The sequence below is a fragment of the Microbacterium sp. MYb54 genome (assembly GCF_002979515.1).
Taxonomy (GTDB): domain Bacteria; phylum Actinomycetota; class Actinomycetes; order Actinomycetales; family Microbacteriaceae; genus Microbacterium.
In genome coordinates this window covers 228,426-284,139 of the sequence record NZ_PCPA01000001.1, presented here as the reverse complement: position 1 = coordinate 284,139, position 55,714 = coordinate 228,426, and the positions used below count along the sequence as shown (strand labels likewise).

The following is a 55,714-nucleotide window of genomic DNA, read 5'->3' as shown; positions in this document are numbered from 1 at the left end:
TGCTCGGGGCTCGCATAGCCCTTGTTCCGGTTCCATTGATAGGACGGATGGCTCTCGTGAAGCTCCGCCATGTGGGTGTCGCGCGCGACCTTGGCGATCACCGAAGCCGCAGACACCGACGCGCAGTCACGGTCCGCCTTGATCACCGGTCGAACTCGCAACGGCACGGGGTGCACCTTCGACACGTAGTCGTGGTTGCCGTCGAGCAGGATGAGCGCTCCCTCCAACGTGGCGCCCTGGTCGGCGATGGCCTGAACCGCGCGCGACGCGGCAAGCCCGAGTGCCCGCATGATGCCGTGCTCGTCGACCTCTGCAGCGCTCGCCCAGCCGACCGCAGAGGCCTGCACCCAGGCAGCCGCGCGGGCTGCGACGTCGGGGCGGCGCTTCTCGGTGACGAGCTTTGAGTCGCGGAGGCCCTCGGGCACCCGACGACGAGCGCCCGCAGCATCCATAGCCGCAGCCCCGACGGCGACCGGCCCGGCAAGAGCGCCCCGACCGACCTCATCAAGCGAGACGATCAAGTCGCACTCGCCGAGGAGCTGGCGCTCCAGGGTGAGACGCGGTGCGACGACGGTCATTCCGGCGCCGGTACGCCGTTGAAGATCTCGTGGTGACCGTCGATCGGCCCCATCCGATTCAGCGGCCATGTCGTGAGGAATGCCTTGCCCACGATGTTCTCCATCGGGACGAAGCCTCCGCTGGGAAGATCCTGGTGCGCACGCGCGTCGCGCGAACGGTCGCGATTGTCACCGAGCAACCAAACGGAGTCCTCGGGGACGACGACGTCGAACGGCTCGTTCGATGCGGCGGTGTCTCCCGGAGGGAGGTTGAGGTAGCTGAGCTCGTCGATGGGTGCCCCGTTGATGGTGATCTGACCCAGGGCGTTGCAGCACACCACATGGTCACCGGGAAGACCGATGACACGCTTGACGAGGTGGTCCTGCGAATCGGTCGCAGAGATGCCGACGAAGTTCAGGACCCAGTCGACTGCTTCGACCAGCGGCGGTTGGGCCGACGTCTGCGGCTGACCATCGAGCCAGCCACCCGGGTCCTTGAAGACGACGACATCTCCCCGTTCGTAGTCGGTCCACCGCGGTGTGAGCTCGTCGACGAGGATGCGGTCGTTGATCAGCAGCGTGCGTTCCATCGAGGCTGACGGGATGTAGAAAGAGCGCACGACGAAGCTCTTCACCACGAACGAGACCAGGGCGGCGATCACGACGATCACCAGCACGTCGCGGAGGAAGACCAGGAACCCGCGGCGACGTCTGGACGTGGGCGCGGACGAGGATTCAGTCATCAGGTTCCTTCACGATCATGCACCGGCTTGCGGCGACGGTATCTAGGTTCGCACACCGTGGGGAGAACAAAGCACCCCGGGACATCGTGTCCCGGGGTGCTGTGGAGATGCTGCGACTCAGCGGTCGCGCTTCTCCTTGATCTTCGCCTTCTTGCCACGGAGCTGGCGGAGGTAGTAGAGCTTCGCACGACGCACGTCACCGCGCGTGACGACCTCGATGTGGTCGATCACCGGGGAGTGCACCGGGAAGGTACGCTCGACGCCCACCTGGAAGCTGATCTTGCGGACGCAGAACGTCTCGCGCACACCATCGCCCTGGCGGCCGATGACGACGCCCTGGAAGACCTGGATACGAGAGCGGCTGCCCTCGGTGATGTTGACGTGCACCTTGACGGTGTCACCGGGGAAGAAGTCCGGGATGTCCGAACGAAGGGAAGCCGCGTCGACGGCGTCGAGGATCTGCATGATCGTCTCTCTCTGCACCCGCCACAGGTCGCATGCATGTTTTCAAAGGAATAAGAAAAGGATTGAACTGTACGGAGCTGACGCGTCCGCGGGCTCCCCTGTGGCAGAGCCGGTCACAGCACAAACACTCATTCTGCCATGGATGCCGCGCCCGTCCAAAACGCCGACGTCAGTCGCGGGTGTCAGTCTCCCGCACCACGATGACCTCGTGCGCCCGCGTCGGAGGCGCCGGTTCATCGACGGTCGGGATCGTGGACCACGTGATGGTCTCGCGCAGTCGGGACCCGCTGCCCTTCGCCTCGTTCCACAATTGCCACAGCTGCAGCCAGATGAGACCGATACCCGCGATGATCGCCCCGGTGAGCAGCCACGGGAACGCACCGTCGATGAAGAATCCGACAGCGATCGTGAGCCCGTGCCAGAGCGTGAACCCGGCGACGTCCCACCACGAGACGGCCCTTTCGATGCGGACGGATGGACGGGATCGAGTCAGCAGGGTGAGCAGAAGCTGGCCGACGAAGACCGACGGCATCGCGATGAGGAGCACCCAGAAGATCGACCAGCCGCCCTGGAAGATGCCCCACCCGATCAGCAGCCAGAGTGGCAGCAGGAAAGCCGCCGGAAGGAGCCACCGGAAGAAGGCCTGTCGCAACCACATGCTCAGATCGTACGACGCCGCTCACCCGCGCGCCCCGGTGTTCGCTGAGAGCGGTCGGGGATCCTGCCGCGCCGGATCAGGGAGAATGGACATGACGAGAGGACACCCGATGATCGAACTGCGCACCCCTGCCGAGATCGATGAGATGCGCACGGCAGGACGATTCGTCGCCGAGACGCTGGCGACGCTGCGCGATGAGACGAAGGTCGGGACGAATCTCCTCTCGATCGATCGCCGCGCGCACGACATGATCCGCAAAGCCGGAGCCGAATCCTGCTACATCGACTACCACCCTTCCTTCGGCGCGAGCCCCTTCGGCAAGGTCATCTGCACCTCGGTCAACGACGCGGTGCTGCATGGTCTCCCCCACGACTACACGCTGCGCGACGGCGACCTCGTGACCCTCGACTTCGCCGTCTCGGTGGATGGATGGGTCGCTGACTCCGCAGTCTCGTTCGTCGTCGGAACGGCGCGTGAAGAAGATCTCCGACTCATCGACACCACCGAGCGCGCCCTGACCGCCGCTATCGACACCGCCACGGTCGGGAACCGCATCGGAGACATCTCCGCCGCTGTCGCGGCAGTCGCGCACCGCGACGGCTACTCGATCAACACCGACTTCGGCGGACACGGTGTCGGGCGCACGATGCACGGAGACCCCCATGTCCCGAACGACGGCCGCGCCGGTCGGGGATTCCCCCTGCGCGCCGGGCTGGTCCTCGCACTGGAGCCGTGGTTCCTGGCGACGACAGACGAGCTGGTCACAGACCCGGACGGGTGGACTCTACGCAGCGCTGACGGCTCCCGCGGCGCGCACTCGGAGCACACCATCGCGATCACAGAAGACGGCCCGATCATCCTCACGGACCGGTCCTTCCTCGGCGTCGACTGAGGGTGTTCCGCGCCCCGACGGCGCGAGGCCGACTCGACGTCAGTGACGGGCGCCGAGCCTTTTGAAGACTCCACCTGCGGCGTATGCCATCCTGAGTCCATGATTCCGCAGGACCGTCACGTGCCGGAGCGTCTGCTCCTCGCTCGGCACGGGCAGACGACCTGGAACGTGCAGCATCGCCTGCAGGGCCAGCTCGACTCCCCTCTCACCGACGAAGGCATCCAGCAAGCTCAAGCGATCGCGGCGAGGGTCGTGGATGCCGGCGTGCACACCGTGTGCTCCAGCCCACTCGGCCGAGCGATGCAGACCTCGACCATCATCGCCGACAGGATCGGTGCCGACCTCGTCGAGGTTCCGGAACTCGCTGAGCTCGATCACGGAGAGCTGGCAGGCATGACCTGGGATGAGATCGATGATGCCTATCCGGCTGCGAGAGAAGAGCGCGCAGCGAACCGCTACGGCTGGGCCTTCCCCGGCGGCGAGAGCTATGCGCAGGCCAGGGCGCGGGCGCGAAAGGCTCTCAGCAGCTGCGGATGGGCGTCAGAAGGCACACCACTGCTCGTGAGCCACGAGATGATCGGACGCATGCTTCGCGCCGAGCTGCGAGGGCTCGACGCCTCGAGCGCCCTCGCACTGAGGCATCCGCACGGAGTCGTCTTCGAGATCGATGGGCGGTCGGAGCGCATGCTCTGACGAATACCCGGACCGGATTCGGCTCTCAGCCCCGATCAGGACTGAGAGGAGTCGTCGTCCGCGAGAAGATCGGGACGACGATTCTTCGTGCGTTCGAGCTGCTGTTCACGACGCCAGGCGGCGATCGCGGCGTGGTTGCCGCTCAGCAGCACCTCCGGCACGGAACGCTCGCGCCATGATGCGGGTTTCGTGTAGGAGGGGTACTCCAGCAGCCCGTCTTCGTGGGACTCCTCGACGAGGCTCTCAGGGTTGCCGACGACGCCGGGGATGAGTCGACCGATGGCTTCGATCATCGCCATCGTGGCGACCTCTCCCCCGTTGAGCACGTAGTCGCCGAGGCTGACCAGACGCACTTCTCCGAGGGAGGCGGCGTACTCGAACACGCGCTCGTCGATACCTTCGTAACGACCGCAGCCGAACACGAGATGCTCGCGCGTGGCCAACTGACGCGCCGTCTTCTGCGTGAAGACCTCGCCGGCAGGCGACGGGAAGATGATCGTCGGACGCTCGGAACCCGGGGCCTCGGAAGCACCGGCGACCTCATCGAGCGCGAGCCCCCAGGGCTCCGGCTTCATGACCATCCCGGCACCGCCGCCGTAGGGAGTGTCGTCCACCGTACGGTGACGATCGGAAGTCCAGTCCCTGAGGTCTCGTACCCGAAGGTCGATGATGCCCGCTTCCTGGGCCTTCCCGAGCAGGGAGAGCGTCAGAGCGTCGAAGTAGGACGGGAAGATGGAGACGACGTCGATACGCACGGGGGAACCGTATCAGCGCTCACTCGGCCGCTTCGGCGTCCGAGCCCGACTGCGGCTCGGCATCCGCGGCATCCGGCAGCTCCTCGAACAGACCTGCCGGCGGCGTCACGATCACTCGGCCGGCGGCGACATCGACGGTCGGGACGATTGCCGAGACGAACGGCACCATGACCTCGTTCTCGCCCGCCTTGACGATCAGGAGATCCTGTGCCGGGAAGTGCTCGACACGAACGACGCGGCCGACGATCGTGTCGTCGCGGACGACGTCGAGCCCGACGAGCTGGTGGTCGAACCAGGCGTCATTCTCGACCTCGTCGACATCGTGGTCGATCCAGAGGATCGCCTTGACGAGACTCTCTGCCGCCTCGCGGTCTTCGACGTCGTCGAAGAAGACGACGGGGTTGCCGTTCATCACCCGGTACTCGCGGACGGTGATGTCCTTGCCGTGCCACGGAGATGCCTCTGGCACCTGTACCGTGAACCCGGCACCCGGAGTGAAGCGGCCCTCGGGATTGTCGGTGTACAGCTCGAGCTTGAGCCCGCCCTTGAGGCCGTGAGCCTTGACGAGGCGTCCGACACGCAGCTGATTCTTGCCCTGGTTGCGGTCCTTCGGCACCACGTCAGTCGTCCGCGACATCGACGCGGACCCGACGCCCGTCAGCGAGTGCGCTGACGAGAGTGCGAAGGGCCTTCGCAGTGCGGCCGCCGCGCCCGATTACGCGTCCACGGTCATCGGGGTGCACACGCACCTCGAGGAGGTCGCCTCGCGGCGAAGTGGATTCGTTGATACGGACATCTTCCGGGTGATCGACGATCCCCTTGACGATGTGTTCGAGCGCGGCGGCGAGCACGACGGATTACTCTGCGTCTGCTGCGGGAGCCTCAGCGGCCTCCGCGTCGGCCGCGGCGGGAGCCTCCTCAGCGGGGGCCTCCACCTTCTTCTCGACCTTGGGCTTGACGACAGACTTCTTGGAGCCGTCGATCTCGAACGGAACCTTGGGCTCCTTGACCTTGAGCGTGGACTTCGCGTCAGCGTCGCCCTTGAACTTGCCCCAGTCGCCCGTGATCTTGAGGATGGCGGCGACCTGCTCGGTCGGCTGTGCGCCGACGGAGAGCCAGTACTGCGCACGCTCGGAGTTGACCTCGATGAAGGAGGGCTCCTCGGTGGGGTGGTACTTGCCGATCTCCTCGATCACGCGACCGTCGCGCTTGGTCTTCGAGTCGGCGACGACGATGCGGTAGTACGGCGCACGGATCTTGCCCAGGCGCTTGAGACGAATCTTGACAGCCACGATTCTCCTGAATTGTGTGGAAGGAAACGAACTGATCGCCTGGAGAGTGGGGTGCACACCCGGCGGAAGCTCAAATGAGTGTGGACACCTGCCGGATAGAGGGTCGAGCAGGTGGTCCGACCCTCTATTCTGCCAGATGCACGTCCCAGGCGCGAAACGTGGCGAAACCGGCGTTGCCGTGTCGCGCCGCACGCGTGCCAGACTGTGCGGGTGAAGCTCGAGTTCGCCTCATCTCCCCGATCCACCGTCGGCCTCGAATGGGAGATCATGCTCGCCGATCCCGCGAGCGGTGACCTCGTCGGACGCGCCCCCGAACTGCTCGCTGCACTCGAGGCCGAGAGCGCCGATGAGCGCCATACCGTCACAGGTGAACTACTCACGAACACGATAGAGGTCACGAGCGGCATCGGAGATTCGGTGGCACACGCCGTCGACGACATCGCCAACGCGATCACAGCCGTCCGCTCAGCTACCGACCCTGCGGGAATCGAGCTTCTGTCGGCGGGAAGTCATCCGTTCGCACAGTGGTTCGACCAGCAGGTGACCGACAAGTCGCGTTACCACACCCTGATCGAGCGCACTCAGTGGTGGGGGCGCAACATGATGATCTGGGGCATCCACGTGCACATCGGCGTGGAGGACCACCGCAAGGTGTTCCCCATCATCAACGCCCTCGCCGGATTCCTCCCTCATCTGCAGTCGCTGGCTGCGTCGAGCCCCTACTGGGCGGGCGAACGCACCGGTTACGCGTCGAACCGAGCTCTTGTATTCCAGCAGCTCCCCACCGCCGGACTCCCCTGGCCTCTGCATGACTGGTCGCAGTACGAGTCCTACCTCGACGACATGGTGCGCACGGGCGTGATGGCCGACGCGACGGAAGTGCGCTGGGACATTCGCCCGGCTCCACGCTGGGGAACCATCGAGGTGCGGGCGTGCGACGGCCTGTCGACCCTTCCCGAGCTGGCATCGGTCGCCTCCCTCGTCCAGGTGCTCGTGGAGCATTTCTCCCGCCAGCTCGACGAAGGGAAGACACTCCCGGAGCTTCCCGCCTGGTTCCACCGCGAGAACAAATGGCGTGCGGCACGATATGGCCTCGAGGCGCGGATCATCGTCGACGCCGAAGGCACCCAGCGCCCGGTGCGAGAGCATCTCGCCGAGACGCTCGACGAGCTGGCTCCGGTGGCCGTGGAGCTCGGTTGCATTCGAGAGTTCGGAGGTGTCGCGACGATCTTGGAGGGTGGCGCGAGCTACGCGCGTCAGCTCGCCGTGGCGGATGCCGCAGGAGGCGACCTCACAGCGGTGGTCAGGCATCTGATCCGCGAGTTCCGCTCCGGGCCGGAGGCTTCGACCGAGGAACCGTAGCCGTCGGTGAGGGCGATGCGTTCAATCCTCGACGAGTCGCCGAGCGAGCCCCTCATCGAGGACGACGTCAGTGATGAGCCCGGCAGCCAATGCGGCGCGAAGGCTCACCAGCTTGGGGATCCCCGAGACGACGCAGACCCGACGCGGAACGCGTCGGAGGCGATCCAGGCCAGGTCCGGTCGCCCTGGCATTGACCCTGATGTCACGCCACGAGCCGTCTGAGCGGAAGAAGACCGTCGCGACGTCGCCGATCGCGTGATCCTCCCGGAGACTGCGGTAGTCGTCGCGTCCGAGATAGCCGCCGACGTAGACGCGACTGGGCACTTCAGCTGCGGGAGAACCGAGGCTGAAGACGGCGACGTCCATCTTCGCCTGAAGATCGAGCACACGACGCGTACTCCGCTCGCGCCACATCGCCTCCCGTGTCGCCGGGTCATCGAAGAATGCGGGAACGGGGAACTGCTGCACCTGCGCGCCGAAGGCGCTGCCGAAGCGTTGCAGGATGTCGCTGGAGTACTCCACTCCCGTCGTCTGCGTGTTGCCGGCGCCGTTGAGTTGTACGAAGGTCGTGTTGTGGGTCTCCTTCTGTGTGAGACCACGACTCACAGCGCTGATGGTCGATCCCCACGCGACGCCGATCACCATGTTCGAATCGACGAACTGCGACAGCAGACGACCGGCGGTGAGCGCCACGCGCTCGAGACGCTCCACCTCGCTGAGGATCTCCGGCATCGGCACGACGTGCGCCGCCACACGATGCCGATCGCGGATCCGATGTTCGAGCATGCCGAGGCGCTCGAGGGGCGAGTTGATCCGGATGTCCACCAGACCGCTCTCCCGCGCGAAGCTCAGCAGACGCGAGACGGATGACCGGGAGGTGCCGAGCTCCTTCGCGATGACCTCCATGGTCTTGTCCTGCATGTAGTAGAGCTGCGCGGCGGTGAGCGCCGCGATCAGCTTGCTGTCGCGTGATTCCGGGCTTACACCGACCATGACATCCTCCTCATCCTCGATCCTTGCACATATGTGCAGTGGGCTTGCGCGGGATGCCACACAGGTCGATGCTGGTTGGCAAGTAAGGAAGAGAGGGTCGACGATGATCGATTCGACACACTCGTCAGCGGAGCGCGAAGAAGTTCGCGGCGTCCGTGAATCCGGACGCACGAGCGTCCTCGTCATCGGCGGCGGGATCAACGGCATCTCGACGTTCCGCGACCTGGCACTCCAAGGAGTCGACGTCGTGCTCGTCGAGCGCGGGGACTTCGCCTCGGGCGCGTCGTCAGCGTCCAGCCACATGATCCACGGTGGCATCCGCTATCTCGAGAACGGCGAGTTCCGACTCGTGCGCGAGTCCGTGGAAGAGCGCAACGGCCTTCTCAAGATCGCCCCGCACTATGTCAAGCCGCTGCAGACGACGATCCCGATCTATTCGACCTTCTCGGGCATCCTGTCCGCTCCCCTGCGCTTCCTGACGCACAAGAGCGGCAAGCCCCAGGAGCGCGGCGCCTTCCTGATCAAGGTCGGCCTGACGATCTACGACACGTTCTCCCGCGACGGCGGAATGGTTCCTCGGCACCGCTTCCTCGGACGTAAGAAGTCCCTCGCCGAGCTGCCTTCGCTCGACCCGAAGATCAAGTACACCGCGACGTACTACGACGCCTCGATGCACGACCCCGAGCGGCTCGCCCTCGACGTGCTGCAGGACGGCCTCACGGCGCACCCCGGCGCGCACGCCCTCAACTACGTCGAGGCGATCGCGCGCGACGGCGACAAGGTCGTGCTCCGCGACCGCGAGAGCGGCACCGAGTTCACGGTGCAGGCAGATGTGGTCGTGAACGCCTCCGGACCGTGGACCGATCTGACGAACGACGCGCTCGGCACCGACACTCGCTTCATGGGCGGCACCAAGGGGTCGCACATCGTGCTCGATCACCCCGAGCTCCTCGAGGCGACCCAGGGGCGCGAGATCTTCTTCGAGCACTCCGACGGCCGCATCGTGCTCATCTACCCGCTCAAGGGACGCGTCCTTGTCGGCACGACCGACATCGACGCCGACCCTCGTGAGATCCCGGTGTGCACGGAGGAGGAGGTCGACTACTTCTTCGACCTGATCCACCACGTGTTCCCGACCATCCCGGTCAAGCGCAACCAGATCGTGTACAAGTTCTCGGGCATCCGCCCGCTCCCGCGCCACGAGGACACCGCTCCCGGCTTCGTGTCCCGCGATTACCGCATCGAGGTCGACGAGAAGGGCGCTGTCCCGCTCGTCAGCCTCGTCGGCGGCAAGTGGACGACGTTCCGCGCGCTCGGCGAGTCCCTCTCCGACATCGTGCTCGGCCTCATCAACCGCACCAGGACGGTCTCGACGGCCGGACGCGCCATCGGCGGAGGGCGCGCGTTCCCACGCACGGAGAAGGCGAAGCGCATCTGGTTCGAAGAGAACCTTCCCGGTGCCGGCGCTCGGGCAGACCGTCTGCTCGCCCGCTACGGGACACGGGCCGCTCAGGTCTGGGAGTACGTCGAGCAGGGAGCGGACGCACCGCTCGCCGGCGGCGACCTTTCCACACGCGAGCTCGAATGGATGGTGCAGAACGAGATGGTGGCCCGGCTCGAGGACGTCGTCCTCCGCCGCACCAGCATCGCATTCACCGGTGGCGCGAATGCCGAGGTGCTCGATGAGATCGCTGATGCCCTGGCGCCGATGCTCGGCTGGGACCGCTCGCGCCACGACGCCGAGCTCGAACAGACCCGCGAACTGCTGAACGAACGACACGGACTCGACATCCCGTCCCGCACCCGCGGCTGACAGGATCTCGCACTGCCGCCCTCCTCGCGGTGCAACTCCCATAAAGTGTCGGGGCAGAGGGGCCTCGACACACAAGAAAGGTCAAAGAAGACATGGCTGATGTGAATCTCGGTCTCTACTTCCTCTCCGAACTGGTCGGCACGGCGATGCTGGTGCTGCTCGGATGCGGTGTCGTAGCGAACGTCGCTCTCGCGAAGAACAAGGGCTTCGGCGGCGGCTTCCTGATGGTCAACTGGGGATGGGGCCTCGCGGTCTTCGCCGGTGTGCTCGTCTCGGCGTACTCCGGTGCGATCCTCAACCCGGCCGTCGGAATCGGCCTGCTGATCTCGGGCACGATCGACTTCCCGATGTTCCTGGTCGCCACCGCGGCTGAGCTCGTCGGCGCGATCATCGGTGCGATCGTCGTGTGGCTCGCCTACAAGCAGCACTTCGACGAGGAGCCGGAGGCCGCCAACAAGCTCGGCGTCTTCTCGACCGGTCCCGCGATCCGCTCGTACGGCTGGAACCTCGTCACGGAGATCATCGGCACCTTCGTGCTGGTCTTCGTGATCCTCGCCTTCGCCGACTACGGCGACATCGAGGTCGGCACGCCCGGAGGCCTCGGACCGCTCACGGCCCTCCCCGTGGCACTGCTCGTGGTCGCCATCGGCGCCTCGCTCGGTGGACCGACCGGTTACGCGATCAACCCTGCCCGTGACCTCGGTCCGCGCATCGCTCACGCGATCCTGCCGATCAAGGGCAAGGGCTCCAGCGACTGGTCCTACTCGTGGGTCCCGGTGGTCGGTCCGCTCATCGGTGGTGCGATCGCCGCTGCTGCAGCTCCCGTCCTGCTGCACCTCGCCTGAACGACCTGAATTCAAAGGAGAACACAATGGCTGACTACATTCTCGCCATCGACCAGGGAACGACTTCGAGCCGCGCGATCATCTTCGACAAGAAGGGCAGCATCATCGCGACGGGCCAGAAGGAGCACGAGCAGATCCTGCCGAAGGCCGGCTGGGTCGAGCACGATGCCGCCGAGATCTGGCGCAACGTCCAGGAGGTCATCGGTCTGGCACTGAGCCGCGCCGACCTCACCCGCCACGACATCGCCGCAGTGGGCATCACCAACCAGCGCGAAACCGCGGTCGTCTGGGACAAGAAGACCGGCAAGCCCGCCTACAACGCCATCGTCTGGCAGGACACCCGCACCCAGGACATCGTCGATCGCCTCGCTGCTGATGGTGGCGTCGAGAGGTTCAAGCCGGTCGTCGGGCTCCCGCTCGCGACCTACTTCTCGGGCACCAAGATCGCCTGGATCCTGGAGAACGTCGACGGCGCCCGCGAGAAGGCGGAGGCCGGAGACCTCATCTTCGGCACCACCGACAGCTGGGTGCTCTGGAACCTGACGGGCGGCGCCGACGGCGGTGTACACGTGACCGACGTCACCAACGCCTCGCGCACGATGTTCATGGACCTCGAGACGCTCGAATGGCGCGACGACATTCTCGAGGCGTTCGGTGTGCCGCGCTCGATGATGCCGGAGATCCGTTCGTCCTCGGAGGTGTACGGCGCGGCCGAGGACTCTTCTCTGCTCCGTGAGACGCCGATCGCCGGAATCCTGGGCGATCAGCAGGCCGCGACGTTCGGGCAGGCAGCGTTCCAGACCGGTGAGAGCAAGAACACCTACGGAACCGGCTGCTTCCTGATCTTCAACACGGGCGAGGAGATCGTCCACTCGAAGAACGGGCTGCTGACCACCGTCGGGTACAAGCTCGGCGACGGCCCGACCCACTACGCGCTCGAGGGTTCGATCGCGGTCACCGGATCTCTGATCCAGTGGCTGCGTGACCAGCTCGGCATCATCTCCTCCGCACCCGAGGTCGAGGAGCTGGCGGACAAGGTCGACGACAACGGCGGCGTGTACATCGTCCCGGCGTTCTCCGGCCTGTTCGCGCCGTACTGGCGCCCGGACGCTCGCGGGGCGATCGTCGGTCTCACGCGCTACGCCAACAAGAACCACATCGCGCGCGCAGCTCTCGAAGCCGTGGCCTTCCAGACGCGCGACGTGCTCGATGCTGTCAACGCTGACGCCGGTGTGGACCTGACCGAGCTCAAGGTCGACGGCGGCATGGTCGCCAACGATGCGCTCATGCAGTTCCAGGCTGACGTCCTCGGCGTTCCGGTCGTGCGCCCGGTGGTCGCGGAGACCACCGCGCTCGGTGCGGCCTACGCTGCGGGACTCGCAGTCGGGTTCTGGAACGGCCTCGATGACCTTTCCGCCAACTGGCAGGAGGACAAGCGCTGGGAGCCGTCGATGGAAGCCGGAGAACGCGACCGTCAGCTGCGCCTGTGGCGCAAGGCCGTCACCAAGTCGATGGACTGGGTCGACGAAGACGTGAAGTGATCTGACATCAAGACGAAGCGGGTCCGGAGCTCTTGCTCCGGACCCGCTTCTCCGTCCCACCGGAAGAAGCGTCAGACCGTCAGAATCCGTTGATCGACGCGAAGAACGCGCCGGTGCCGTCGACGGCGATCCGTCCGCTCTCATCGCTCGACGTCACCTGCTCGTACCCGGCATCGCTCCAGTAGAAGACATCCGCCGAGATCTCTCCGACGCCTTGTCCGAACATCTGCTGAGCGAATCCATGCAAGTCCTGCACGACGTGGATCGCCTCCGGTCCGGTGATGACGTGGAACGCCACGTGATGGCGAGAGGGTACGGCGAAGAGCACGCCGTGGGGCGCAGAAGAGACGCCGGCAGCGGGCAGAAGGCCCGGGAAGTCGAGTACGCGACTCGCCGTGAACATCGAGTCCGAGACGATCGCCTGGAAAGCTCCGTTGCCCGTGTCGAGGGTGTGGATCTCGTCGATCGGCTCGGTCGACACCGCCGCGAGGGCGACCGCCCACAGTTGTTCGGCCTCGAACCGGCCGACGATCGAGTCAGGAACGGCACTCGTGAACTCGGGATGATCCAGCATGAGGATCACCTCGAGGCCGTCCACGATCGCACGGCGGTAAGCGAACGTTTCACGTTGGGCCGCCGGAAGGTACGCCGAAGGAATGAGACGCGCTTTGACCAGCGAGAGGATCTCGTCATCGGAGAGGTCCTCATCCCGAGGTGCGGACTGCCGGCTGAGCAGCCCCGCGATATGGCGTTCGACAACCTCGGGCCAGTTCGACTCCGGCTCGAGCTTCACAGCGCGGGAGAGGTTGTAGAGCCCGTACTGCGCCCCGGATGCTCCCTCGGCGTAGTCGCCGTGCATGGTGATCGCCCCCTCTGCCGCAGGCCACTTCGACGCGAACAGCGACCGCAGGAGCGCGGCCTCACGAACAGTGAGGTCTTCAAGGTCGGGATCGGGCTGTGAGTCGTTCGACTTCTTACCGAAATTCAGAAACCCCACGCAGTACTCTCCTCCGATGGCCACCGCCCGAAGAACCTCTTCGGCAGGGGCTCAAACGGATTCAGGCTAGCGCAGGCCTCAGGGTGATGACGTCACCACGTCGGTGGCTTCCATGATGGCGACGAACGCCCGAGCGACGTTCCGTGGCGCGGCGATATCCCAGGCGAGATACTCGACACGCACGGGACCACCGCGCACCTCCGCCGTGGCCACATCGAATCCGGAGCGCTCGACGGTTCCCGGCGCCAGCAACGTCACCGCCAGCCCCGCCTCCACCAGCCCGAGGATGAGCGTCGCGGAGTCGGCCTCGAAAGCGACATCCCGCGTCAACCCCGCAGCCGTGAACGCTGCGTCGCTCTGGGCCCGTCCTGAGGTCGCCGCGGGGAAGTCCGCGAAGGTCATCCCCGCGATGTCCTCCAGTTCGATGCTGCTCCTGAGCGCGAGCTCGTGCCCCCGGGGGAATACGGCGACGAGCCGCGCGCGAGAGAGGGCGTGCGATGCCACACCGACCGGATCCAGCCCATCGCGCAGGCCGAGCAGGGCGATATCGAGCTCATCCTGTCGGAGCCTGCGTATCAGGACGTCACTGTTGCCTACTTGGAGTTCCACTCTCACGCGTGGGTGCGCCGCACGATAGGCGACGAGCACCGCGGGGACGTCGATGGCAGTCACCGTCGGGATCACACCGATCCGAAGCGTACCCTCCACGACGCCGTCGACGGCGGCGGCGTCCTCCTTCGCCCGCTCCGCTGCGCGAAGGGCGATACGCGCATGCTCGACGAATGCCTGGCCGGCCTCGCTCAGACGGACGCTACGGCTCGACCGCACGAAGAGACGGCGCCCGATTTCGCGTTCGAGGGATGCGATCTGGTGGCTCAACGCCGACTGGGTGACGAAGCACCGTTCGGCTGCCCGGGTGAAGCTCAGGGTGTCGGCCACTTCCACCACGTAGCGGAGCTGCTGGAGTTCCATTCATCCATGATGCAGGGTCATGGCTTGCGTGACAAACATGCGTTGGACTCATGGACAGTCGCGACGCACGCTGGAAGGATGAACCGCCTGACACTGGTGCTGACGACCGCTCTTGCTCCCATCGCCTGGGGCACCACCTACCTCGTGACCACGGAGCTGCTCCCCGCCGGGCATCCGCTGTTCGCCGGCCTGCTCCGCTCGCTCCCAGCGGGTCTCCTCGCGGTCGCCATCAGTCGGCGACTCCCGCACGGCTCCTGGTGGTGGAAGTCGTTCGTCCTGGGCGCACTCAACATCGGCGCGTTCTTCCCCCTGCTGTTCCTCGCTGCCGAGCGGCTTCCGGGCGGCGTCGCCGCAGCCGTCGCCGGAGCGCAGCCGCTCATCGTCCTGGCGCTCGGAGCGCTCGTCCTCCACGAGCGGATCCGGCCGATCACAGCCACCGCGGCCGTGGTGGGCGCAGGCGGTGTCGCGCTGGTCGTCCTCGGTCCCGCTGCCGACCTCGATCTCTGGGGCATTCTCGCCGCCCTCGGCGGTGTCACGGCGACCGGCGTGGGGATGATCCTGACCAAGCGCTGGGGCCGACCGGTCGGCGTGGGTCCCGTCTCCTATGCAGGCTGGCAGCTCAGTGCGGGCGGTTTGCTGCTGCTGCCTCTCACCCTGATCGTCGAGGGCGTGCCGCAGACGATCGACGGCGGCGCCGCTCTCGGCTACCTGTGGCTCGCCACCGCCGGCGGGATCGTCGCCTACACGCTCTGGTTCCGCGGTATCCAGCAGCTGCCGGTCATCGCGCCGGGACTCCTCGCGCTCCTGTCCCCCATCGTCGCGACGGTCTTGGGGCTCGTGATCGCCGGTGAGCGGTTCACACCGCTCCAGGCTGTCGGATTCGTCCTCACGCTCGGCGCGCTCGTTCTGGGGCAGCTCGTCGCGCGCCCGAAGTCTCCATCAGACGCACGTACGGAGTCGACGGTTGCGCAAGCGCTCACGACGCCGCGCTGAGAGCGCTCAGCTCTTGCCGAAAAGCTTCTGGATCTCGGCGAGGTCAGCTTCGCTCGGAGCCTGAGCTGCGCCGCCGCCCAGGCCGAATCCGGAGCCGGTCGGGGTCGCGGTCGAGGTGACACCGGCGTTCTCGGCGGCCCGCTTCGCGGGGTTACCCGATCGAGAACCACCGGACGACTTGGCCTTCTTCCCGCGCTTCGAGGACGCGCCGGGGCGGCCCATCCCTGGCACGGCCCCCATGCCGGGGATGTTGGGGGTGCCACCACGAGCCACGGTCTTCATCATCTTGGCCGCCTGCTCGAACCGCTGCACCAGCTGGTTCACATCCGTGACGGTCATGCCGGAACCGCGTGCGATGCGCAGGCGACGCGAGCCGTTCAGAACCTTGGGGTTCCGACGCTCCCCCGGCGTCATCGACCGGATGATGGCCTCGGTGCGATCGATCTCACGCTCGTCGAAGTCGTCGAGCTGCTGCTTCATCTGCCCCATGCCCGGGAGCATCCCGAGCATCTTCTTCATCGAGCCCATCTTCTTCATCTGCTGAAGCTGGTCGAGGAAGTCCTCGAGCGTGAAGGCCTCGGTCGCGAGCTTCTCGGCCATCTTGATGGCTTCGTCCTCGTCGAAGGCCTGCTGGGCCTGCTCGATGAGGGTGAGGATGTCACCGAGGTCGAGAATGCGGCTCGCCATGCGGTCGGGATGGAACGGCTCGAGGTCTTCGAGGCGCTCACCGGTCGACGCGAAGATGATGGGGCGACCTGTGACGGAGGCCACCGACAGCGCCGCGCCACCTCGGGCATCACCGTCGAGCTTCGAGAGGACGACGCCGGTGAAATCGACGCCCTCCTGGAAGGCCTTGGCCGTGTTGACGGCGTCTTGACCGATCATCGCGTCGATGACGAACAGCACCTCGTCGGGGTCCACCGCCTTGCGAATGTCGGCTGCCTGCTTCATGAGCTCGGCGTCGACGCCGAGGCGACCGGCGGTGTCGATGATGACGACGTCGTGCTGCTGACGACGCGCGTACTCGACGCCGTCGCGTGAGACCTTCACCGGATCGCCGACGCCGTTTCCGGGCTCGGGAGCGAAGACCGTGGCACCGGCCTGCTCGGCGACGACCTGGAGCTGGTTGACGGCGTTCGGACGCTGCAGGTCGGCAGCGACCAGAAGCGGCGTGTGCCCTTCGCCCTCGAGCTGCTTGGCGAGCTTGCCCGCGAACGTCGTCTTGCCGGAGCCCTGAAGGCCGGCGAGCATGATCACGGTCGGCGCCGTCTTCGCGAACTGCAGACGACGCTGCTCGCCACCGAGAATATGGACGAGTTCCTCGTTGACGATCTGCACGACCTGCTGGGCCGGGTTGAGCGCCTTGTTGACCTCGTCACCGAGAGCGCGCTCGCGCACCTTCGCGGTGAACTCCTTGACCACGACGAGCGCCACATCGGCGTCGAGCAGGGCACGACGGATCTCGCGGACGGTGCCGTCGACATCGGCCGCGGTGAGCTTTCCCTTCGTGCGCAGATTGCGGAAGGTCTCGGTGAGCCGATCGGAGAGCGTGCCAAATGTAGCCATGGTGCTCTGATTCTACGCGAGCGGAAGCTACTTGCTCAGCGCAGCGCGGAGTCAGGACCAGGGCAGGTCGTGAATCGTCCCGAGCGCCTCCAGCAGGACGGTCTCCGGGGATCCTCGCCCGGCGCCCTGCTCCGCCCAGACTCGCAGGGAGGACAGGACCGCCGCCGCGTGCGCAGCTCCGAGGATGTCCGCACGGATGACATCGACACCGGATGCCGCCGCAGCCAGGGACACGGCCGCGGACAGCCGTGCGAGACGCAGCCCCGTATCACGGACGAGCTCCTCTTCCAGCCCCATCGCAGCGGCGTTCCGAAGGGCGAGGGCGAGCGGGTCCGGAGCGAAGTCGCGCACCACCAGCAGCAGGATGTCGCGCACCGACTCTCCCGTGGCGGCTCTGCCGAGCTGTTCGAGCGAGCCGGTGGCAGCGCCGATCCGCTCATCGACGCCGGACCACAGCACGTCGCTCTTCGAGGCGAAGTAGTTGAAGAAACTGGAGCGGCTGACTCCGGCACGCTGAGTGATGTCCGCCACGGATGTCGCGTCATACCCGCGCTCGAGGAAGAGCTCGCACGCCGCCTCGGCGAGAGTCTCCCGCGATGACGCCTTCGGGCGGCCAGCCCTGCCAGTGGAAGTCATATCCTCACGCTACCGCGACGCGTGGCGTGGCGACGCTCGACGCCGATCGAAGGAGTATTGTTGCCCTCGGTCCATTTATGCAACGAAGGTGGCTACGTGATGCTTGAGATCCTCACCCCCGGATTCGCTCCGACACCGGTGCCGTACATCGACGGGTGGGAGCTGCAGCGCCGCGTCCACGCCGACGTCGTCGACGGTACGCGTCCGGACACGCTGATCCTTCTCGAGCACGAGGCGGTGTACACGGCGGGCAAACGGACGGAGCCGCAGGAGCGGCCGCAGGACGGCACGCCCGTCATCGATGTCGACCGCGGTGGCAAGATCACCTGGCACGGGCCGGGACAGCTCGTGGGGTACCCGATCGTGCGCCTCATCGAGCCCATCGATGTCGTCGCGCACGTGCGGCGGCTGGAGCGTCTGCTGATCGAAGTCCTGCGTCCATTCGGCGTGGACGGCTATCAGGTCGAGGGGCGAAGCGGCGTGTGGGTGCGCCGACCGCTCTCGGAGGACAAGGTGGCCGCCATCGGCGTCCGTGTGCAGCAGGGCGTGACCATGCACGGATTCGCACTGAACTGCGACAACTCGCTGGCCGGATTCCGTGGCATCATCCCGTGCGGGATCACCGACGCCGGTGTGACGACCGTGAGCGAGGTCATCGGATCCGCCGTCTCCCCCATCGACCTCGTAGAGACGCTGACCGCGGCGTTCCTCGCCGAGTACGCCGGAACCGAACTGTCAGGAGCCACCGCATGACCGCCGCACCCGAGGGACGCAAGCTCCTTCGCCTCGAGATCCGAAACGCAGAGACGCCGATCGAGCGCAAGCCCGAATGGATCAAGACCAAGGCGAAGATGGGGCCGGAATACACGGCGTTGCATTCGCTCGTGAAGAGCGAGGACCTGCACACGGTGTGCCAGGAAGCCGGCTGCCCCAACATCTACGAGTGCTGGGAAGACCGAGAGGCGACCTTCCTCATCGGCGGCTCGCAGTGCACGCGCCGATGCGACTTCTGCCAGATCGACACCGGGAAGCCCGACGCCTACGACACCGACGAGCCTCGTCGCGTCGCCGAGAGCGTCGTGCGGATGAATCTCCGTTACGCCACGGTGACGAGCGTGGCCCGTGACGACCTGCCCGACACCGGTGCGTGGCTCAACGCCGAGACGGTGCGGAAGATCCACGAACTCAACCCGAACACCGGTGTCGAATTGCTCGCGAACGAGCACAACGCCGATCCGGCGTTCCTCGGGCAGATCTTCGACGCCCGCCCCGAGGTCTTCGCCCACAACGTCGAGACCGTGCCGCGCATCTTCAAGCGGATCAGACCGGCCTTCCGCTACGAACGCTCACTCGACGTCCTCACCCAGGCCCGGAACGCCGGACTGATCACGAAGTCGAACCTCATCCTCGGCATGGGCGAGGAGCCGGAAGAGGTCGTCCAGGCGCTGAACGACCTGCACGAGGCCGGATGCGACATCATCACGATCACGCAGTACCTGCGGCCGACGCCTCGCCATCTCCCGGTCGCCCGCTGGGTGAAGCCTGCAGAGTTCGTGGAGTTCAAGGAGGAGGCGGAGCGCATCGGCTTCCTCGGCGTCCTCGCGGGGCCTCTCGTGCGGTCATCGTACCGAGCAGGACGCCTATGGGCGCAGTCCATGGTTTCGAAGGGCCGGCAGATTCCCGATCACCTGGCGCACATCGCCGACAGCGCAGACCTCGGGTTCGCGCAGGCCGTCTGACCCGCGCCGTCCGGGGCCGAGCCCCGGGCGGCGGATCAGTCGGCGCTCATGACGGACTGCACGCTGCCGTCCGAGCCGAGGTTCACGAGCAGGACATCATCGGTCGAGCTGTCGTCGAGCGCGTACTCGAGCACCGCGAAGGGCTCGGAGCCGCCGTGCTCGTCGGCGAGGATGGTCATGCTCATCAGACGCAAGGAACGGATGATGTCGACGGCGGCATCGCCCGAGACATCGACGAGCACGTCGGGCAGCTCGTCCCCGTACGTCTCCTGCTGCTGAAGGATGTACTCGGTCACCTCGCTGGTGCGGTCGTCGACTTCGGCGAGCATTCCCCGGCGGGCGGTGTCGTCGACGCTCTCGAGACCGGCGATGAGGGACGCGGCGATGTCGAGTGCGTCAGAGGACACATCATCCTGGTCGGGCGCGGTCAGATCCACGGTGACGCTCTGGTCGCCGAGCTCGACGGTCTCCGACCAGAAGATCGAGCCGTCGGGACCCGAGGACAAGAGTCCGAAGTAGTCGTGTTCGATCGCCATAACGCTATGAAACCAGCCTCGTGCTCACTGCGGTAGTCCCGTCATCAACCGACCAACGACTGGACGAACACATGGGGGGTGAAACCGGTGAGATCGTCGATGCCCTCGCCCTGTCCGAGCAGCTTGACGGGGATGCCGGTGCGCTCCTGCACGGCGAGGACGAAGCCACCCTTGGCGGACCCGTCGAGCTTGGTGAGGACGAGTCCGGTGACACCGGCATGCTCGAGGAAGGCCTCTGCCTGCATCACGCCGTTCTGGCCGGTCGTGGCATCGAGGACGAGGAGAACCTCGCTGATCGGCGCCTGCTTCTCGATCACCCGCCTGATCTTCGACAGCTCGTCCATGAGACCGCCCTTGGTATGCAGGCGCCCAGCCGTGTCGATGATGGCGATCTCGATCCCCTCGCGCATGGCGTACTCCACGGTCTGGAAAGCCACGGAGGCGGGATCCTGTCCCTCCTGCTGCGGACGCACGATCGCCGCTCCCCCGCGCTGAGCCCAAGTAGCCAGCTGATCGACCGCAGCGGCGCGGAAGGTGTCAGCGGCGCCGACGACGACGCTGCGCTGATAGCCGCGGAGAAACTTCGTGAACTTGCCGATGGTGGTCGTCTTGCCGACGCCGTTGACACCGACCACGAGCACGACCGCCGGACGTTCGGTGAGCTTCAGCGTCGTGTCGAACTTGGCGAAATGCTCCTCGAGCGTTTCGCGCAGCATGCGCTGGAGATCCTTGGGGTCCGTCGTCCGATACCTGTCGACCTTCTCACGAAGCTCTTCGACGACGCGCTCGCTTATGTCGGGACCGAAGTCAGCGGTGATGAGCGCCGTCTCGAGATCCTCCCAGGTCGTCTCGTCGATGGTGGGCTTGACGAACATGCCGCGCAGTGCGCGACCAAGAGACCAGGACTTCTCCGCCATCCCTCCAGCCTACGGGTAGCGCCAGGGGAAGACCCCCGCATCGGAGGTCCGAGGCGCAGCAACCGCGTCAGACGGCCGCAGCCGCCCGATCGCCGACCCGCTGCCCCACGACCGCCGACACGCCGTCTTGGCGCATGGAGACGCCGTAGAGCGCATCCGCGATCTCCATGGTGCGCTTCTGATGGGTGATGACGAGGAGTTGCGAGCTCTCCCGCAGCTGTTCGAAGACGGTGAGCAGTCGACCGAGGTTGGCGTCGTCGAGGGCTGCTTCGACCTCGTCGAGAATGTAGAACGGGCTCGGCCTCGCCTTGAAGATCGCGACGAGCAGGGCCACGGCCGCCAGAGACCGCTCACCTCCGGAGAGCAGCGACAGGCGCTCGATCTTCTTCCCGACCGGACGCACCGACACCTCGATCCCGGTCGTGAGCATGTTGTCCGGGTCGGTGAGCGAGATGCTGCCGGTGCCACCGGGGAACAGCAACGGGAAGACCTGGCCGAACGCCTCCTTCGTGTCTTCGAAGGCGCTCGCGAAGATCACCTGCATCCGCTCGTCGAGGTCGGTGATGATCGTCAGAAGGTCCTGACGCGTCTGGGTGAGGTCCGCCAGCTGCTCGGTGAGGAAGGCATGCCGCTGCTCGAGCGCGGCGAACTCCTCGAGTGCGAGCGGGTTCACCCGCCCGAGCTGCGCGAGCTTGCGCTCCGCTTCCGCGAGTCGACGCTGCTGGATGCGGCGATCGAACGGGATGGCGGTGTCGTCGACCGGATCGTCGGCGGCAGCCTCCACGCCTGGATCCCGCGGAACGAGCTGATCAGGGCCATATTCCGCAACGAGAATATCTTCGTCCAGGGCGAGTTCGGAGGAGACACGTTCCAGCAAGCTGTTCAGGTGCAGCTTCTTCTCGTGGATCTGCAGCTCGAGTCCGTGCACGCTCTCGGTGAGGCCGGCGAGACGTTCGCGGAGGGAGGCTTCCCTGGCACGAAGTCCGACGAGTTCTTCATTCTGCGCCGACCGCGCCGCCTCTGCCTCGCCCAGAGCGACTCGCGCTTGCGTGACTGAGCGGTCGAGCGAGTCGAGGATGCGCGGGAGTTCGTCTGCGACTGCGGAGGCCGCCTCCCGCTGCCCTCGACGGATCACCGCTCGCCGTGCTGCCTCTGCTGCGGCATCACGCTCGTGCTCACGCTGGCGCTCGAGGCTCGTGACTCTGGCCTGCGCAGCGCGGACTCGCTCTCGCAACGTCTCGATCTCCATCCTCGCCCGCACTTCGCCCTCGCGGGCTACTTCGAGGGCCTCGAGCAGTCCGTCACGAGCTGAGGCGTCGAGGACGGGTCGCGGGGATGCGATGGCGTCATCAAGAGCAGCTTGGGCCGCCTGCGCCTTCGCCTCGGCATCGGATACCGCAGACTGGGCCTGCGCGAGTCCGATCTCGAGACGCTCGCATTCGGCAACGGCCGACTCGTGGCGCACCGTGATGCGGTTGACCTGCTCGGCATGCGTCGCGAGGGCGGCGTCATGCTCGCGGAGAGCACGCAGCGCCTCCTTGGTCTGGCGCCTCGTCGTCTCCACTGCCTCGCTCGCATCCTCGCGCGCCTCACGGAGCGAGTCGACCACGATCTGGATCTCGGCGAGGCGCTCAGCCGCGGCATCCCGCTCGGCCGCGAGTTCCAGACGCGAACGCTCACCTCCGGATCCGGTGCGCAGAGTCTGGGCGGTGATCACGTCGCCACCGAGGGTGACGATCGTGGTCGCGGTATCCGCCGCGACATCCAGTGCCGTCCGTGCCGCGCGCGCAGACTCCAGGTCGTCAGCGATGACCACGTGCGACAGCACGCCGAGCACGCCGTCGGGCGCTGTCACGGTCTCCACGGCGGGCGTGACGCCCTCGATCGCCGGGAGAACCGAATTCGGACGGCGGGTATCCGCGATGACGAAGTCGACGACTCCCCTACGCTGCTCAGCCGTTTCGGCCGCCAGGCGGAACGCGTCTGCTGCGGTATCGATGAGCACGCCCTCAGCGAGTGGGCCGAGGACCGCGGCGATCGCCGCCTCGAAGCCCGCACGCACCTGGACGGCATCTCCCACGAGGCCGCGCACACCCTTGCCGCCCGCCTTGACGATCTCGGCTGCACCGCCGGACAACGCCAGAGCACTGCTCAATGCGGAGGCCTTCGCCGTCAGGGAGTCGACTTCGCGCTCTGCCGCGTGCAACCGATCGCGGAGGGTGTCGCGCTCTGCTTCTGCAGCCGTGGACGCACGCTGCGCGCTCTCGTACGCTGCAGCGTGCTCGAGCGCCGTGCCTTCGGGCGCCTCGGCGTCATCGATCGACTCGAGGGCTTCTGTGGCTTCACGCCTGCGAACGTTCGCAGCCTCGAGTGCATTCTCCTGCCGAAGCACGGCCCCCCGCACGGCAGCGAGAGCCGAGGCTGCAGCTTCGGCCGTGCCACGCAACGCGGATACCCGCATGTCGTACTCGGAGACGAGCGCGCTCTGCTCGGCGATGTCGACGTCGAGAGTGTCAAGTTCCGCCCTGGCATGGATCACGTCACGGCTCGCCGACACCGCGGCATCCTGCGCATCGCCGAGCCCTGCGGAGATCAGATCGATCTCGTCCTTGGCTTCGTCGATCGTGCTCTGCGTCACGGTTACGGCGGTGACCGCTGCGTCGTCGTCGTCGGAACCGAGCAGTGCGAGGCGCTGGTTCGCGAGGGTGTACAGCCCCCGCATCCGCTCCTGCACCTGCTCCAGCCCGAACGCGACACCGCGTGCTTGATCGACGGCCACCGAGTTCTGATCCTGCTCGAGTCGCGCGATGCTCGCACGCACCGTCTCGGCCTGGTCCGACAGCACCAAGCGTTCGGTGTGGCGTTCATTCTCCGTGCGCGTGTGATCCGCGAGCGCAGCACGCAGGGCGACCACGTCATCGGCGAAGATGCGCGCCTTCGCGTCGCGGACGACCGCGGCGATCGTCTGCGCCTCTCGGGCGATCTCGGCCTGACGGCCGAGGGGCTTGAGCTGTCGGCGGATCTCTCCCGCAAGATCACTCAGACGGGTGAGATTGGTCTCCATCGCGTCGAGTTTGCGGAGGGTCTTCTCTTTGCGACGTCGATGCTTGAGGATTCCCGCGGCTTCCTCGATGAAGCCGCGACGGTCCTCAGGCGAAGCCTGGAGGACGGTGTCGAGGCGTCCTTGGCCGACGATCACGTGCATCTCGCGACCCAGCCCCGAGTCGCTCAGGAGCTCTTGGACGTCGAGGAGCCGGCATCCCTCACCATTGATCGCATACTCGCTGGAGCCGTTGCGGAACAGAGTGCGGCTGATCGTGACCTCGGCGTACTCGATCGGCAGAGCGCCGTCGGCATTGTCGATCGTGAGCTGCACCTCGGCGCGACCGAGCGGGCCGCGCGTCGAGGTACCGGCGAAGATGACGTCTTCCATCTTGCCGCCGCGCAGGGTCTTCGCACCCTGCTCCCCCATCACCCAGGCAAGGGCGTCGACGACGTTCGACTTGCCGGAGCCGTTCGGTCCGACGATGCAGGTGACACCGGGTTCGAACACGAAGCTCGTCGGCTGCGCGAACGATTTGAACCCTTTGAGCGTCAGGCTCTTCAGATGCATGCGGGCACCGCTCGTCCGGGGAGAATCACGCGGCTACGCTACCGGAATTCCGGGGCTGGAGCCTCATCCCGCGCGGGCGGCGGGAGAACTCGAGTACCGGGCGACACGCCGAGAAGAACCGCAGGTGCTTGACGTTCACCGAGTGGATTCGCTACCGTGGCCTCCGGATCGCCACACGAAAGGAGGTTACCGATGATTACGACTCAGCTCAACGCACAGGCCACTGGCCTCGACGCGCCAGCGCATTTTGCGCCGCGCCCTGCGTTCTCGGTAACCGCCGGCGTCCGCATCAGCGCTCTCTCGTAGAACCGCACCCCGAGATTCCGAGCCCGTAGTGGGCTCTGTCCGGTCGGCTCTTCCGCGCCCCGTCCGCTGATCTGCACGGCAGATCACGGCTCAGCCTCCGCGTTCGGCGGCCACTCTTCGTGGGCCCGCCGACCCGCTCTCCCGCATCGTTCCGACTGCTCTCGCGGTCCGCGTGCGGTGCTTCCGCATCCATCACCACCACCTCTTTCGAAGGAACCATCGTGAATACCACGTTGCATCGCAGCGACATCCACCCGCCCGATATCGAGGACCGCGAGGTCCTCCAGATCCCCCGCCCCGACGAACTGCGTCGTCTGTCGCTCGCGGATCGTCTCTCCCTCAGGATCGGCCTCTGGCTCTTCCAGAGGGCGCAGCGCCCTCGACGCCAACGCCGCAACCTGCACATCGATCCGGCAGACCTGTTTCTGCTCGGTGAGCAGCGTCATCGTTCGGCAGCGGAATCGTACGCGCTGCTGACATTCGACATGCAGCGCGGAATGCGCTGACGGTCGGCCGATCGTGACGCCCGACTCCGCTCCCATGGTTCCTCCGCATCCGCCCGCCTCATGGTGGGGGGATGCGGGGGCCTCATCGGGGCCGTAGCCGCGATTCGTTCCACATGCCCGCTTCGCCTGACGCGGACCCAATCCACCCGAAGTCCCCTACGAAGGAAACCCACATGACGACCGTTGAACCGACGATCACGCCGCTGATCGTTCCGGTCTCCCTTGACGCCGACGACGCCGCGGACTTCCGCGCATGCGCCGCACTCAACCGTCAGATCTGCGACGAACTGGTCGGGCTCCCCGACCTCGCCTCTGATGCCACGCAGATGCTGCCCCAATGGCAGGACGAGACGGACGCGATCCACCGCGGTTTCGTCGCCCGCATCGGCGAGAAGATCGTCGGCATGATCGTGATGTACATCGCCCAGGAGAAGGAAGCACACGCGATCGAGTTCGACCTGCTCGTGCCGCGCGCCCACTGGGGACGAGGCATCGAGGACGCGTTGCTCGCCCAGGCGGAAGTCGAAGCACGCGCCCGTGATCGGAACGTCTTGCAGACCTGGAGCCTGCACCGACCAGCCGAGGCCGAGCGCATGCTCGTCCCCCGTACAGGATGGGGCCGGATCCCGGCGACTCCACTCTCCGACCTCGTCGAGGCCGACGGGTATGTCCTCGAGCAGGTCGAGCGCAACAGCGAGTACGACCTGCTCAGTGATGACGCGCCGCTGCGCGAGGCGTTGACCGAGGCGAAGACCTTCGCCGGGCCGGACTACCGGATCCTCGAGTGGGACATGCCGACGCCACCGGAGCTGCGGGACGGTTTCGCGGCTGTGCTGGCTCGACTGTCCACGGATGCTCCCAGTGGTGACATGGATTTCCCCGAGGAGAGCTGGGATGCCGATCGCGTCGTCCGGCGTGAGTCGAGAATTCTGAGCGCCGGGCAGGCCGTGTCGGTGGTCGCCGTGCAGTACGTGCCAACGGGCGAGCTCGTCGCATACAACGAGCTGGTCATCGCCGCGGACCGTACCGGCGTCACGGACCAGTTCGGCACCCTGGTGAGCAAAGGCCACCGTGGCCACCGCCTCGGCATGATCGTGAAGTGCGCCAACCTGCTCCGCTGGCGCGAGAAGATGCCGCACTCGACCGTGGTCTCCACCTTCAATGCGGAGGAGAACCGGCCGATGCTGAACATCAACGAGGCGATCGGCTTCCGTCCGGTCTCCTACACCGGGGCCTGGCAGAAGAAGCTCTGATGCACGTGCGGATCCGATCTCATTCTTCGGGATGACGTCGGGTCCGCATCGTCATCCGCCGGGCCGACGACGCCGGACGCACGGGTGACGAGGCTGGAAACATGAATATCCCCGTGATCGAAGCCCATGCCCTCACCAAGAACTTCGGGACGACGCGCGCTCTCGCCGGCGTCGATCTCGCGATCCAACGCGGTGAGTCCGTCGCGATCATGGGTGCTTCCGGTTCGGGGAAGACGACGCTCCTGCACGTGCTGGCGGGTATCACCGCACCAGATTCGGGGAGCGTCGTCTTCCGCCCCGCCGAAGGTGCACCCATCGAGGTCACCGCACTAGGCGAATCCGCGCGTTCGCGTCTGCGCCGAGAGCGATTCGGCTTCGTCTTCCAGCAAGGGCTGCTCATTCCCGAACTCACCGCGGTGGAGAACGTCGCACTCGCCTCGATGATCAACGGCATCCGGCGCCAGGATGCGCTGCAGCATGCGGCGTCGTGGCTCGCCGCGCTCGGCCTCGCCGGAATGGAGGACCGACGAATCGGCGAGCTCTCAGGCGGGCAGGCGCAGCGTGTCGCGATCGCCCGCGCGCAAGCGACCGGTGCAGAGCTCGTCTTCGCCGACGAACCCACCGGCGCCCTCGACACCCACACATCATCCGAGGTGATGGACGCACTCCTGTGGTCGACGACAGGGCAGGCACGCACCCTCGTCGTCGTCACGCACGACCCAGATGTCGCCGCGCGCTGCACCCGAACGATCGCAGTGCGCGACGGGCGGATCATCTCCTCGGCGGTGGCCGCATGAACCGGAACGTCCTGGCACTGCTCCTGCGCCCGGCCCCGGGGCAGAACAGCGTTCTCGCCCTGCCCATCGTCGCGTTCGCGATAGTGACGACCTTGGTTCTCACCGTGATCGGGGGCGCCCAGTCGTTCTGGGGCTGGACCGATGAGTACGCGGCCCTCTATCAGGGCCTCGCCGCGATCGCACTCGTGCTCCTAGTCGTTCCGCTGATGTCTCTCGGCGGCGCAGCGGCGAGGCTCTCCGCCCGCCGACGCGACGAAAGACTCTCCACCCTCCGTCTGCTCGGCGTCTCCCCAACCGGAGTCACCGTCGCCACGGTCGCAGAATCGGTTCTCGTTGCCACCGTCGGTGCGGTCGCGGGAATCATCGGACATGTTGCGATCAGCCCGCTCATCGGACTGATCCCGTTTCGAGGGGCACCGCTCGGATTCTCTGCGGTCGTGCTCCCTCCCCTCCAGACGGGCATCGTCGTCATCGCGGTGCTCGTGCTCGCGGCGACCAGCGCCGTCATCGGCCTCCGCCGCGTCGTCATCTCGCCGCTCGGCGTGCGCACCCGCACCGAAGTGTCGAAGGTGCACTGGATCCGTGCTCTGTTCGGCGCGGGTGCGATCGCCATCTCGTTCGTCCTGGTCAAAGTCTTCCCCTCGATCGGCGGGGTCGTCATGACCATCGTCGTACTCGCTGCACTCTTCGGCGCGGCGCTGGGCGTCCTCAATCTCGTCGGCCCGTGGGCCCTCAAGGTGTCGGCATCCGGTCAACTTCGTCGCGCCGACAAGCCCGAGCGACTCCTCGCCGCCCGCATCGTGCTCGACTCCCCCAAAGCTGCATGGCGTCAGGTCGGTGGCATCGCGATGGCGAGCTTCATGGCCGTATTCGCCGGCACCGGGGTCGCGATGCTCAACATGATGAGCGCTTCTGACGCAGCGGCGTCGGACCTCGCCCTCGCAGACGACATCCGCACGGGTCTCATCATCACGCTCATCGGATCGTTCCTGATGGTTGCGGCGTCCGTCGGCGTCAACCAGGCGTCGGACATCCTCGACCAACGGGAGCTGCACCGCAGCCTTCACCACTTGGGCATGCCCCGGGAGACAGTGGACAGCGCCCGCCGGCGAGCCATCATGTCGCCACTGCTGATCACGGCTATCGGCTCAGCGCTGGTCGCCGGCGTCCTCGTGTTCCCGTTGGTCGGAATCGCGATCGTGACCGCACCGCTGTCGCTCCTCACGATCGCAGCTGTCGTCACGATCGGGATCGGGGTGGTGTGGGCGAGCACCTGGGCTACCAGCCCGTTGCTCCGTGGGGCATTCCAATCGGCGTGAAGACGTCCCGGATGCGGCACGGAACAGCGAGCCGCTGATCATCGTAAGCTGATTCCGTCGAGGCAATCGAGCAATCGTCGTGGGGGCTCGGAGCCTGGCGCCTGACACCCCGAAAAGGAGAGAACTCGTGGAACTCGGTCTGCATTTCCGCCTCGATGACGAACAGATCGCGCCCGTGCTCGAAGCTGTCGGCGACGACCAGCGGCTCCGGTCCGTGCTCTCCGCGTACGAGGAGGATGAAGCCGTCTACGCGCGAGCCTGCGAGACGGACAAGGCGTGGGACCCGATCGCATGCGCACTCGCACCGGCGGCGGAAGAAGGACCCTGGCCTGCGCGGGGTGTGATCGGAGGTGCTCGCGCTCTGCAGGTCGACGACGATGAGTCGTGGATCACGCATCTCGACCCCCTCGAGGTCGCCGATGTCGCCGGCTATCTCCGCGAACTCGACGACCTGCAGTTCTCGCGTCTGTACGCCCAGATGCCGGAGGAACTCCGCAATCCTGAGTACGGTCCCGATGAGGAACGCTATGCGCTGACCTGGTTGACCGCGCTGCGCCAGTTCTTCGCCGCTGCCGACGAAGAGCGAGCCCACGTCGTGTTCACTGTCAGCCTGTAGATGAAGCGCATCGAGAGCAGCGGCCGATCGGCCCACCGGCATACACCGGTCCGAGCCGTGCTCCTCGCCATCTATCGCGTCCGCGTCCCGGTCTACGGTATGGCGGCTCTGGTCCTGGTCGTGGTGGCCCTCACCAGCGGACTCGCCCTCTGGGACGGTTCCGGGCAGATGAGAGCCGTAGTCGCGTTCATCGCCATGGGTGTGCTGGTCGCATGCATGCTGCTCGTGTTCGTCGGCGCACGCCTGGTGCCGGAGCGGGAGACGTCGGTGGTCTCCTCTCCCGTCCACGGTCGATGGCTCGGAATGAACAGCCCCGCGACCAAGGTTCCCAGTCACGGAGTCCGAATGTACGGGCAGGCGTACGCCATCGACCTCGTACATGAGCCGATCGACGCAGAACGTCCTTCCTTCGGCGCCGGCCCTGCGATGCGAGAAGCCAGCGACTATCCCGCCTTCGGACAACCCGTCGTCGCGATGATCGACGGAACCGTCGTGCGTGCCACGGATCGCCAGAGGGACCACCGTGCGCGTTCGAGCGGGCTCAGCCTCGTCTACATGATGCTCGAGGGCGTCGTACGCGAGATCGGCGGCACTGCTTTCATCCTGGGCAACCACGTCACGATCCGCGGAGCCGCCGGGGAGTTCGCCACAGTCGCACACCTGCAGCAGGATTCGGTGATGGTTCAGGTCGGTGCGAGGGTTCGCGCCGGAGAGCAGATCGCACGCTGTGGCAACTCCGGCAACAGCAGCGAGCCTCATGTCCACGCGCAGCTCATGGATCGGGCCTCGCCATGGACCGCCCAGGGCCTTCCCCTGGCGTTCGACGCCATCTCCCTCGATGACAGGCCAGCGCGAATGGCCGCTCTTCCAGCGACCGGCCAGCACATGACTGCTCAGGCGGCGGACTCCCCGTCCGCATGAATCGTCCGATGCGGGCGTCTCAGCGTCGCCGCTGGCAGGTGGGACAGAAGTGCGACGAGCGATTCATGAACGAGACCCGACGGATCTCACCCCCGCAACGCGGGCATGGTTTCCCGCCCTGCCCATAGGCGTTCAGTGAATGGGCGAAGTACCCGGCCTGACCGTTGACATTGACGTACTGTGCGTCGAAACTGGTGCCGCCTTCGGCGAGAGCCTTCCCGAGCACGATCCGCACCTCCGCCAGAAGACGATGCACCGCCGCGGTCGAGAGGCGATTCGCCGGAGTCTCCGGGTGGATGCGCGCCGCCCAGAGCGACTCATCGGCGTAGATGTTGCCGATCCCGCTCACAACTCCCTGATCGAGGAGCACACGCTTGATCGCACTCGCACGTCGACCCAGAGCGTCGCGAAACGCCCCATCGTCGAAGTCATCGTCCATCGGATCGCGCGCGATATGCGCGACCTGGGTCGGAATCCTCGATGCGCCATCGTCGACCAGCGCGTCCACGGCGAGAGAGCCGAAGGTCCGCTGATCCGCGAACACGATCGCGAGCTCACCGTGAACGGGGTGCTCGATGCCGATCCGCACCCGCTCATGTCGCTCCGCGTCTGCGGTCGGAGCGCGAAGAAGCATCTGTCCGCTCATTCCCAGATGGGCGATGAGCGCTGATTGCGCATCGTCGAGAGGAAGCCAGAGGAACTTTCCGCGGCGCGCTGCCGCCGAGAAGGTCCGCCCCTCGAGCCTGCCGACGAAGTCAGCGGCGCCGGCCGAGTGCCGTGTCAGCGCCCGCTCGTCGAAGACGCTGACGGAGGTGATCAGCGAGCCGACGGCAGCCGGTTCGAGTCCGGCGCGAACGACCTCGACCTCGGGGAGCTCAGGCATGCTCGCTGAGAGTGCGCCAGGCGCTGAGAGCCGCCGCCATCTCCGCGGTCTTCTTGCTGCTGCCGGTGCCGGTCATGCTCACATCGCCGACAGCGACGGTGGCCAGGAAGCGACGGTCATGATCCGGACCGCTCGCCTCCACCGAGTACCGAGGAGGCGACGCGCCCAGACGGGCGGCGAGCTCCTGCAGGCTGGTCTTCGGGTCCATCGCAGCGCCGTAGCGTTCGGGGTCAGCCAACAACGGCTTCGTCAGACGAAGCACGAGTTCTGTGGCGGCGTCGGGCCCTACCGAGAGATACGTCGCACCGATGACGGCTTCCATCGTGTCGGCAAGAATCGAGTCCTTATCCCGACCGCCCGTCTGCTCCTCACCGCGACCGAGCAGCAGGTGACTGCCGAGATCGATCCCGCGTGCCACCTCCGCGAGTGCGACGGTCGACACGACGCTTGCGCGTCGCTTCGCCAGCTCGCCCTCATCGAGGTCAGGGTGCGTGGTGAAGAGCATCACGGTCACGGCTTGACCGAGGACCGAGTCTCCGAGGAACTCAAGCCGCTCATTGTGTGGGATGCCCCCGTGCTCATACGCGTACGAGCGATGGGTGAGGGCCAACTCCAGAAGCTCCGCGTCGATATCGACGCGGAGCTTTTCTGGGAGAGGCCTCGTCCCCCCGGGGACCTCCGTCACAGTACGCGACTCAGACGTCGGCGACCTTGCGGCCCTTGTACTCGAGGAAGAGTTCGGTGCCCTGCGAGTCGGTGACGACCTTCGCCTGGTGCGGACGGCTGTAGACGACCTGACCGTTCTCGATGGTCTTGACGAGCGCGATGGGCGCCGCCTTCCACTGCGCGCGACGCGAGCGGGTGTTCGAACGGGAAACCTTGCGCTTCGGGGGGTTACCAGCCATGACTAGCTCTCTTCTTTCTCGGCGGCGCGAGATTCTTCCGCACCGTCTTGGTCTGTGATGTTCTGGAGCGCACTCCATCGAGGATCGATGGGAGCAGCCTGCTCCGTTCCGATGCTCACGGCCAGTCGTTCACCCGTTTTCGGGTCAAGACCCGGGCAATCCGGCTGACACACCGGCTGAAAAGGAAGGGCCAATACGGCCGCATCCCTGACGAGAGTTTCAAGATCCACGTGGTTGTCTTGAACCTCGAAGTCAGTTTCTTCCTCACCAGGATACGCGAAAAGCTCCTGGAACTCGACTTCGACGGGCCGAGTGATGTCGATCAGGCATCTTCCGCACACACCGACATACTCTGCATCAGCCGTTCCGGACACCAGGATGCCCTCGTGAACGGACTCCAGACGCACGTCGAGGGCGAGAGTGGAGCCTGCCTCGTACGACACGATCCCCTCGCCCCACGCCTCAGCGAGAGCCACGGTCAACTCGTGTTCGCGCATCTCTCCCGGATGCCGGACGATGTCGCGGACGGGGAGGACGAAAGGGCCGTTCATTCGGGAGCGCACCCTGCCATGTTACCGGGCCGCGCTTCGGATCGGGCTGGCCGCACGTTCAGGGAGCAGGCTCAGACGCCGCGGCCGCCGGTGTCCAGGAACGCCGCCACCGCGGGCGGGACGAAGGGTGTCACATCTCCTCCGAGAGAGGCGACCTGTCGCACGAGAGAGCTGGAGACCATCGCGTGAGACGGGTCGGGAAGCAGGAAGACGGTCTCGATGCCGGCGAGGTGCCGGTTGACGATGGCCATCGGAGATTCGTAGGCGACGTCGATCTGAGACCGGATGCCCTTCACCAGGACTCCGGCATTCACGTCGCGGGCGTAGTCGACGAGAAGACCCATGCTCCACGAGCCGATCACGATCTCGCCCTGCATGCCGTCCTCAGCGATCGAGCGCTCCAGAAGGGAGAGTCGCTGCGCGATCGGCAACATCGCCTCTTTGCCCGGGTTGTGCACGACCAGCACATGCAGCTCGTCATACAGCGCGGCCGCACGCCGGATCACATCGAGATGACCCAGGGTCGGCGGATCGAAGGAACCCGGGACGACGGCGATCCGGCTGCTCATGGTTTCCAGCCTAGGGCACGTCGTGACGGCGTCAGTTTTTCGCCAGCGCTGCGCGGTCTTCGTCGCTCACTCGCCTGCCGATCGCCTCGCGCAACCCCGGATGACCGGTCAGATCGGGGTCTGCGGCGAGGATCCCTTCCGCCACCTCGCGTGCCCGGCTGATGAGTCCGGCGTCTTTCACGACCCGCAGGAGCTTGAGCGAAGAGCGTACGCCTGCCTGGGCGGCACCGAGCACGTCTCCCTCGCCTCGCAGCTCCAGATCGACCTCCGCCAGGGCGAAGCCATCGAGCGTTGCGGCGACCGCGTCGACACGGTCGCGTGCGAGCGAACCCGCTTCCGTTTCGGTGACGAGCAGGCAGAGACCCGGGACGCCCCCTCTGCCCACTCGACCACGGAGTTGGTGAAGTTGCGAGACCCCGAACCGATCGGCGTCGAGCACGATCATCGTGGAGGCATTGGGTACGTCGACACCGACTTCGATCACCGTGGTGGCCAGGAGCAGGTCGATGTCGCCGCGCGCGAACGCCTGCATGACGGCATCCTTCTCATCGGAAGGCATCCGCCCGTGCAGCACAGCTCTTCGCAGGCCCCCGAGCGTGGGGTGGGTCGCGAGTGCCTCGTCGAGCTGCACGACGCCCCACCGCGGTCCTGTCCCGCCCTCGGGCGCCAGCGCCGCAGGCTCCCCCGCCTCGGCCGTCTTCTTCGCGGTGTCGATCGCCGCGCACACCGCGAAGACCTGCCTGCCCTGAGCTATCTCTTCGGCCGCACGTTCCCAGACGCGGTTGAACCACCCCGGGTGCTCAGAGAGCGGGGCCACGAACGACTCGATGCCCGCGCGGCCGGCCGGCATCGTGCGGATGACCGAGGTGTCGAGGTCGCCGAACACGGTCATCGCCACCGTCCGCGGGATCGGAGTCGCCGTCAGGACCAGCGCGTGGGGGCTCGAGCCTTTCGCCCGCAGAGCCTCACGCTGCTCCACGCCGAATCGGTGCTGCTCGTCGACCACCACGAGACCGAGGTCGGCGAATGTCGTCTTCTCGCCCAGCAGCGCGTGGGTGCCCACGACTATGAGCGCCTGACCGGAGGCGACTCTCAGAGCGGCCTTCCGGCGCTCCGCCGCCGGCATCTGACCGGTCAAGAGGGTCGGCATCAGGATCGGGGAGAGCTCCGGGCCGAGCATCTTCGCGATGGAACGCAGATGCTGGCCGGCAAGAACCTCGGTGGGGGCGATCAGCGCCGCCTGGCCACCGCTCTCGGCCACCTGCAGCATCGCTCGGAGCGCGACCAGTGTCTTGCCCGATCCGACCTCGCCCTGCACCAGGCGGTTCATCGGCCACGCTCCGACGAGATCGGCGGAGATCTGCTGCCCGACCGTCTCCTGATCCGGAGTGAGCGTGTACGGGAGGCTCGCATCGAACCGCTCGAGCAACCCAGCGGGGAGTGCGGGCCGAGAAGTCGCGGAGAGGGCTCGGATGGCATCCCGCTGCTGCAGGAGCGCAGTCTGCAGGGTGAGTGCCTCGTGCATGCGCAGCGTGCGCACGGCAGGGTCGATGTCGTTGCGCGTGCGCGGTCGGTGCACGAGCTCCAATGCCTCGCGAGCGGTGAGCAGCTCTTCGCCTTCGCGGATGTCCGCACTGAGCGGGTCCGGTGCATCGGGCAGGTCATCCAGCACCCGGCCGATGAGTCTGGCGATCTGCCAGGTCTGAATCGCCGAGGTCGCGGGATAGATCGGGATCGGCACCGCGGCACGCGCGTCGGCGCTTCGCCGTGCGGAATCCTCGTCGTCGAACAGCTCGTATTCGGGGTGCGCGAACTGCGTCATGCCGTTGAACTTGCCGACCTTGCCGGAGAACACCCCTCGACGCCCCACCGCGAGATCGGTCGAGCGCCACTCCGCCGCGCCGACGTTCTTGGCGAAGAAGGTCAGCGACATCCGGCCGATGCCGTCGCCGATGACGACGTCGACCATGGCACCCGGGCGGTTGCGCATGCGACGGAAGCTCGAGGACAGCACCTCGGCGACGATCGTCACCGTCTCGCCCAGCGGAAGATCGCGGATCGGGGTGAGCTCACCCGGATCGGCATAGCGGCGCGGATAGTGAGCGAGCAGGTCTCCGACGCTCTTCATGCTGAAGGCGCGACCGAGCGTCTTGGCAGACGCCGCACCGAGCGCATCCTCCAGCGAGGAATCGAGCGTGAGCGACATGCTCCGAGTCTAGGGAACGCGACCGACACGGCTGTCACCCTGGCTGTCGTATCGTGATCAGGTGACGAGGATCATCGCAGGCAGCGCCAGAGGTGCCCGACTCGAGGTGCCGGGCGCCGGAACACGTCCAACGAGCGATCGGGTACGCGAATCGCTCTTCGGCGCCCTCGAGTCCCTCAGCGCCATCTCCGGCGCACGGGTCCTCGATCTGTACGCGGGATCGGGAGCGCTCGGTCTGGAGTCCCTCAGCCGAGGGGCCGCGAGTGCCGAGTTCGTCGAGCGAGGACGCCAAGCCGCTGCCATCGTCCGGCGCAACGCCGCGATCGTCGCGAAAGCCGGAGGCATGCCGAGCGGTCGGGTCCACGAGAGCGCGGTCCATGCCTTCCTCCAGCGGGCGAGCGGTCCGTTCGACCTCGTCTTCACGGATCCGCCGTACGATCTCGATGACACCGCGATGACGGCCGATCTCGTCGCACTCGCACCACTTCTTTCGTCCGACGCCGTGGTCGTCGTCGAACGAGCACGTCGCTCCACGCCTCCGGACTTCACTGCGGCCGGCCTGGAACTGTTCCGGGAGAAGTCCTACGGAGACACCACGCTGTGGTGGGCGGAACCGGCCTCGGACGACGAGAGCGCCGCACCGCTCGATCAGCCGCCGACCGAGTCCCAGTCCCGGTAGGGATCCCATCCGCTGACGTCGACCGGGCGATCGTCGCAGAGCAGTCCTTCTTCGCCGCGATGCTGAACCTTCCCGATGATCCGGAACCCCGGAGGCAGCACGCCCTCGGGGAACGTAGCGAGGAGCGCGTGGTCCTCTCCCCCGGCCATCGCTCGTTCCGGATCGTCGCCGAGCGCGGTCCTGTCGAGAGCGATCGTGACCTCTGATGCCGCGGCCATCCGTCGAGCGTCGAGAGCCAGCCCGTCGGAGATATCCATCATCGCTGTCGCACCGGCGGTCGCCGCCACAGCACCGAGACCGATGGGCGGAGATGGACGCAGCTGCGCGACCAGGGCAGCGCTCTCCCCCGAGGCCAGCTTCGCCACGTCGACCGCCACCGGCACACCGTCGTCGCGGAAACGGCCGAACAGCACGGCGAGACCGTGCGCTGCATGGCCGAGTTCGCCGGCGACCGCGACGACATCGCCCGGCCGCGCACCGCTGCGAGTGACGGCAACGCGTCCCTCGAGGTCGCCGAGAGCTGTCACAGCCACGGTCAGCACATCGGAGACGGTCAGGTCACCGCCGACGACGGCGCATCCCGGCGCGAGTGCCGCACACGCATCCTTGAAACCATCGGCGAGCCGCTCGACGAACGAGAGCCGGAGGTCGCGTGGCACGGCGAGAGCGACCAGCAGTGCGGTCGGACGCGCGCCCATCGCCGCGACATCCGCGAGGTTCACCGCTGCGGCCTTCCAGCCCAGGTCGTACCCGCTCGACCAGGCGAGACGGAAGTCCGGCCCGTGAACGAGAGTGTCGGTCGTCGCCACCACGGACCCGGAAGGAGTCGCGATCACTGCGGCGTCGTCGCCTGGCCCGATCAACGCGTGAGACGCAGCAGGAGTCCGGGTCAGGATCGCCTGGAGGATGCGGCCTTCGGACACATCGCCCAGGCGCGGATCGTCGGCTTCGGGTCGGGAGGGCATGCTGTCAAAGGTAGCCTGGAAGCATGCCCCGTTCCCGTCGCCTCGCTGTCCTCGCAGGCGCAGTGGCCCTCGCTGCGATGCTCACCGGCTGTTCGACCACCGTGCACCTCGAACCTGCTGCGGATGCGAACAACCCGGCATGCGCGAATGTCTCGGTATTGCTTCCTGACGCGGTCGGCGATCTCGACCGTTTGTGGACCGACGCTCAGGCCACCGGCGCGTGGGGCGACCCCACCGTCGTGCTGCGCTGCGGCGTCGAGCCGCCGGCCCCCTCGGCACTCGTGTGCACGACGCTCGGCGGAGTCGACTGGTTGGTCCTCGAACAGGAAGAGGAGCGGCAGCGTCTGGTCACCTACGGGCGCGAGCCCGCGATCGAGGTGAGCATCCGCCGTGGCGAGCAGGTCGACTTCCAGTCGATCGTCGACAAGATCTCCTCGAGCATCCAGGCAGGTCTCGCACCCGCGACGGCGCAGTGCACCGACCGCGTCGAGTTCCCCGCGAGCTGAAGCCCGCGAGGAACTCCGCTGTCAGCGGCGCAGGCCTGCTTCGACCAGCTCGGTGATCAGGTCGCCGTAGCTCAGCCCTGAAGCCACCCAGCACTTCGGGAACATCGAGATCGGGGTGAACCCCGGCATCGTGTTCAGCTCGTTCACCACGAGATCGCCGGACGATGTCAGGAACATGTCGACACGGGCGAGCCCTCGACCGTCGACGGCCTCGAACGCACGGATGGCCGCCGCCTGGATCGCTGCCAGCTCGGAGTCGGTCACCTCGGCAGGGCACACGACATCGACACCGTCGCCACCGAGGTACTTGCCCTCGAAGTCGTAGAAGCCGCGGGAGGTCAAGACGATCTCGCCGGGTAGCGAGGCCCGCACACCGTCTGCGCTCTCGAGCACCGCGACCTCGATCTCGCGACCGCTCACACCCGTCTCGATCAGCACCTTGTCGTCTTCGGCGAAAGCCACAGCCAGCGCAGCATCGAGCTCGTCCGGAGTGTCCACCTTGGACACGCCGACGCTGGATCCCGCACGCGCCGGCTTCACGAAAAGCGGCAGCCCGAGCTCGGCGGCGAGAGCGCGCACGGCGGCAGCGTCACGGTCCCAGTCCTTGCGGCGGACCGTCACCCAGGGCGCGACGGAGATGCCGGCAGCCTGGAGGGCGATCTTCATGAAGTGCTTGTCCATGCACAGCGCCGAGTCGAGAACGCCGCCACCCGCATAGGGAACCTCGAGCGTGTCGAAGTAACCCTGGATCGTGCCGTCTTCACCATGCGGACCATGCAGGATGGGCAGCACGACGTCGATCTCGCCGAGACCGTCCACCGTTCCGTCGACCTGCACGACACGCAACGTGCGGTCGCCCCCGGGCTCCGGCCACAACACGCGCGTGCCGTTGTCGACGACCTCGGGAAGGTGGGCGGCATCCAGCGGGAACTTCGCGGGGTCGTCGTCTTCCAGGACGAACGCGCCCTCGCGGGTGATCCCCACCGGGATCACGGCATAGCGGTCGCGATCAATTGCCCCCAGCACGCCCCCCGCCGTTGCGGAACTGATCGAATGCTCGCTGGAGCGCCCGCCGAAGAGCACCACCACCGTCTGCTTGTCCATGGTTGGTCCTCTCACCCTGCGGGGTGTCGTCGTCCGTCGTCAGGTGGGGTGCGATGTCCCGCGGATCCATCTTGCCGTCGAGCACCATCTTCACCTGCTCGACGATGGGCATGTCGACCTCGGCCTCGCGCGCGAGCTGCAGGATGGGCGCGACCGAGGCCAGACCCTCTGCGGTCTGCTGCATCTGCTTCACGACGTCCTGGAAGCTGTAGCCCTGGCCGAGCAGGCGTCCTGCGGTGTTGTTGCGGCTCAACGGCGACTGGCACGTGGCGATCAGGTCTCCGAGCCCTGCAAGGCCCTGGAGCGTCTCCGGATGTGCACCGTTCGCCACGGCGAAGTCCGTCATCTCGACGAGTCCGCGAGTGATGATCGACGCCTTCGTGTTCTCGCCGTATCCGACACCGTCGACGATGCCGATGGCGACCGCGATCAGGTTCTTGAGCACACCACCGAACTCGGTGCCGATCACATCTGTGTTCACGAACGTGCGGAAGTAGCTGTTCCGAGCCGCGCGTGCAACGATCTCGGCGGTCTCCTGGCTGCGCGAGGAGATCACAGCAGCCGTCGGCTGCTCCCGAGCGATCTCGAGTGCGAGGTTCGGACCGGATGCGACCGCGATGCGATCGGGGTCGCAGCGCAGTTCCTGCTGGATCACCTGGCTCATGCGCAGACCGGTACCGCGCTCGACACCCTTCATGAGGCTGATGACCTTCGCATCGCTGTCGGCGAGCAGCGGCCGCAGCGCCTTCAGATTCTCACGCAGCGACTGGCTCGGTACCGACAGGTAGACCTGGTCGACGCCCTCGAGTGAGGTCGCCAGTTCATGAGTCGCCGCCATCGTCCGCGGCAGGTTGATGCCGGGCAGATAGCGGGAGTTGCGCTTGGCCTCGTTGATCTCCTGCGCGAGTTCTGCACGACGAGCCCACATCGTCACCTGGGCGCCGCCGTCTGCGAGGATCTTGCCGAAGGTCGTTCCCCAGCTGCCGGAGCCGATGACCGTGGCCCGCGGACCTACCGGAACGGTTCTCTTAGGAGTCAAGGCGTCCGGTCTCCTTCTGGCCGTGGCTGGCCGGGTTCCATCGTTCCGCCGGAGCCTTCTCGTCGCGCAGCTCTTCGAGGAGCACGGTGATGGCGTTCATCAGCCTGGTCGTCGCCTCATTGAGCGCTGCGGGCTCGCCTGCACGTCCTCGGAGGTCGGCGACATCGACGGGATCGCCGATGAGTACCCGTACGGGCTTGCGGAGCGGCCAGAGGCTGAGGCCCTTCTGGTACCGCCCCATGATCTCCTGGGTGCCCCACTGCGCCATCGGGATCAGCGGGATCCCGTCGGCGAGGGCCAGTCGCACTGCGCCGGACTTGCCCCGCATGGGCCAGAGGTCAGGATCACGGGTGAGGGTGCCCTCGGGGTAGACGATCACGCCGCGACCGTGCTCGACGAGTTCTTTCGACTGCACCATCGTCTGTCGCGCCGACGCTGCCGAAGAGGTGCGCGCCACAGGGATCATGCCGGTGCGCCGCAGGAACCAGCCGAGCACCGGCACCTTGAACAGGCTCTCCTTGGCCATGAACCGCGGCGCACGGCCGATCCGCCAAACGGCGACGGCGACGATGAGCGGATCGAACTCCGAGTAGTGGTTCGGTGCGAGGATGAACGAGCCTTCACGCGGCAGCTTCTCCGCACCGCTGACACGGATCTTCGCGATCAGGGCGACCACGGGGATCACCAGCGCCGCGAGCGGCCAGAACACGCTCGGTCGCGTCGTCTCCGTGGATCGGGACGTCATCGGGCTCACCGAATGACGTCGAAGTCGGCACCGAGCGCGTCGAGCTTGGCGAGGAACTTCTCGTACCCTCGGCTGAGGATGTCGACACCGGACACCTTCGACTCACCCGTTGCCGTCAACGCCGCGATGACGTGGCTGTAACCGCCACGCAGGTCGGGCACCACGATGTCGGCACCGTGCAACGGCGTCGGACCGGTGATGACCGCAGCCTGCTCGAGGTCACGACGGGGAACGCGACGGGGTCCGTCCTGCAGGCCGCGCGGGTGCACGACGATGTCGGCGCCCATCTTGACCAGAGCATCAGTGAAACCCAACCGGTTCTCGTAGACGGTCTCGTGCACGACCGAGCGACCATGCGCCTGGGTCAGTGCGACCACCAGGGGCTGCTGCCAGTCGGTCATGAAGCCGGGGTGCACATCGGTCTCGATGACGACAGGCTTGATCTCTCCGTCACGGCGGAAGAGGATGCCGTCTTCCTGGATGTCGAACCAGCCGCCCGCCTTGCGGAAGACGTTGAGGAACGTCAGCATCTCCTGCTGCTTGGCTCCGCCGACGAAGATCTCGCCGTCGGTGGCCAGCGCGGCCGAAGCCCAGGATGCCGCCTCGTTGCGGTCGAAGATCGATCGGTGGTCGTAGCCGCGGAGCGTCTCGACACCTTCGATGACGATGACGCGGTTCGGCTCGTAGGAGATGATCGCGCCCATCTTCTGCAGGACGGCGATCAGGTCCATGATCTCGGGCTCGATGGCGGCGTTGCGCAGTTCGGTGACGCCCTCGGCGCGGACGGCGGTCAGGAGCACCTGCTCCGTCGCACCAACGCTCGGGTACGGGAGGTGGATGTTGGCACCGTGCAGGCGTCCACCGCCCGTCGAGAGGCGGATACCGCTGGGAAGCTTCTCGACGATGGCGCCGAACTTGCGCAGCGCGTCCAGGTGGAAGTCGATCGGGCGGTCGCCGATGCGGCATCCGCCGAGATCGGGGATGAACGCCTGACCGAGGCGGTGGAGCAGCGGACCGCAGAAGAGGATCGGGATGCGGGACGCACCGGCATGGGCGTCGATCTCCTCGAAGTGGGCGGATTCGACGTCGCTCGGGTCGAAGACCAGCGCACCGGGCTCGTCGCCCTCGGAGACGCGGACGCCGTGCACCTCGAGCAGCGAGCGCACGACGGCGACATCACTGATCGCCGGCACGTCGCGCAGAGTGCTCACGGTCTCACCGAGCAGTGAGGCGACCATGGCCTTGGTGGCCAGGTTCTTCGCACCCTTGACATCGACGCGACCTCGGAGCGCACGTCCGCCTCGAATGGCGAGGACGTCTCCGGTGAGGGCAGGGACTCCGTCCGGAAGAGCGTCGCGCACAGGTGTCGTCATTCGGAGCCTCACTTCATTAACGGATTTCGGGGGCGGGTTGCCCCCTGGCTTCCCGCCCCCGACCGTCTACTGAACGGGAAGGGTCCGGGGCCGCCACGACTCGCGACGGGCCTCGAACTGCGCGATCTTGTCTTCGTTGCGCAGTGTGAGCCCGATGTCATCGAGCCCTTCGAGGAGCCGCCATCTAGTGTAATCGTCGATCCCGATCTCGGCCTGGACGTCACCGATCGATGCCGTCCGAGCCTCGAGGTCAACCGTGATGTTCGCACCGGGGTTCGCGTCGATCTCGGCCCAGATCCGCTCCAGGTCCTCTTCTGAGATCGTCGCAGCCAACAGGCCCTGTTTCCCCGAGTTTCCGCGGAAGATGTCGGCGAATCGCGGGCTCAGGACGACGGCGAACCCGAAGTCGCGGAGCGCCCAGACAGCGTGCTCACGGCTGGATCCGGTGCCGAAGTCGGGACCGGCGACCAGGACCGACGCGCCGATGAACGGCTCCTGGTTGAGCACGAAATCCGGGTCCTGACGCCACCCGTGAAAGAGTGCATCCTCGAAGCCCGTCTTGGTGACCCGCTTCAGGAAGACCGCGGGGATGATCTGGTCGGTGTCGACGTTCGAGCGCTTCAGCGGTGCCGCGATGCCCGTGTGAGTGATGAACTTCTCCATGGTCAGACCCCTTCCTCGACGAGCAGATCGCTCGGACTCGACAATGTGCCGCGGATGGCCGTCGCTGCTGCGACGAGCGGAGAGACCAGATGCGTGCGCCCGCCCTTGCCCTGCCGGCCTTCGAAGTTGCGATTCGAGGTGGAGGCGCAGCGCTCACCCGGTGCGAGCTGGTCGGGGTTCATGCCGAGACACATCGAGCAGCCGGCGAATCGCCACTCCGCTCCGAAGTCCTTGATGATCTTGTCGAGGCCCTCGGCCTCGGCCTCCAGGCGCACTCGCGCGGAGCCGGGAACCACCATGACACGCACACCATCGGCCTTCTGCTTGCCCTGGATGATGGAGGCGAAGGCTCGCAGGTCTTCGATGCGGCTGTTCGTGCAGGAGCCCATGAAGACCGCATCCACCGGTACCTCCTTGAGAGGTGTGCCCGGAGTGAGGTCCATGTACTCGAGTGCGCGCTCTGCGGCTGCGCGTTCGTTCGGGTCTTCGATCTCGACCGGGTTCGGCACCGACGCAGACAACGAGCTGCCCTGACCGGGGTTCGTGCCCCACGTCACGAACGGCTCGAGCTCGTCCGCGTCGATGAACACCTCGGCGTCGAACTCCGCGCCGTCATCGGTCGGCAGCGTGCGCCAGTATGCGACCGCGTCGTCCCAGTCCTGTCCCTTGGGCGCATGCGGACGGCCCTTGAGGTACTCGAACGTGGTCTCGTCCGGTGCGACCATACCGGCACGAGCTCCGGCCTCGATCGACATGTTGCAGATCGTCATGCGACCTTCCATCGACAGCGCTCGGATCGCACTGCCACGGAACTCCAGCACATACCCCTGTCCTCCGCCGGTGGTGATCTTGGCGATCACGGCGAGGATGATGTCTTTCGCGGTCACTCCGGGGCGCAGGGTTCCGTCGACGTTGATCGCCATCGTCTTGAACGGCTTGAGCGGGAGCGTCTGCGTGGCCATGACGTGCTCGACCTCACTCGTTCCGATGCCGAACGCCATCGCTCCGAACGCACCGTGGGTCGAAGTGTGCGAATCGCCGCAGACGACCGTGATGCCGGGCATGGTCAGGCCGAGCTGAGGACCGACCACGTGCACGATCCCCTGCTCGGCATCGCCCAGCGAGTGCAGGCGCACACCGAACTCGGCGGCGTTGCGGCGCAGCGTCTCGATCTGCGTGCGGCTGGTGAGGTCTGCGATCGGCTTGTGGATCTCCAGCGTCGGGGTGTTGTGGTCCTCGGTCGCGATCGTGAGGTCGACGCGGCGGAGCGGCCGTCCTTCGCTGCGAAGACCATCGAAGGCCTGCGGGCTGGTGACCTCGTGCACGAGGTGCAGGTCGATGTAGATGAGGTCGGGTTCGCCGTTCTCACCCTTGACGACGAGGTGGTCGTCCCAGACCTTCTCGGCGAGGGTCCTGCGGCGTGCGGAATCGGCACCGTTTGCGGGGGTGTTCATTGCGTGTCTCCTGTGGCTGGCGGTTCGGCCCACGATGGACTCCGCGACGAGGAGGGGCTCAGAACGAGGTCTCGTCGCGGCGCCTAAGAAGAAGGTTCACGGTCCGCATGACGCCAGATTACCACCGCTCGGACATGCTCCGACCCGTCATGACACTCTGTTGAGCACCAGAACGACCGAGAGGCAACGCATGACCGTCGACACCGCCCGTTTCGCCACCCGTGCGGTCCATGCAGCGAGAAGCCGCGAGACGGCTGCCTCGCGCGCGACACCGATCTATCTGACGGCGGGCTTCGAGTTCGACGACTTCGACCACGCCGCCGATCACTTCAGCACCGGTGCCGGCTTCGGGTACACGCGCACCGGCAACCCCACCGTTCGAGCTGTGGAGCGCCAGCTCGCCGCCCTGGAATCCGGTGCGGATGCCGTCCTCGTCGCCAGCGGACAGGCGGCGGTCGCCACCGCACTGCTCACCGTCGCCGGCGCAGGCGATCACATCGTCTCCTCGACCCACATCTACGAAGGCACACGGGGACTCTTCCTCGACAACCTCGCCAGGCTCGACATCGAGGCGACGTTCGTCGACGACATCTCCGATCCGGATGCCTGGCGCGCGGCCATCCGCCCGAACACCCGCGCTCTGTTCGCCGAATCCCTCGCCAATGCACGAAACGATGTGCTGGACATCCGCGCCATCAGCGACATCGGCGACGAGTTCGCCATCCCGCTGATCATCGACAACACGCTCGCGACGCCGGCGTTGCTGCGTCCGATCGAGCACGGCGCGGCGATCGTCGTCCACTCCGCGTCGAAGTTCCTCGCCGGACACGGATCCGTGCTCGGCGGTGTGATCGTCGACGACGGTCGCTTCGACGCCGAGCACGCCGGACACAACGCGCCGCATCTCGTACTCCCCGGACGAGGGGACGCGCCCAGCGTGTTCGCCCGTCATGGAGGTCGGGCCCGGATCGCCTACGCCCGGGAGTCCGTGGCCCCTCGATTCGGCGCGTCTCCCTCACCGCTCAACGCCTTCCTCATCGGACAGGGTGTGGAGACGCTCAGCCTCCGCGTCGAGCGGCAGTCTCAGAACGCCCTCCGGATCGCCCAGTGGCTGGAGCAGCACGAGGAGGTCGAGGGCGTGGACTACGTCGGCCTCACCTCGCACCCCGACCACGAGCTCGGAAGGCGGTACCTCGGCGGCGGATTCGGCTCGATCTTCACCTTCACCCTTCGTGGTGGTCTCCCGGCCGCGCGCCGATTCGTCGAGCACGTGCAGGTCTTCACCCACATGACCCACATCGGCGATGTGCGTTCCCTCGTGCTGCATCCGGGGACGACGAGTCACGCGCAGCGGACCGAGGAGGAGCGCGAAGCCCTCGGCGTGCACCCCGGCACGCTGCGGCTCTCGATCGGCATCGAAGACGTCGATGACCTTCTCGCCGACCTCTCCCACGTGCTCGAGGCCGTGCGGGAGACGGTGGCATGAGCCGCCCCCAGCACTTCGGCTGGTTCCTCGCCCGCGGCTTCGGTCCGCAGGGATGGGGCTATCCAGCCCTCGACTGGGACTATGACTGGACACGCCCCGAGATCTATCGAGACGCCGCCCGCACGCTCGAGCAGGCCGGGTTCGACCTCGTGATCATCGAGGATGCGCCGTCGCTCGGGTCGCCGTCGACGATCGACCTGCGGGTCCGCCATGCGTTCGGCGGCCCGAAACACGATCCGCTTCTCCTCGCCCCCTATCTCTTCCAGGCGACCACGCATCTCGGCGTGGTGCCGACCGTCAATCCCGCCGCCTACCTCCCCTATACGGCCGCCCGCCAGTTCGCGACTCTGCAGCATCTCAGCGGACATCGACTGGGCCTCAACGTCGTCACCGACACCGGGAGCGCCCGCCACTTCTCCGCCGCGCCGCAGCTCGGACACGACGAGGCCTACGACCGCGCCGAGGAATGGCTCGCCGGCATCCGCGACCTCTGGCGCAGCTGGGACGACGGTGCGCTCCTTGCCGATCGGGCGACCGACGTCTTCGCGGACGGCACCCGACTGCGAGCGGTCGAGCACCGCGGCGAGTACTTCTCCTTCGACGGCCCGCTGAACGCCGTACCCTTCTCCGGCGGGGATCCCGCGATCGTCTCCCCCGGCGGCTCGGGACGCGGGCTCGGGTTCGCCGGTGCGAACTCGGATGTGCAGCTCGCGCTGGCCCCGTTGAACGAGAAGTCCGTGCGCGACTACCGCGCCAAGGTGCACGCTGCGGCGATCGCCGAGGGTCGGCGCCCTGAGGACATCAAGATCCTCTTCGCCATCCAGCCCGTCATCACCGCATCCAGCGAGGAGGCCGACCGGATCGTGGCGGCTTCCGCTCACCCCGACGATGCCGCGCTCGTGCAGATCGCTCGGAAGCAGTCCAGCGACCTCGAGACCGATCTGACCTCTCTCGATCTCGACAAGCCGCTCGATCTCTCGATCTTCGGCGCCCATGTCTCTCGCGGAAGCATCCAGCGCCTGATCGGCGACCGGGGCGACGGCGCTCCCCTGCGCGCACACCTGACGGCACTCGCCCGTGCGGGACGGATCACGGATCGCAGCGGCTTCGTCGGCACGGCCGAGGAGTTCGCGGACCTGATCGAAGAGCTCGGCGACTGGGGCAACGACGGGGTCCTGCTGTGGGGCGACTTCCACCCCGTGACGTTGCACCGGACGCTCGACGAGCTCGTACCGGTCCTGCGCCGCCGCGGAATCCTCCGTCGCGAGTACGCAGAGGGCGGCCTGCAGGCGAACCTGCGCCAGTTCTGATCCGGGCGCAGGTCCGCTGCACGACTATTCGCTGATCGCGGCCTTCGTCTTCGCGCGCTTCTCGCGCGAGGAGGCGATGAGGCTCGCCACCGTCGCGATGGTCATCGATGCCAGGATCACTCCGAGCGAGACCATGTTGCTGATGTCGGGCACCCACTCGACGTGCTCGCCGCCGTTGATGAACGGCAGCTCGTTGACGTGCAGGGCGTGCAGGATCAGCTTGATGCCGATGAAGCCGAGGATGACGGCGATGCCGTAGTGCAGGTAGCGCAGGCGGTCGAGCAGGTCGCCGAGCAGGAAGTACAGCTGGCGAAGACCCATCAGCGCGAAGATGTTGGCTGCGAAGACGAGGAAGCCGTTCGTGGTGATCTCGAAGATCGCGGGGATCGAGTCGATCGCGAAGATCAGGTCGGTCACACCGATCGTGATGAAGACGATCACCATGGGTGTCCACATGCGCTTGCCGTCGACCGTGGTGCGGATCTTCGATCCGTCGTAGGTCTCACTGATGTCGACCCGGCGACGCAGCAGCCGGACGATGAAGTTCTCGCGCTGCACCTCGCCCTCGTGATCGCCGTCCGGCATCGCCTGACGGATCGCCGTCCAGATGAGGAAGGCGCCGAAGATGTAGAAGATCGGCGAGAAGTTCTCGACGATCGCGACGCCGGCGAGGATGAACAGCCCGCGCAGGACGAGGGCGATGATGATGCCGACCATGAGCACCTGCTGCTGCAGACGACGTGGCACGGCGAACTGGGCCATGATCAGGACGAAAACGAACAGGTTGTCGATCGACAGGCTGTATTCCAGCGCCCAGCCGGTGACGAAGTCGCCCGCGTTCTGCCAGCCGCCGACGTTGCCGAGGAGTACCGCGAACAGCAGGGCGAGTCCGACGTAGAACACCACCCAGAGAGTGGACTCCTTGGTGGATGGGATGTGCGGCCGCAGCCGGATGAGGAGCAGATCACCGATCAGGATGATCGTGAGGACGACCATCGAGGTGATCTCGAACCAGACAGGAATTTCCAAGGGCGCACTGCACCTTTCGCGGAGGGGTCGGGAATGAGTCGAAAGTCTCTCCCCCGCACAGATGTGCGGCGCGCGCCCGGAGCAGCGATGACGGTGCTCGTGATGACGTTACGCGCGGATTCGGGATACTCCCTCTCGCCCGGGCAATGCTACCGGAGCCGTGACGACACAGGGAACAGTTGTTCCTTACGGATCTGAGACGATGGGGCATCCATCGACACTTTCCCTGTGAGAGACACCGAACGGAATCAGGATGCCCCTGCAGACAAGTGACCAGAAGTGGGCGGCGCAGGCCGCGGCCGGCGACGAGAACGCCTTCCGCGAACTGTACCGCGCACACGTGCGACCTGTGTACTGGATCGCGCAGGGCATCCTCGCATCGCCGGCAGATGCGGAAGACGTGACCCAGGAGACGTTCGTCGTCGCCTGGCGAAAGCTTCCCGCCCTCGAGCTCCAGGGTGAATCGATCCTGCCGTGGTTGGCCACGATCTGCCGATTCCAAGCCGCGAACCGGCTTCGCCAGCGTCGACGGGATCAGGCGCACACGGCCGAGGCCGTCGATGAGGCCCTGCTGCCGGACACGATCAGCGTCGAGGAACAGGTCATCACGGCGGAGCTGGCCGCGCGGATCGCTGCGGAGGTGGGCACCTTGAACGAACTCGACCGTGAGATCTTCCGTCTGTGCGCGTCGGAGGGCTACGCCTATCAGGCGGCAGCCGAAGAACTCGGCGTGACCCATGCGGTCGTCCGGAACCGTCTCTCTCGAGTGCGCACCCAGCTGCGCGACGCCGTGAAGGAAGAGAGAGACGCATGAACGACCAGACCAGCCCCGGCGACCTGCCCGAGCTTTCCGACGAGACCATCGCGCGCATCGAGGAATCGGTCTTCGCAGAGATCGCGACGGAACGAGCACCCGCGACCGCACCCCCGGCCGAGGCGAAGTCTCACACCCGCCGTCGACGCTGGCTGACCGGCGGCGGCATCGCTGCCGCTTTCGTTATCGGCGTACTCGTGACACCGCCGATCCTCGGAGCGGTTGGCGGTTCTTCCTCGGTGACGGCCGATGGCCTGAACACGCAGGGCGGATCCGTTGCGGATTCCGCGCCCTCGTCGCCCGAGAGAATCACGGGAGTGACCCCGGAATCGCTTCCGGACGGCGCTCTGAGCTCCGATGTGAGCGGCGAGATGCTGCCGGGCACAGCGGTGTCGGACAGCGATCGCGAGATCATCGCGACCGCGCAGGCGACGGTGCAGGTCACGAGCATCCCTGACGCGTCCGCAGCGATAGCAGCGCTCGCGGAGGAGCACGGCGGCTACGTCGAGAGCACCGAGATCGGGAAGACGGTCGCCGTCGACGGCACCTCCGAGCCCGTCCCCGGCGACTCGGCATACGGCTGGATCGGGGTCCGGGTGCCTTCCGCCGACCTGCCTGAGGTGATCGCCGCGCTCGGCGACACCGGAGAAGTGCTGTCCTCGTCTACCTCGAAGCAGGACGTGACCTCCGTCGCGATCGACCTGCAGGCCCGCGTCGACTCCACGAAGGCATCCGTGGAGCGGCTCACGCAGCTCATGGCGCAGTCGGGAAGCGTCTCCGAGCTCATCGAGGCGGAGGTGGCCCTCACCGACCGTCAGGCCCAGCTCGAGTCGTACGAGCAGCAGCTCGCAGCGCTCGACGATCAGGTCGCCATGTCGTCGCTGCAGGTGCAGCTGACGAAGGCGAGCACACCGACAACCGCCGACCCGGCGGGCTTCGGCGACGGCCTGCTGGCGGGATGGAACGGCCTGGTGGTGTCAATGAACGCTCTCGTCATCGCCCTCGGCTTCATCCTCCCCTGGCTCGCCATCGCGGGCGCCGTCGTCTTCATCATCTGGGTCATCCGCCGGACGCGTCGGAACCGACGCGTCGCCCGCGCATCGTCGGCGGAGAAGAGCCCAGACGAGAGCTGACCGCACCGCACACGAATCGGCTCGCCCGGAGCATGCCGGGTGAGCCTTTTCTTTGATTTCCCGGGGTATACAAGAAACCTTGTGCGCCTCGCATCGCGCGATTAGCGTCATCTTCCGTGGAAGACATCTCCGTGATCACCGCCGTGCACCATCCGCTGCGCCGACGCATCTACGACTACCTGCTCCTGTACGGCACCGCGCAGGTCACCGCGATCGCGCGCGCGCTCGACAGCCAGGTCGGCAGCATCAGCCATCATCTTCGGATGCTCGAGCGTGCCGGCGTCGTGGAGCGCGCCCCGGACCCGACGGGTGACAAGCGCACCAGCTGGTGGAAAGCGGCACGCCGCGGGCTGACGTGGTCGACCGACGACTATGCCGACTCCCCCGCCGACGCCCTGCTCGCGAGAGAGGCCCAGCGGCAGGGCATCCGGATGCAGATCGATAGGCTTCAACGCTGGCATCGCGGCAGGCATGACCCCGCATATGCCGACTACGACGGCTCGAACACCGAGACCACAGCATGGGCCTCGCCCGATGAACTGCGGGATCTCTCCGCGCGGATCCTTGGGACGATCCGCGAGTGGCAGGACGGCATCGACCTCGACGATGGCCAGGACCGCGCTCCCATCTTCGTGTTCGCACACGCCTTTCCCACGGTGCCATGATGGCCACCGTCAACGAACCCGTCGAGATCGTCGCACCTCCTTCATTCCGCCGTGACCGCCTGGTGCATGCCTGGATCGGCGTCAAAGCGCTCTCCGATGCCGGTGACGCATTGTGGACGATCGCCCTCGCCTGGACCGCCGTGCAGGTTGCATCCCCCGCCATCGCCGGACTGATCGTCGCGGCGGGAACGGTTCCCCGCGCGGTGATCCTGCTCTTCGGCGGCGTACTCGCCGACCGCGCGAATGCCCGCCGGATCATGCTGGTGTTCAACGTGCTCCGGGTCTGCGTGCTGGTCGCTGTCGCGGTGTGGGTACTCGCGACTCCGCCCTCGGTCGCAGTGCTGCTGTTCGCCGCGATCGCATTCGGCGTGTGCGACGCGTTCTACGAGCCCTCAGCCGGGACCATCGCCCGACAGCTGGTCAGGGCCGAAGACCTCCCCTCCTACGGCGCCGCGGCACAGACGGCCTCGCGCCTCGGCACGATGGGCGGCGCAGCGATCGGCGGGGTGATCGTGGCGCACGCCGGCCTCGTCGGCAGCGCCACGGTGAACGCGCTGACCTTCACGCTGGTGGTCGCCTTCATCGCGATCTGGCTGCGTCCACGATTCCGCCTCGCTCGTGCAGACAAGAAGACAGCGCTGCGAGGGATCGCGCAGGGCTTCGCCCACCTCTCATCGAACCCCACGACCCGCACGCTCGTGATCGCTCTGTCGGGGTTGAACCTCGCCGTCGGGCCCGCCGTCGGAATCGGGCTCGCACTCCGCGCCCATGCCGAGGGATGGGGCGCACAGGCTGTCGGCCTCTTCGAGGCGTTGCTCGGCCTCGGTGCGGCGCTGGGGGCCATCTCCGTGGCGAAGTGGCGGCCGCGTCACGAGGCGCGCGCCGGCTTCTGGGCTCTCGTGATCCAGGGCGCCGGGATCGTCGCGCTCGGCTTCGGACCGGCGTGGACCGTTGCTGCAGCGGCGTTCATCATCGGGGCGACGGCCGGATACGCGTCGGTGCTGCTGAGCGCGACCTTCTCAGCGACCGTCGACACCGCCTATCTCGGCCGCATGGGCTCCCTCACGCGCCTCGGCGATGACTGCTTGATGCCCCTCGCGATGGCGGGGTTCGGCGCACTCGCATCCGCCGCAGCCCTCTGGGTGCCGTTCGCACTGTTCGGCGGCGCGATGATGGCGCTGATGATCCTGCCGCTGAGCAACGCGACCTTCCGGGCGATGTCGCTGCGACCGGTCGACTGAGCCTGAAGCGCAAGAAATGGCCGGAAAAGCGAGAAAGCCCCCGGCGAACCGGAGGCTTTCTCGTGTTGTGTGACCCCAGCGGGATTCGAACCCGCGTTACCGCCGTGAGAGGGCAGCGTACTAGGCCGCTATACGATGGGGCCGTCTGGCGAAACGTTTCCGTCGCGCGACAACCGTTCAAGTATGCCATGACGATTCTCACTCCGCCAAATCGATGCCACCTCATCCTGACGCCCGGGCGTGGCGGGCGGAATCCGTTTGCCGTGGAGCACATGAAGGAGTTGACTCTCCTCATGCGCGTCACCAAGTTCGAACATGCCGCCCTCCGCCTCGATGCGAACGGGAAGACCCTTCTGATCGATCCGGGCTCCTTCACAACACCTCTGGACGACCTCGAAGACCTCGTCGGTGTGGTCATCACGCACGAGCATCCGGACCACTGGACGCCCGACCACCTCGATCGATTCCTGCGTGCCGCACCGGGAACGCCGATCTACGCTCCTTCGGGAGTGGCACGAGCCGCAGCCGAATATGACATCACCGTCGTCGCCCCCGGCGACACCGTCGAGGTCGGTGGATTCGCCCTGCGATTCTTCGGCGGCACTCACGAGGTCATCCACTCCTCTCTCCCGACGGTCGAGAACGTCGGAGTGCTCGTGAACGACGAGCTCTACTACCCCGGCGACTCCTACGCCGTCCCCGAGGGCGTAGAGGTCGGCACCCTCGCAGCGCCACTCGGCGCCCCGTGGCTGAAGATCGGCGAGGCGATGGATTACGTGCTCGCCGTCGCACCACGTCGCGCCTTCGGCACACACGACATGACGCTGTCGGTGATCGGCAGGAACATGCACCGTCAGCGCCTGCAGTGGGCGACCGAGCAGGGCGGCGGGGAATTCTTCACGCTGGAGCCCGGCGAGTCCCTCGACCTGTGAGCGGGGAACCGCATCGCCTCCTCCCGTCGCCGACCGAACGGTTGACGTTCCGGGAGATGACCGCCGACGACCTGGACCTGATGGCTGATCTGCTCGGCGACCCTCAGGTCATGGCCTTCTACCCGGCTCCGAAGACCCGCGAAGAGAGTGCGGAGTGGATCGCGCGCATGCAGGAGCGATACGAGCAGCACGGGCACGGACTCTGGATCATCGAGACGCATGACGGCGTCTTCGTCGGCGACTGCGGCCTGACCTGGCAGTCGGTGAACGACGTTCCGGTGATGGAGGTCGGCTATCACGTGCGGCGCGAGATGCAGCGCCGAGGATATGCGACCGAGGCCGCACGAGCCTGCGTCGACCTCGTCGCGCGGGAGTTCGCGCCGACGCTGCTCACGGCGATCATCCACCCCGACAACGACGCCTCGCGCGCCGTCGCCGAGAACCTCGGCATGACCCACATCGACGATGACCGCGCGCACCCGTGGATCGTGCGCACGGTCATGGGGATGCAGGTCGCGCCGGCCTAGCCCTGCGCGGCTCGAACCCGGAGCTCACGCTCGAGGTGATCCCGCTGCTCGATGACGAGCCTCCTCAGCGCGGCGGGAGCAGCCTGGTGGCCTGCCAGCCACGCGTCGACGGGCTCCAGGGAGTCAGTCGAAGGGAACAGCCCGATGACCAGCCGTCGCGCGATCTCGATGCTGCGCTCGTTCCAGGCCTGATCGATCCGCACGAAGTACTCGTCATCGAAGCCATCGATCAGATCCCGGCGTCCACCGGCACGGAACCCGCTGATCTCGGCGTCGAGATGGTCGTTGCTGAGCGACAGGTCATTCCACGCGGATTCCCACGCCTCACGCCGTACGTCCAGATCAGGACGCGATGAGCGCGCCCGTCTGGCGGCGGTGCGTCCGTCTCCGGTGTCATCCCGGTCCTGCTCGGCCGCGATCTCGACCATGCCGGCATGCCCGGTGGTGACGAGGGCCGTCAGGAGCTGCCAACGCAGATCGGGATCAACGATGAGCCCCTCGGGCGCAACGCCGTCGAGCAGAGCCTGCGCGTGCTCGTGGTGCGCATCATCGAACGCGGATGCCGTCGCGAACGCCCTTGCCCACGAAAGCTGAGCATCGCTGCCGGCATCGGCAGCCTGAAGTGCGACCCAGACGGCGTCGGTCCAGTTCCGCTGCTCCTCAGCACGGTCCGCATCGACGACGAAATGGCGGATCGTGTAGAGCGCGTTCGCGACGACTCCGGTCAGCAGCCCGATGTTGGATTCCGCCGGTGCGTGCGCCCGCACGATCGCGAGGTACCGTCTGGCGTCGAGCTCGCCGTCCCGCGTGGCGTTCCAGAGCGACGACCACACGAGTGCACGTGCCAGCGGATCATCGATGGAAGACAGCGACTGCTCGACCGTGGCCAGAGAGCGCTCATCGAGGCGCGCCTTCACGTAGGTGAGATCGTCGTCGTTGAGGAGCACCAGATCGGCCTCGGGCAGCTCGACCTCGGTCCGCTCCCCGACGACGTCGAGCTCCTGCTGATCACGCCGGACGATGCGGCCGTCCACCCGCTCGTACAGACCGATGCGAAGCCGGTGCGGACGAGGATCCGTCTGCACGAGGAAGAGGCGGCCGTCCGCATCGTTCTCGGTCCACAGCGTCGAAACGCCTGAGGTCTGCAGCCAGGCCGCGGACCAGTCGCTCATGTCGCGTCCCGACACAGCGCTCAACTGCACCAGGAAGTCGTCGAGCGTCGTGTTCCCGAACGCATTGGCGGTGAAGTACCGGCGGGCACCCTCGAAGAACGCCTCATCGCCGACGAACGCGACGAGCTGCTTCAGCACGGCTGCGCCCTTGGCGTAGGTGATCCCGTCGAAGTTCAGCTTCGCGGCCTCGAGGTCGGTGATGTCCGCCACGATCGGGTGGGTCGTCGGCAGCTGATCCTGCTGATAGGCCCAGGCCTTGCGGCTCGCGGCGAACTTCACCCACGCGTCCTGGAATCGGGTGGCGACGGCCGACGCATGCGCACCCATGTAGTCGGCGAACGACTCCTTGAGCCAGAGGCCATCCCACCAGGTCATCGTGACGAGGTCGCCGAACCACATGTGCGCCATCTCGTGCAGGATCGTGTTGGCACGTGCCGCGCGCTGGGCATCGGTCGCAGCCCCGCGGGACAGGTAGGCCTCGGTGAAGGTCACGAGGCCCGGGTTCTCCATCGCGCCGAGGTTGTACTCGGGCACGAAGATCTGGTCGTACTTGCCCCAGGGATACGGATACGCGAAGGCGTCCGTGAAGAAGTCGAGTCCCTGCCGGGTCACCTCGAGGATCTCGTCGGCCTCCAGGTGCGGTGCGAGCGATCGGCGGACGAACACTCCGAGGGCGATGCTCTGCTCGCCCCGCTGCCACTCTCCGTCCACGCGCGAGTACGGTCCTGCGGCGACAGCCGTGATGTAGCTCGAGATCGGCAGTGTCGGAGCGAACTCCACACGCTGCACCCCGACACCCAGATCGGTGTGCGCGGCCGTCTGGTTGGAGAGCACCTCCCACCCGGACGGTGCATCCACGACGAAGGTGTACTCGGCCTTCATATCAGGCTGCTCGAAACACGCCATGACCCGACGCGAGTCCGCCGGCTCGTACTGCGTGTAGAGGTACGTCTCTTCATCGACCGGGTCGTGGAAGCGGTGCAGACCCTCGCCCGACCGGCTGTAGGCCCCGACCCCCTCGACGCGGACGACGTTGGACGCAGCAAGACCGGAGAGGCTGATCCGCGCGCCGTCGTAGACGACATCCTGATCGACGCCGTTCACGACGACCCGCTGCACCTCTTCGCCAATGAAGTCGAGCCATGTCGCGTCGGCGGTGGCATCGAACTCGAGCGTCGTGACAGTCGGGAAGCCGGAGCGTGCGCGCTCGGGTGCGCCTGTCAGGTCGAGCTCGACGCGGATGCGGTGCACGGTGACCGCGGCGGATCGCGCTGCGGTCTCCTCGCGGGTGAGGTTGGCTGTGTCCATGTGTCCATCCTGGCATCCGGAGGCCGCACCGACTGCCCCACTCGCAACGGGTCACGCCATCTGGAGACGGTGACCGATCTCGGCGTAGACCTGCGCGGAAGCCACCGAGCGCCTGAGTGCCGCTTCCGCGTCGTCGCACGCTTCCGCGACGGCCGCCAG

At 66.6% G+C, this 55,714-nt stretch carries 57 protein-coding genes and 1 tRNA gene (2 of these 58 only partly in view); 25 read left to right on the top strand and 33 right to left on the bottom strand.

The features are described 5' to 3' along the window. From CQ040_RS01340 to CQ040_RS01325, 4 genes are all read right to left on the bottom strand, one after another. Positions 1–578 carry the 5' portion of a ribonuclease HII gene (locus tag CQ040_RS01340; protein WP_105525450.1) on the bottom strand. The gene continues 82 nt to the left of window position 1, outside the view, so only the first 578 of its 660 coding nucleotides appear in the window; the start codon lies at positions 576–578; its stop codon lies beyond the left edge, outside the window. After that, positions 575–1,300, bottom strand: coding sequence for a signal peptidase I (gene lepB / locus CQ040_RS01335; RefSeq protein WP_105525451.1), 726 nt, complete (start codon positions 1,298–1,300; stop codon positions 575–577). The genes CQ040_RS01340 and lepB overlap by 4 nt, the downstream gene beginning before the upstream one ends. 117 nt (positions 1,301–1,417) lie before the next feature. Then, a complete protein-coding gene (gene rplS, locus CQ040_RS01330) occupies positions 1,418–1,765 on the bottom strand; it encodes a 50S ribosomal protein L19 (RefSeq protein WP_028501973.1) in 348 nt (115 codons plus the stop codon). A gap of 169 nt (positions 1,766–1,934) precedes the next feature. Next, positions 1,935–2,423 (bottom strand): MFS transporter permease, encoded by a 489-nt coding sequence (locus CQ040_RS01325; RefSeq protein WP_105525452.1) that lies wholly within the window; start codon positions 2,421–2,423, stop codon positions 1,935–1,937. Positions 2,424–2,532: 109 nt separating this feature from the next. Here CQ040_RS01325 and map point away from each other — a divergent pair, with 109 nt between their 5' ends. Further along, positions 2,533–3,315 carry a type I methionyl aminopeptidase gene (gene map, locus CQ040_RS01320; RefSeq protein ID WP_105525453.1) on the top strand — a complete coding sequence of 261 codons (783 nt, stop codon included), beginning with the start codon at positions 2,533–2,535 and terminating at the stop codon, positions 3,313–3,315. Positions 3,316–3,414: 99 nt separating this feature from the next. After that, positions 3,415–4,008 carry a histidine phosphatase family protein gene (locus CQ040_RS01315; RefSeq protein ID WP_258131196.1) on the top strand — a complete coding sequence of 198 codons (594 nt, stop codon included), beginning with the start codon at positions 3,415–3,417 and terminating at the stop codon, positions 4,006–4,008. A gap of 35 nt (positions 4,009–4,043) precedes the next feature. Here CQ040_RS01315 and trmD read toward each other — a convergent pair whose 3' ends face one another. Genes trmD through rpsP form a run of 4 tightly spaced genes read right to left on the bottom strand, consistent with a single transcriptional unit; the run spans position 4,044 to position 6,055 of the window. Continuing rightward, entirely contained in the window at positions 4,044–4,763 is a 720-nt protein-coding gene (gene trmD, locus CQ040_RS01310) for a tRNA (guanosine(37)-N1)-methyltransferase TrmD (protein ID WP_105525454.1), read from the bottom strand. A 19-nt stretch (positions 4,764–4,782) separates the two neighbouring features. Then, positions 4,783–5,400, bottom strand: coding sequence for a ribosome maturation factor RimM (gene rimM / locus CQ040_RS01305; protein WP_105525455.1), 618 nt, complete (start codon positions 5,398–5,400; stop codon positions 4,783–4,785). Next, entirely contained in the window at positions 5,384–5,614 is a 231-nt protein-coding gene (locus CQ040_RS01300) for an RNA-binding protein (protein WP_017830729.1), read from the bottom strand. Before CQ040_RS01300 ends, rimM begins: the two co-directional genes overlap by 17 nt. A 6-nt stretch (positions 5,615–5,620) precedes the next feature. After that, the gene (rpsP, locus tag CQ040_RS01295; protein ID WP_028501979.1) at positions 5,621–6,055 is read right to left on the bottom strand and encodes a 30S ribosomal protein S16; all 435 of its coding nucleotides are present in this window, start codon (positions 6,053–6,055) and stop codon (positions 5,621–5,623) included. A gap of 210 nt (positions 6,056–6,265) precedes the next feature. Between rpsP and CQ040_RS01290 the strand changes: the two genes are divergently transcribed. After that, the gene (locus CQ040_RS01290) at positions 6,266–7,417 is read left to right on the top strand and encodes a glutamate--cysteine ligase (RefSeq protein WP_105525456.1); all 1,152 of its coding nucleotides are present in this window, start codon (positions 6,266–6,268) and stop codon (positions 7,415–7,417) included. A gap of 21 nt (positions 7,418–7,438) precedes the next feature. On the opposite strand, the gene CQ040_RS01285 is transcribed toward CQ040_RS01290, so the two are convergent. Then, positions 7,439–8,410, bottom strand: coding sequence for a sugar-binding transcriptional regulator (locus tag CQ040_RS01285; RefSeq protein WP_036274056.1), 972 nt, complete (start codon positions 8,408–8,410; stop codon positions 7,439–7,441). 103 nt (positions 8,411–8,513) lie between these two features. Between CQ040_RS01285 and CQ040_RS01280 the strand changes: the two genes are divergently transcribed. From CQ040_RS01280 to glpK, 3 genes are all read left to right on the top strand, one after another. Continuing rightward, on the top strand, positions 8,514–10,223 hold the full coding sequence (locus tag CQ040_RS01280; RefSeq protein WP_105525457.1) for a glycerol-3-phosphate dehydrogenase/oxidase: 1,710 nt from the start codon (positions 8,514–8,516) through the stop codon (positions 10,221–10,223). 92 nt (positions 10,224–10,315) lie between these two features. Further along, positions 10,316–11,068, top strand: a complete 753-nt coding sequence (locus tag CQ040_RS01275) for an MIP/aquaporin family protein (RefSeq protein WP_028501983.1) — start codon at positions 10,316–10,318, stop codon at positions 11,066–11,068. 26 nt (positions 11,069–11,094) lie between these two features. Further along, positions 11,095–12,609: a glycerol kinase GlpK gene (gene glpK / locus CQ040_RS01270; RefSeq protein ID WP_105525458.1), complete on the top strand. Its 1,515-nt coding sequence runs from the start codon at positions 11,095–11,097 to the stop codon at positions 12,607–12,609. Positions 12,610–12,688: 79 nt separating this feature from the next. Here glpK and CQ040_RS01265 read toward each other — a convergent pair whose 3' ends face one another. Together CQ040_RS01265 and CQ040_RS01260 are read right to left on the bottom strand one after the other, a co-directional pair. Further along, positions 12,689–13,606, bottom strand: coding sequence for a hypothetical protein (locus CQ040_RS01265; protein ID WP_105525459.1), 918 nt, complete (start codon positions 13,604–13,606; stop codon positions 12,689–12,691). Between the two features lie 78 nt (positions 13,607–13,684). Continuing rightward, entirely contained in the window at positions 13,685–14,578 is an 894-nt protein-coding gene (locus tag CQ040_RS01260) for a LysR substrate-binding domain-containing protein (RefSeq protein ID WP_105525460.1), read from the bottom strand. A gap of 78 nt (positions 14,579–14,656) precedes the next feature. Here CQ040_RS01260 and CQ040_RS01255 point away from each other — a divergent pair, with 78 nt between their 5' ends. After that, a complete protein-coding gene (locus CQ040_RS01255) occupies positions 14,657–15,571 on the top strand; it encodes an EamA family transporter (RefSeq protein ID WP_105525461.1) in 915 nt (304 codons plus the stop codon). 6 nt (positions 15,572–15,577) lie between these two features. On the opposite strand, the gene ffh is transcribed toward CQ040_RS01255, so the two are convergent. Together ffh and CQ040_RS01245 are read right to left on the bottom strand one after the other, a co-directional pair. Then, a complete protein-coding gene (ffh, locus tag CQ040_RS01250) occupies positions 15,578–17,137 on the bottom strand; it encodes a signal recognition particle protein (protein ID WP_028502681.1) in 1,560 nt (519 codons plus the stop codon). 51 nt (positions 17,138–17,188) lie between these two features. Next, complete coding sequence (locus tag CQ040_RS01245; protein WP_105525462.1) at positions 17,189–17,773, bottom strand: TetR/AcrR family transcriptional regulator; 585 nt, start codon at positions 17,771–17,773, stop codon at positions 17,189–17,191. Positions 17,774–17,872: 99 nt separating this feature from the next. Between CQ040_RS01245 and lipB the strand changes: the two genes are divergently transcribed. After that, on the top strand, positions 17,873–18,526 hold the full coding sequence (gene lipB, locus CQ040_RS01240; protein WP_105525463.1) for a lipoyl(octanoyl) transferase LipB: 654 nt from the start codon (positions 17,873–17,875) through the stop codon (positions 18,524–18,526). Then, the gene (gene lipA, locus CQ040_RS01235) at positions 18,523–19,512 is read left to right on the top strand and encodes a lipoyl synthase (RefSeq protein WP_028502684.1); all 990 of its coding nucleotides are present in this window, start codon (positions 18,523–18,525) and stop codon (positions 19,510–19,512) included. Before lipB ends, lipA begins: the two co-directional genes overlap by 4 nt. 35 nt (positions 19,513–19,547) lie before the next feature. On the opposite strand, the gene CQ040_RS01230 is transcribed toward lipA, so the two are convergent. The 3 genes from CQ040_RS01230 to smc form a co-directional block, all read right to left on the bottom strand. Next, the gene (locus CQ040_RS01230) at positions 19,548–20,048 is read right to left on the bottom strand and encodes a DUF2004 domain-containing protein (protein ID WP_028502685.1); all 501 of its coding nucleotides are present in this window, start codon (positions 20,046–20,048) and stop codon (positions 19,548–19,550) included. Between the two features lie 44 nt (positions 20,049–20,092). Next, the gene (gene ftsY, locus CQ040_RS01225; protein ID WP_028502686.1) at positions 20,093–20,965 is read right to left on the bottom strand and encodes a signal recognition particle-docking protein FtsY; all 873 of its coding nucleotides are present in this window, start codon (positions 20,963–20,965) and stop codon (positions 20,093–20,095) included. 67 nt (positions 20,966–21,032) lie between these two features. After that, complete coding sequence (gene smc / locus CQ040_RS01220) at positions 21,033–24,578, bottom strand: chromosome segregation protein SMC (protein WP_105525464.1); 3,546 nt, start codon at positions 24,576–24,578, stop codon at positions 21,033–21,035. 527 nt (positions 24,579–25,105) lie between these two features. Here smc and CQ040_RS01215 point away from each other — a divergent pair. From CQ040_RS01215 to CQ040_RS01190, 6 genes are all read left to right on the top strand, one after another. Further along, positions 25,106–25,390: a hypothetical protein gene (locus CQ040_RS01215; protein WP_105525465.1), complete on the top strand. Its 285-nt coding sequence runs from the start codon at positions 25,106–25,108 to the stop codon at positions 25,388–25,390. Between the two features lie 173 nt (positions 25,391–25,563). Next, the gene (locus CQ040_RS01210) at positions 25,564–26,643 is read left to right on the top strand and encodes a GNAT family N-acetyltransferase (RefSeq protein WP_105525466.1); all 1,080 of its coding nucleotides are present in this window, start codon (positions 25,564–25,566) and stop codon (positions 26,641–26,643) included. Positions 26,644–26,744: 101 nt separating this feature from the next. Next, positions 26,745–27,440, top strand: a complete 696-nt coding sequence (locus CQ040_RS01205; RefSeq protein ID WP_105525467.1) for an ABC transporter ATP-binding protein — start codon at positions 26,745–26,747, stop codon at positions 27,438–27,440. Further along, positions 27,437–28,759 (top strand): FtsX-like permease family protein, encoded by a 1,323-nt coding sequence (locus CQ040_RS01200; RefSeq protein ID WP_105525468.1) that lies wholly within the window; start codon positions 27,437–27,439, stop codon positions 28,757–28,759. The genes CQ040_RS01205 and CQ040_RS01200 overlap by 4 nt, the downstream gene beginning before the upstream one ends. 127 nt (positions 28,760–28,886) lie before the next feature. Then, positions 28,887–29,375: a DUF1877 family protein gene (locus CQ040_RS01195; protein WP_181156687.1), complete on the top strand. Its 489-nt coding sequence runs from the start codon at positions 28,887–28,889 to the stop codon at positions 29,373–29,375. After that, entirely contained in the window at positions 29,376–30,296 is a 921-nt protein-coding gene (locus CQ040_RS01190; RefSeq protein ID WP_105525470.1) for a M23 family metallopeptidase, read from the top strand. It abuts the gene before it with no gap. Positions 30,297–30,315: 19 nt separating this feature from the next. On the opposite strand, the gene mutM is transcribed toward CQ040_RS01190, so the two are convergent. From mutM to CQ040_RS01160, 6 genes are all read right to left on the bottom strand, one after another. Beyond that, positions 30,316–31,179 (bottom strand): bifunctional DNA-formamidopyrimidine glycosylase/DNA-(apurinic or apyrimidinic site) lyase, encoded by an 864-nt coding sequence (mutM, locus tag CQ040_RS01185; RefSeq protein ID WP_105525471.1) that lies wholly within the window; start codon positions 31,177–31,179, stop codon positions 30,316–30,318. Further along, positions 31,172–31,864, bottom strand: coding sequence for a ribonuclease III (gene rnc / locus CQ040_RS01180; protein WP_028502694.1), 693 nt, complete (start codon positions 31,862–31,864; stop codon positions 31,172–31,174). The genes mutM and rnc overlap by 8 nt, the downstream gene beginning before the upstream one ends. Positions 31,865–31,874: 10 nt before the next feature. Next, positions 31,875–32,084 (bottom strand): 50S ribosomal protein L32, encoded by a 210-nt coding sequence (gene rpmF / locus CQ040_RS01175; RefSeq protein ID WP_028502695.1) that lies wholly within the window; start codon positions 32,082–32,084, stop codon positions 31,875–31,877. 2 nt (positions 32,085–32,086) lie between these two features. Continuing rightward, positions 32,087–32,635 (bottom strand): DUF177 domain-containing protein, encoded by a 549-nt coding sequence (locus tag CQ040_RS01170; protein WP_105525670.1) that lies wholly within the window; start codon positions 32,633–32,635, stop codon positions 32,087–32,089. Between the two features lie 71 nt (positions 32,636–32,706). Beyond that, on the bottom strand, positions 32,707–33,204 hold the full coding sequence (coaD, locus tag CQ040_RS01165) for a pantetheine-phosphate adenylyltransferase (protein ID WP_105525472.1): 498 nt from the start codon (positions 33,202–33,204) through the stop codon (positions 32,707–32,709). A 31-nt stretch (positions 33,205–33,235) separates the two neighbouring features. Next, complete coding sequence (locus tag CQ040_RS01160) at positions 33,236–35,410, bottom strand: ATP-dependent DNA helicase RecG (protein WP_105525473.1); 2,175 nt, start codon at positions 35,408–35,410, stop codon at positions 33,236–33,238. 61 nt (positions 35,411–35,471) lie between these two features. On the opposite strand from CQ040_RS01160, the gene rsmD reads away from it, so the two are divergent. After that, a complete protein-coding gene (gene rsmD / locus CQ040_RS01155) occupies positions 35,472–36,089 on the top strand; it encodes a 16S rRNA (guanine(966)-N(2))-methyltransferase RsmD (RefSeq protein ID WP_105525474.1) in 618 nt (205 codons plus the stop codon). Here rsmD and thiL read toward each other — a convergent pair. After that, the gene (gene thiL / locus CQ040_RS01150) at positions 36,059–37,054 is read right to left on the bottom strand and encodes a thiamine-phosphate kinase (RefSeq protein WP_105525475.1); all 996 of its coding nucleotides are present in this window, start codon (positions 37,052–37,054) and stop codon (positions 36,059–36,061) included. The two genes, rsmD and thiL, sit on opposite strands and share 31 nt — an antisense overlap. A 23-nt stretch (positions 37,055–37,077) precedes the next feature. On the opposite strand from thiL, the gene CQ040_RS01145 reads away from it, so the two are divergent. Further along, positions 37,078–37,560 carry a DUF3515 family protein gene (locus CQ040_RS01145; protein ID WP_105525476.1) on the top strand — a complete coding sequence of 161 codons (483 nt, stop codon included), beginning with the start codon at positions 37,078–37,080 and terminating at the stop codon, positions 37,558–37,560. Between the two features lie 21 nt (positions 37,561–37,581). Here CQ040_RS01145 and CQ040_RS01140 read toward each other — a convergent pair whose 3' ends face one another. The 6 genes from CQ040_RS01140 to leuC all read right to left on the bottom strand — a co-directional run bounded on the left by CQ040_RS01140 (position 37,582) and on the right by leuC (position 43,938). After that, a complete protein-coding gene (locus tag CQ040_RS01140; RefSeq protein WP_105525477.1) occupies positions 37,582–38,664 on the bottom strand; it encodes a D-alanine--D-alanine ligase family protein in 1,083 nt (360 codons plus the stop codon). Beyond that, positions 38,570–39,703: an NAD(P)H-dependent glycerol-3-phosphate dehydrogenase gene (locus CQ040_RS01135; protein WP_028502703.1), complete on the bottom strand. Its 1,134-nt coding sequence runs from the start codon at positions 39,701–39,703 to the stop codon at positions 38,570–38,572. The genes CQ040_RS01140 and CQ040_RS01135 overlap by 95 nt, the downstream gene beginning before the upstream one ends. Then, positions 39,693–40,448, bottom strand: a complete 756-nt coding sequence (locus CQ040_RS01130; RefSeq protein ID WP_105525478.1) for a 1-acyl-sn-glycerol-3-phosphate acyltransferase — start codon at positions 40,446–40,448, stop codon at positions 39,693–39,695. The genes CQ040_RS01135 and CQ040_RS01130 overlap by 11 nt, the downstream gene beginning before the upstream one ends. A gap of 5 nt (positions 40,449–40,453) precedes the next feature. Then, positions 40,454–41,821, bottom strand: a complete 1,368-nt coding sequence (gene murA / locus CQ040_RS01125) for a UDP-N-acetylglucosamine 1-carboxyvinyltransferase (RefSeq protein WP_028502705.1) — start codon at positions 41,819–41,821, stop codon at positions 40,454–40,456. A 66-nt stretch (positions 41,822–41,887) separates the two neighbouring features. After that, on the bottom strand, positions 41,888–42,484 hold the full coding sequence (gene leuD / locus CQ040_RS01120) for a 3-isopropylmalate dehydratase small subunit (protein ID WP_105525479.1): 597 nt from the start codon (positions 42,482–42,484) through the stop codon (positions 41,888–41,890). Positions 42,485–42,486: 2 nt separating this feature from the next. Further along, entirely contained in the window at positions 42,487–43,938 is a 1,452-nt protein-coding gene (gene leuC, locus CQ040_RS01115) for a 3-isopropylmalate dehydratase large subunit (protein WP_028502707.1), read from the bottom strand. A gap of 190 nt (positions 43,939–44,128) precedes the next feature. On the opposite strand from leuC, the gene CQ040_RS01110 reads away from it, so the two are divergent. Next, a complete protein-coding gene (locus CQ040_RS01110; protein WP_105525480.1) occupies positions 44,129–45,424 on the top strand; it encodes an O-acetylhomoserine aminocarboxypropyltransferase/cysteine synthase family protein in 1,296 nt (431 codons plus the stop codon). Continuing rightward, positions 45,421–46,734: an LLM class flavin-dependent oxidoreductase gene (locus tag CQ040_RS01105; RefSeq protein WP_105525481.1), complete on the top strand. Its 1,314-nt coding sequence runs from the start codon at positions 45,421–45,423 to the stop codon at positions 46,732–46,734. Before CQ040_RS01110 ends, CQ040_RS01105 begins: the two co-directional genes overlap by 4 nt. Before the next feature lie 24 nt (positions 46,735–46,758). Here the strand turns inward: CQ040_RS01105 and CQ040_RS01100 are convergent, their stop codons facing one another. Continuing rightward, a complete protein-coding gene (locus CQ040_RS01100) occupies positions 46,759–47,763 on the bottom strand; it encodes a TerC/Alx family metal homeostasis membrane protein (protein WP_028502710.1) in 1,005 nt (334 codons plus the stop codon). Between the two features lie 253 nt (positions 47,764–48,016). On the opposite strand from CQ040_RS01100, the gene CQ040_RS01095 reads away from it, so the two are divergent. The 4 genes from CQ040_RS01095 to CQ040_RS01080 all read left to right on the top strand — a co-directional run bounded on the left by CQ040_RS01095 (position 48,017) and on the right by CQ040_RS01080 (position 51,616). Further along, entirely contained in the window at positions 48,017–48,577 is a 561-nt protein-coding gene (locus CQ040_RS01095; protein ID WP_105525482.1) for an RNA polymerase sigma factor, read from the top strand. Beyond that, entirely contained in the window at positions 48,574–49,710 is a 1,137-nt protein-coding gene (locus CQ040_RS01090; RefSeq protein ID WP_105525483.1) for a DUF4349 domain-containing protein, read from the top strand. Before CQ040_RS01095 ends, CQ040_RS01090 begins: the two co-directional genes overlap by 4 nt. Before the next feature lie 116 nt (positions 49,711–49,826). Further along, complete coding sequence (locus CQ040_RS01085; RefSeq protein ID WP_105525484.1) at positions 49,827–50,375, top strand: helix-turn-helix domain-containing protein; 549 nt, start codon at positions 49,827–49,829, stop codon at positions 50,373–50,375. Continuing rightward, entirely contained in the window at positions 50,375–51,616 is a 1,242-nt protein-coding gene (locus tag CQ040_RS01080) for an MFS transporter (RefSeq protein WP_105525485.1), read from the top strand. The genes CQ040_RS01085 and CQ040_RS01080 overlap by 1 nt, the downstream gene beginning before the upstream one ends. Positions 51,617–51,686: 70 nt before the next feature. Here the strand turns inward: CQ040_RS01080 and CQ040_RS01075 are convergent. Beyond that, positions 51,687–51,759: transfer RNA gene (locus CQ040_RS01075), tRNA-Glu, on the bottom strand. A 150-nt stretch (positions 51,760–51,909) separates the two neighbouring features. On the opposite strand from CQ040_RS01075, the gene CQ040_RS01070 reads away from it, so the two are divergent. Next, positions 51,910–52,548: an MBL fold metallo-hydrolase gene (locus tag CQ040_RS01070; RefSeq protein WP_105525671.1), complete on the top strand. Its 639-nt coding sequence runs from the start codon at positions 51,910–51,912 to the stop codon at positions 52,546–52,548. A gap of 56 nt (positions 52,549–52,604) precedes the next feature. Next, complete coding sequence (locus CQ040_RS01065) at positions 52,605–53,075, top strand: GNAT family N-acetyltransferase (protein WP_105525672.1); 471 nt, start codon at positions 52,605–52,607, stop codon at positions 53,073–53,075. Here CQ040_RS01065 and pepN read toward each other — a convergent pair. Both pepN and CQ040_RS01055 read right to left on the bottom strand, forming a co-directional pair. Continuing rightward, the gene (pepN, locus tag CQ040_RS01060) at positions 53,072–55,555 is read right to left on the bottom strand and encodes an aminopeptidase N (RefSeq protein ID WP_105525486.1); all 2,484 of its coding nucleotides are present in this window, start codon (positions 55,553–55,555) and stop codon (positions 53,072–53,074) included. The two genes, CQ040_RS01065 and pepN, sit on opposite strands and share 4 nt — an antisense overlap. A 51-nt stretch (positions 55,556–55,606) precedes the next feature. Beyond that, positions 55,607–55,714, bottom strand: the 3' end of a protein-coding gene (locus CQ040_RS01055; protein WP_105525487.1) for a tetratricopeptide repeat protein. 2,394 nt of this gene lie beyond the right edge of the window; 108 of the gene's 2,502 nt are visible here — the last part of the coding sequence; its start codon lies off the right edge, out of view; the stop codon is at positions 55,607–55,609.

Coding starts and splice junctions, on each gene's coding strand:
- lepB (WP_105525451.1), bottom strand. CDS start 1,300: ATGACTGAATCCTCGTCCGCGCCCACGTCCAGACGTCGCCGCGGGTTC.
- rplS (WP_028501973.1), bottom strand. CDS start 1,765: ATGCAGATCCTCGACGCCGTCGACGCGGCTTCCCTTCGTTCGGACATC.
- CQ040_RS01325 (WP_105525452.1), bottom strand. CDS start 2,423: ATGTGGTTGCGACAGGCCTTCTTCCGGTGGCTCCTTCCGGCGGCTTTC.
- map (WP_105525453.1), top strand. CDS start 2,533: ATGATCGAACTGCGCACCCCTGCCGAGATCGATGAGATGCGCACGGCA.
- CQ040_RS01315 (WP_258131196.1), top strand. CDS start 3,415: ATGATTCCGCAGGACCGTCACGTGCCGGAGCGTCTGCTCCTCGCTCGG.
- rimM (WP_105525455.1), bottom strand. CDS start 5,400: ATGTCGCGGACGACTGACGTGGTGCCGAAGGACCGCAACCAGGGCAAG.
- CQ040_RS01285 (WP_036274056.1), bottom strand. CDS start 8,410: ATGGTCGGTGTAAGCCCGGAATCACGCGACAGCAAGCTGATCGCGGCG.
- CQ040_RS01280 (WP_105525457.1), top strand. CDS start 8,514: ATGATCGATTCGACACACTCGTCAGCGGAGCGCGAAGAAGTTCGCGGC.
- CQ040_RS01275 (WP_028501983.1), top strand. CDS start 10,316: ATGGCTGATGTGAATCTCGGTCTCTACTTCCTCTCCGAACTGGTCGGC.
- glpK (WP_105525458.1), top strand. CDS start 11,095: ATGGCTGACTACATTCTCGCCATCGACCAGGGAACGACTTCGAGCCGC.
- CQ040_RS01260 (WP_105525460.1), bottom strand. CDS start 14,578: ATGGAACTCCAGCAGCTCCGCTACGTGGTGGAAGTGGCCGACACCCTG.
- CQ040_RS01255 (WP_105525461.1), top strand. CDS start 14,657: ATGAACCGCCTGACACTGGTGCTGACGACCGCTCTTGCTCCCATCGCC.
- ffh (WP_028502681.1), bottom strand. CDS start 17,137: ATGGCTACATTTGGCACGCTCTCCGATCGGCTCACCGAGACCTTCCGC.
- CQ040_RS01245 (WP_105525462.1), bottom strand. CDS start 17,773: ATGACTTCCACTGGCAGGGCTGGCCGCCCGAAGGCGTCATCGCGGGAG.
- lipB (WP_105525463.1), top strand. CDS start 17,873: ATGCTTGAGATCCTCACCCCCGGATTCGCTCCGACACCGGTGCCGTAC.
- lipA (WP_028502684.1), top strand. CDS start 18,523: ATGACCGCCGCACCCGAGGGACGCAAGCTCCTTCGCCTCGAGATCCGA.
- CQ040_RS01230 (WP_028502685.1), bottom strand. CDS start 20,048: ATGGCGATCGAACACGACTACTTCGGACTCTTGTCCTCGGGTCCCGAC.
- ftsY (WP_028502686.1), bottom strand. CDS start 20,965: ATGGCGGAGAAGTCCTGGTCTCTTGGTCGCGCACTGCGCGGCATGTTC.
- smc (WP_105525464.1), bottom strand. CDS start 24,578: ATGCATCTGAAGAGCCTGACGCTCAAAGGGTTCAAATCGTTCGCGCAG.
- CQ040_RS01210 (WP_105525466.1), top strand. CDS start 25,564: ATGACGACCGTTGAACCGACGATCACGCCGCTGATCGTTCCGGTCTCC.
- CQ040_RS01205 (WP_105525467.1), top strand. CDS start 26,745: ATGAATATCCCCGTGATCGAAGCCCATGCCCTCACCAAGAACTTCGGG.
- CQ040_RS01200 (WP_105525468.1), top strand. CDS start 27,437: ATGAACCGGAACGTCCTGGCACTGCTCCTGCGCCCGGCCCCGGGGCAG.
- CQ040_RS01190 (WP_105525470.1), top strand. CDS start 29,376: ATGAAGCGCATCGAGAGCAGCGGCCGATCGGCCCACCGGCATACACCG.
- mutM (WP_105525471.1), bottom strand. CDS start 31,179: ATGCCTGAGCTCCCCGAGGTCGAGGTCGTTCGCGCCGGACTCGAACCG.
- rpmF (WP_028502695.1), bottom strand. CDS start 32,084: ATGGCTGGTAACCCCCCGAAGCGCAAGGTTTCCCGTTCGAACACCCGC.
- CQ040_RS01170 (WP_105525670.1), bottom strand. CDS start 32,635: ATGAACGGCCCTTTCGTCCTCCCCGTCCGCGACATCGTCCGGCATCCG.
- coaD (WP_105525472.1), bottom strand. CDS start 33,204: ATGAGCAGCCGGATCGCCGTCGTCCCGGGTTCCTTCGATCCGCCGACC.
- CQ040_RS01160 (WP_105525473.1), bottom strand. CDS start 35,410: ATGTCGCTCACGCTCGATTCCTCGCTGGAGGATGCGCTCGGTGCGGCG.
- thiL (WP_105525475.1), bottom strand. CDS start 37,054: ATGCCCTCCCGACCCGAAGCCGACGATCCGCGCCTGGGCGATGTGTCC.
- CQ040_RS01145 (WP_105525476.1), top strand. CDS start 37,078: ATGCCCCGTTCCCGTCGCCTCGCTGTCCTCGCAGGCGCAGTGGCCCTC.
- CQ040_RS01140 (WP_105525477.1), bottom strand. CDS start 38,664: ATGGACAAGCAGACGGTGGTGGTGCTCTTCGGCGGGCGCTCCAGCGAG.
- CQ040_RS01130 (WP_105525478.1), bottom strand. CDS start 40,448: ATGACGTCCCGATCCACGGAGACGACGCGACCGAGCGTGTTCTGGCCG.
- murA (WP_028502705.1), bottom strand. CDS start 41,821: ATGACGACACCTGTGCGCGACGCTCTTCCGGACGGAGTCCCTGCCCTC.
- leuD (WP_105525479.1), bottom strand. CDS start 42,484: ATGGAGAAGTTCATCACTCACACGGGCATCGCGGCACCGCTGAAGCGC.
- leuC (WP_028502707.1), bottom strand. CDS start 43,938: ATGAACACCCCCGCAAACGGTGCCGATTCCGCACGCCGCAGGACCCTC.
- CQ040_RS01110 (WP_105525480.1), top strand. CDS start 44,129: ATGACCGTCGACACCGCCCGTTTCGCCACCCGTGCGGTCCATGCAGCG.
- CQ040_RS01105 (WP_105525481.1), top strand. CDS start 45,421: ATGAGCCGCCCCCAGCACTTCGGCTGGTTCCTCGCCCGCGGCTTCGGT.
- CQ040_RS01095 (WP_105525482.1), top strand. CDS start 48,017: ATGCCCCTGCAGACAAGTGACCAGAAGTGGGCGGCGCAGGCCGCGGCC.
- CQ040_RS01090 (WP_105525483.1), top strand. CDS start 48,574: ATGAACGACCAGACCAGCCCCGGCGACCTGCCCGAGCTTTCCGACGAG.
- CQ040_RS01080 (WP_105525485.1), top strand. CDS start 50,375: ATGGCCACCGTCAACGAACCCGTCGAGATCGTCGCACCTCCTTCATTC.
- CQ040_RS01070 (WP_105525671.1), top strand. CDS start 51,910: ATGCGCGTCACCAAGTTCGAACATGCCGCCCTCCGCCTCGATGCGAAC.
- CQ040_RS01065 (WP_105525672.1), top strand. CDS start 52,605: ATGACCGCCGACGACCTGGACCTGATGGCTGATCTGCTCGGCGACCCT.
- pepN (WP_105525486.1), bottom strand. CDS start 55,555: ATGGACACAGCCAACCTCACCCGCGAGGAGACCGCAGCGCGATCCGCC.